Below are 55,748 nucleotides of genomic sequence, written 5' to 3' on the forward strand. Positions count from 1 at the left end.
AGGTTCTGGAAGCGCATGACGAGACCTTGCCCACGGCGCGCGGCGCGCGGCAGCGCGCGATCAGGGAGCGTTCGGTCGAGATGCTGTCGCTTGTCGGCATCCCCTCCGCAGAGAGCCGCCTGCGGCAGTACCCGCACGAATTCTCGGGCGGGATGCGGCAGCGGATCATGATCGCCATCGCGCTTGCCTGCCGGCCGAAACTCCTGATCGCGGACGAACCCACGACCGCGCTCGACGTGACGATCCAGGCGCAGGTCCTCGAACTCATCACCGACATCCGCTCGAAGCTCGGGATGAGCGTGGTTCTCATCACCCACGACCTTGGCGTCGTCGCGGAACACTGCGACCGCGTGATGGTGATGTATGCCGGCCAGGTGGTCGAGGAGGGGACGACCCGCGACGTCATCGGCAATCCGGCGCATCCCTACACGAAAGGGCTGCTCGGCTCGATCCCGCGCCTGTCGCTGCGCGGCCAGCCGATCAAGCCCATCGAGGGCCAGGTGCCCGACCTGATCGGCCTGCCGCCGCAATGCCGGTTCTATTCGCGCTGCACGGTCCGCAAGGAGGTCTGCAAGTCGCTCATCTCCATGCGGGAAGCGGCGCCGGGCCATCAGGCGCGCTGCGTCCGTGTCGGAAAGGACAGTCAATGACGGACGCGCCACTCTTGCAGGTCACGGGCCTGACCAAGCACTATTCCGGCCACCGCAGCCTTGGGCAACGGCTTTCCGGTGTGCCCCAGACCGTCGTCCGGGCGGTGAACGACGTCTCCCTCTCGGTCCGGCGCGGGGAAATCCTTGGCCTGATCGGGGAAAGCGGTTGCGGGAAATCGACGCTCGGGCGGGCGATCCTGCGGCTCCACGAACCGACGTCCGGGAAGATCGTCTTCGATGGCACCGATGTGACGGCGCTCGGGGCCGACGATCTGAAGGCGATGCGGCGGCGGATGCAGATCATCTTTCAGGACCCCTATGCCTCGCTCAATCCCCGCCGCACGGTGGCGGAGATTGTCGGATTGCCGCTGAAGCTGCACGACCTTGCCGCGTCCGAGGACGAGGTGCGCGCGAAGACCGCCGCGATGATCGAGAAGGTCGGCCTGAAGGCCAACCAGCTTGACCGCTATCCGCATCAGTTCTCGGGCGGTCAGCGCCAGCGGATCGGCATCGCCCGCGCTCTGATCTCCAACCCCGAATTCATCGTCTGCGACGAACCCGTCTCGGCCCTCGATGTCTCGATCCAGGCGCAGATCATCGAGCTGTTGCAAGAACTGAAGTCCGAGTTTGGCCTGACCTACCTTTTCATCTCGCACGATATCTCGGTGATCGGCTATCTCTCGGACCGCGTGGCGGTGATGTATCTGGGCGAGATCGTCGAGATGGGACCGGTCGACTCGGTCCTCTCGCGCCCCCGGCATCCCTATACGCAAAGCCTGATGTCGGCAGTGCCCGAGGTCGACGCGGTGGGCCACAAGAACCGGGTGCGGCTCAAGGGCGATCTGCCATCGCCGCTCAATCCGCCGTCGGGCTGCAAGTTTCATACCCGCTGCCCGCTGGCCATCGACGCCTGCCGCAGCAAGGCGCCAATGATCGAGACGGTCGGCGAGGGTCATGTGGCCGCCTGCCACCGGTTGGCCGAACACCTGTCGCTGCTCGAAAGCACCGAGGCATGAGCGGCTTTTCCCCATTCCCGGCTGAGGCGCTTGTCCTCACCGGCGATGCGACGGCGCGGGGCAGGGCGCAGGCCACCGATCCACGTGCCGATCCGGCCCGGGTCCGCGAGGCGACGGTCGGTCGGGTCGAGGCCGCCCGTACCGCCGGCATCATAGACGCGGCGGCCCTGGACTACCTCAGCCGGCAGCGCGATTTTCACCTGGCCCACGACCCGGACGGGATGGCGGAACTCGCCGGGATCGCCGAAGGCTTCGGGCTCGCAGAAGACGACCTTTTTACCCACCTTCACCTCGGCACGCTGAACGACCTCAAATCGGGTGCGCGGCTCGAAAGCGACGGGTGCAGCGCCTGGGCGGTGCCGGACGGACCCGAGGGCCCGATCGTCGTGAAGAACCGCGACTATTCCGGTCTCCATCGGGGTATCCAGCGCGTCACGCATCATACCGGCCCGGATGTGACGACCGGCGCGATGCTCTGCGTCGGCAGCCTCGGCAGCCCTTCCGCCTATTCGAGCGGCGTCAACGCCAGGGGGCTTGCCCTCGCCGATACGCAGGTCGCGGTCCGCACCCACCGTGTCGGCTGGCTACGCTATTTCCTGATGACTCGTATTCTCGCATCCTGTGCAACTGTCGCCGACGCGCTCGCGCTGATCGCGAGCAAGCCGCATGCGGGTGGCGGAACGCTGATCCTCGCGGATCGGTCAGGGGACACTGCTGCCGTGGAACTCGGGGCGTCGGGCCCCGGCGTGACTCGGGGCGGCCGGGTGCTTCGCACCAACCATTACGTCCTGCCCGGTCACGCCGCCGACACCCTCTTTCCCGAGGGCGACCGGATCGCCGGCAATTCAGGGGAACGGTTCGCCTATCTCGAACGTGTCCTGCCCGACCTGACTCCGAGCGTGACTGTGGCCGCGCGCCTCATGCAGACGCACCGGGACACCGCGCCCGGTGCCGCGCCGCTCTGCCAGCATGGCGAGAGCGAGGCCAGCCAGACACTTTCCACCGCGATTTATTCGTGTAGGCTCGGCACGCTGACATTCAGCGAAGGCAATCCCTGCACCGGGAACTGGCAGGCCTATCCGATGCCGTTCTGAGGTGCTGAACCGGGACCGGGCATGGCCGATTACAAGAACGAACTGGTCGGGACCCACCCGAGCACGGAAAGCCTCAGACACCTCGTCGCGCGGGTCGCCACGAGCCCGGCGCAGCGCGTTCTGATCTACGGGGAGACCGGCACCGGCAAGGGACTTGTCGCGCGGATGATCCACCGGCTGTCCAGCCGGGCGCAAAAGGAATTCGTCGATATCAACTGTGCCGCGATCCCGGCGAGCCTGCTTGAATCCGAGCTTTTCGGCCATGAGCGCGGCGCCTTCACCGGCGCGGTCGAACGCAAGCTCGGTCTGATCGAGGCCGCCAATTACGGCACGGTTTTCCTCGACGAGATCCGCGAGATGGACCTGACGCTTCAGGCCAAGCTCCTCAGCCTTCTCGACACGCGCCAGTTCCGTCGGGTGGGCGCGGTGAAGACGACATCGGTCGATGTCCGCTTCATCGCCGCGACGAACAAGGTGCTCTTGTCCGAGGTGAACGACGGTCGGTTTCGGGAAGACCTCTACTACAGGCTTCAGGTCGTCGCGATCAACCTTCCGACGCTGCGTGAGCGCGGCGAAGATGTGCTCAACCTCTCCCAGCACTTCATCGACCGCTACAATGCCTTCTACAAGCGGACGATCCGGGGTCTGGCCGATGAGACGGCGGACATATTCCTGCGCTACGGCTGGCCGGGCAACGTGCGCGAACTTGAAAACCTGCTGGAGCGGATCTTCATCCTCGAGGATGACGACGTGATTCTGCCGCGCCATCTTCCCGACCGGATCATCCGCTCGGTGCGCGGCGGCGGCGCGGCTATCGCGGGACCTGCGGGCGGGGCAGGGATCTCGGGATTCCACGAAGCCACCGCCGACTTCCAGCGGAAGCTCATCGCGCGGGCGATGGTCGAGGCGGGGGGGAACGTCCAGCAGGCGGCGGCCGCGCTGCGGATCAGCCGCCATGCCCTCCGCCACCAGATGATGAAGCTCGGTCTCTGACCTGCGTGGATTACGTCCGCACCCCGCGTGAATTCAACGCGGTGTCGTTTGGGTGTCACCGGCTCCGGGGGCTTTTATTATATTTACCAACGGGTTATGGTAATCATAGATTGCGGCACGGGAATTGCATGTAAGAGGGCAACGATTTCTCTCTGCGCGAGGTTCCCATGTCGTCCCTGAAGATCATCTGTCCTAACGGACACCTCGGCTTCGCCCCGTTGAAGACCGGAAGTTTCCACCTCGGCGTCGATGCGGGGCCCGATTTCATCGCGGCCGACTCCGGCAGCGACGACATCGGCCCGGTGCCGCTTGGCACCGATACCTGTGCCAGCCCGAAAGCCTGGCAGGAGCATGACCTCGAAGAGATGCTGCTCGCCGCGCGCCGGATCGGCGTGCCGATGATGATCGGCTCGGCAGGGGATACCGGCACGAACAGCCGGGTCGACATGTATGTCGACACGATCCGCCGCATCGCCGCGAAGCACAAGCTGCCGCCCTTCAAGATCGGCTGGTTCTATTCCGAGGTCGGGAAGGACATGGTCCGTGCCAAGATCAGGGGCGGATCGCCGATCAGGGGGCTCGACGCGCGCGAGGACCTGACGGAGGCCGAGCTGGACGCGACCGACCGCATCGTCGCCATGGCCGGGGTTCACCCCTTCGTCAAGCTCCTCGAGGAAGGCTGCGACGTCATCATCGGCGGCCGGTCCTCGGACAGCGCAATCTTCGCCGCCGCGGCGCTCTTCAAGGGCTACCCGGAGCCGCAGTCGTACTATCTCGGCAAGGTCCTCGAATGCGCGTCCTTCTGCGCCGAGCCCTACGGCGCCAAGGAAACCGTTCTTGGTGAGATCACCAGGGACGCGGTCGAAGTCACGGCGATGGCCCCGTTCCAGAGCTGCACCATCGCCTCTGTCGCGGGTCACGCGATGTACGAACGCTCCAACCCGTTCCACGAATTCGTCGCGGGCGGCATGCTCGACATGACGAACTGCCATTACGAACAGGCCGCCGACAAGACGACGCGCGTGACCGGGATGGAGTTCGTCCCGGCCGAGGAGTTCCGGGTGAAGCTCGAAGGCTCCGGCAAGGTCGGCGAACGCTATGTCGGCATGGCCGGCATCCGCGACCCATACACCATCGCCCATGTCGACGAGGTCATCGCCTGGGCCCGAGCGCAGGCCGAGGAACGCTTCGGCAAGGACGGCTGGGAACTGCACTACAACGTCTTCGGCCGCAACGGCGTCATGGGCGACATGGAGCCCCTGAAGGACCAGCCGGGCCACGAGCTTTGCGTCGTCGTCCAGGGCATCGCGCCGACAAAGGAGATGGCCGAGGAACTGACCATGACCGGCACGCGCCAGCTGTTCTACGCCCGCCTGCCGGATGTGAAAGGCACCGCCGGCGGTGTGTCGTTCGTGCTTGACGAGGTCCTCCACGCGAGCCCTGCCTACCGCTGGACGGTGAACCACACGATGGCCGTCAGCGACCCGCTCGAGCTTTTCCCCACCCATACCGCCACGATCGGCTGAGGTTGCCATGAACACCCGCAAGACACTGGCCGAGCTGGCCAAGACCATCCGCTCCAAGAACGCCGGGACGGACAAGATCACCTTCGACATCATCTTCCGCGAGAAAGAAACCTACGAGATGGTCAAGCGCTCCGGCGCGCTGACCCGCGAAAGCGTCTGCGATGTACTGAATGTCGATCCCGCGCGGCTGACCGACTTCGTGGAATACGATCCGGCCTATGCGATCAAGTTCACGATCCTGCGCATGCGGCCGAGCGGCAGCGCGGGAGACGGCGACATCTTCGGGGCCCAGCAATATGCGCCGTTCCTCGATCTGGAAGTCGACCTCTCCAGTTGAGGTCGTTGCGGCGCCGCCTCAGAGCGGGGCAAGTCCGGCCGGATCGTAGCCGTTGAATTCCAGTACGCGCCGCGCCGCGATCATGAGGTCGGGGCGCACCTCGGGTGTGCGCGACAGAAGCCGGGCGAAGCCGCCCGACGGTGTGCCGACGACCGCCACCCGGTAGTCGGCATCTGTCCAGAGCACCCAAAGCTCCTCGCCGTTCCGCGTGATCCGCCCCGGCCCCGTCACGCGGGCCTCCGTGACAAAGGCCCGGGCGCCGTTCGGTCCACAAGCGATACCGGTGACGCGGTAGCGGTCCGGCGCCGTCGGTGTCCATGTCTCGGCCAGCGGGCCGCAGCGTGTCTCGGACCCGTAGGCGGCCGCGATATGCCAGACATCCGCGAAGCGGCCCGGATCGAACGCGGCGGCGGAGGAGATCGGTTTTGCCCCGTCCCGCAATCCCGTCGGCGCAGGCGTGCCGGCGCAACCGGCGAGGGCGAGAAGGCACAGCAATATTGAGGGTCCTTGGCGCATTGCCGGCTCCGGTTTGGGGTTGGCCGGAACTGTCGGCGAGTCGCGCGGCAAGCGCAAGGGCAGGGGATACGGCTTGCCGGTCCCGGTTTTGCGAAATACGAAAGGCCTGATGAAAAGCGAAAGAACCATCTTTGCACCCGAACCGGGGCCGCTGTCGGTCGGCATCCTCGTGATGGCCGATACCAATGCTCTGTCGCTGGCCGCCTCGGTCGATCCGATGCGGGCGGCGAACCGGCGCGCGGGAAAGACGCTTTTCTCCTGGCGCTACTATTCGGCCACCGGCGGCGCGGTGCCGATCACCGCCGGGTTCGAGGTTGCGACGGACCCGCTCGGCGACCGGCCCGACGTCGACGTGCTGATGATCGTCGCCGGATTCCGGCTCGCCGAACAGGCGACGCCGGCGCTACTTTCCCGGCTGCGCCGGCTCGCGCCCCGGCTCAGGGCGATGGTCGGCATCGACGGCGGAAGCTGGTTCCTCGCCTATGCCGGGCTTCTCGACCACCGCGCCGCGACCGTGCATTGGGAGGATCTGGAGACCTTCGCGGATCGCTTCCCCGCCGTCGATGTGCGCCGCGACCGTTACGTGATCTCGGGGCCGATGGTCACGACGGGCGGTGCGGCGCCCTGCCTCGACATGATGCTGGACCTCATCCGCAGCCGGAACGGGGCGGAACTGGCGCTCCGCGTCGCGGGCGCCTTCCTGTACGAGCCGGTCCATGCCGCGACCGTGCCGCAGCAAGCGGTCTCCGCCGCGCGGCTGTCGCGGACCGATCCGGCGCTCGGCCGCGCCATCGCGCTGATGGAGGCGGGGATCGAGGAGCCGCCCGCCATCGCCGCGATCGCCCGGCGGATCGGCCTGTCGCAGCGGCGCCTGGAGATGCTCTTCTCTGACCGGCTCGGCATCAGCCCAGGTCGGTTCTTTCTCGATCTCCGGCTGGACGAGGCGCGGCGGATGGTCACCGACACGGTGCTGCCGGTGCAGGAAATCGCCCTCCGCACCGGTTTTTCCAGCCAGGTCGCCTTCGCCCGCGCCTTCCGCGCCCGCTTCGGCACCGCCGCGTCGGCCCTCCGGCGCGCTACGTCTTGACCAGCCTGTCGATGAAGCGGGCGAAGCCGGCAACCTCGATCAGCGACGTCCTTGCCGCCGAAGGCTTGGAAAGGACGGACCTCGACCGCGTTGCGATCTTGGCCGTGCGATCTGAACGCTCGCCGCCGACGACCGTTCGACCGTCGCCGAACTGAACCGCAACCCCCGGAAGATCTCCAGCGGGGTGGTCCAAACGGCGGTCGCTGCTCAAACAGGGAGGGCGACAAAATAAGTATGGCGGAAAAAATCAGGGGCGGAAGTCACCTTCCTGTCGCCCGCCTTTTGAAATAACAAAATTAATTGAAATGACGTGGCGGAGGAGCCAGTCTGGAGCTATCCCGTCTCCGCAAAATTCCCGGCAAACAGGGAAAGTAACAGTGAATTACTGTTGTTTTTGACCAGAGACCCGACTTCCCTCCAGCCCGTGGGAGAACCCGTTGGTTGATATTTGGCCTCATGCGGCCCTGGTTTCCAATCTCGATTTCATTGCATATGCCTGCGACGTGAGATTTCCGAGGGATGAGTGAGGTCTGTTGCAGTTGTAGTCTTCATTCCGGGCCGTGATCTTCACGCGGGCCTCGGCCAGCGATGAGAACCGGGTTTCGTTGAGAAGCTCGTCCCGAAAGCTGCCGTTGAAGCTCTCGACGAAGGCGTTCTGCACCGGCTTTCCTGGCGCGATGTAATGCCAGTCGATCCGCGTTTCCTGGCACCATCTGAGCACCGCCAAACTGGTCAGTTCCGTCCCGTTGTCGCTGACGATGGTCTTGGGCCGCCCGCGTCGCGCCATGATCCCTGTCAGCCCGCGCGTGACGCGCAGCCCGGAGAGCGACGTGTCCGCGACCAGCGCCAGGCAGTCCTGGCTGAAGTCGTCCACGATGGCCAACACGCGGAACCGACGCCCGTCGGCGAAAGCGTGAGATACGAAGTCCAGGCTCCAGCGTTCGTTGGGTCGCTCTGGCACCGGCATCGGCCTGCGCGTGTCCGGAGATCGCTTGCGACCGCCGCGCTTCCTCACCTGCAGCTTCTTCAGCTTGGCGTCCTCATCCTCGGGCGCCTTGAGCCGCCGGGCATCTGACACCTCAAGCCCACCGAACTTGCCCGTCCACTTGAAGAACGTCGCCGAGCTGATCCCATGCTCCCGGCACATCTCCGCCGTCGCCCAGCCGCTCTCCCGCTGCTTCAGGATCGCGATGATCTGCCCTTCGCTGCACCGTGGTCCCTTCATTTTGTCCATCTCCTTCGTTGGGACGGACACTGCCTCAAACCCGAGGAGGAAACGGGTCTGAGATCGCAAGCCGCACCGTCTTTTATCGCTGGTGATCGGGCGCCGGCGTTGCGGCCTTGTCCGCGCCTCCGCTTCCGGTGTCCGCGCCGGTCCGGTTCCCGACCGCCCGAACGATCGACCCGATCTGCATCAGTTGATCGGAGAGCGGATTGGTCGCCCGCCACACCATTCCGATGGTGCGGGACGGGCGCGGGGCGGGGAACCGGCAGACCGACACGTCGGTCGAGCGGGTTTCGAGGGTGACGGCCATTTCGGGGATGAGGGTGACGCCCATGCCGGCCCCGACCATCTGGACGAGGGTCGAAAGGGAACTGCCCTCCATGATCTGGCGAGGCTCGCTCTCCGTCATGTCGCAGAACGACAGCGCCTGATCGCGAAAGCAATGGCCTTCCTCGAGAAGGAGGAGGCGCATCGTTTGCAGCATCTTCGGGCTTGGAACCGGCTTTGCAGCGTCCTCGGCGGGGCGCACGAGGACGAAATCCTCGTCGAAAAGAGCGAATTCGGTGAGGCCCGGTTCCGAAACCGGCAAGGCGACGACGGCAAGGTCGAGCCGTCCTTCGAGAAGATCGTGGATCAGGCTTCCGGTGATCGCCTCGCGCAGTTTCAGGTCGAGGTCGGGAAACCGTTGCGAGAGGGCCGAGATGATGCCGGGCAAGAGGTAGGGCGCGGCGGTGGGAATGATGCCAAGCCGAAGGCGCCCCGCGAGGGGGCCCTTCGAGGCGCGGACCAGATCGTCCAGCTCTTCCACGGCCAGGAGGATCTGGCGCGCTTTCTGCAACAAGCCCTCTCCGACCGGGGTCAGGCGGACCTGGCGCGCGCCCCGTTCGACGAGGGGGGCACCGAACATGCCTTCCAGCTCCTTGATCTGCAAGGAGAGGGCCGGCTGCGAGATCGAACAGGCCTCGGCGGCGCGTCCGAAGTGCTGACAGCGCGCCAGCGCCTCGAAGTAGCGGAGTTGTTTCAGGGTCAATCCTATCATTTGATTTACTTATCACATTCTTTTGGAGAACCAATTGGCGTTAATCGCACTGCGTCGTTAGAAGCATTCCAGATCGCGCAAAACTGCTTCGGCAGCGTCACCCAAGGGAGAAAACCATGGACGGAAACGATATCAATCCGACCGGCGGCTGCCCCGTCATGCACGGCGGCAATACCGAAACGGGCAACAGTGTCACCAAGTGGTGGCCGCGCGCCCTGAACCTCGACATCCTGCACCAGCATGGTGCGCGTACGAACCCGATGGATCCGGACTACAACCATCGTGAGGCTGTGAAGGCTCTGGACTTCGAGGCGGTCAAGGCGGACGTCAAGGCGCTGATGACCGACAGCCAGGAATGGTGGCCGGCAGACTGGGGCCATTACGGCGGCCTGATGATCCGTCTTGCCTGGCATTCGGCCGGGTCTTACCGGATGGGCGACGGGCGCGGCGGCGCGGGGTCGGGGAACATCCGTTTCGCGCCCCTGAACTCCTGGCCGGACAATGCCAGCCTCGACAAGGCGCGCCGTCTTCTGTGGCCGGTCAAGAAGAAGTATGGAAACGCCCTCTCCTGGGCGGACCTGATCATCCTTGCGGGCAACATGGCCTACGAGTCGATGGGATTGAAGACCTTCGGCTTCGGCTTTGGCCGCGAGGATATCTGGGGGCCCGAACAGGACGTGAACTGGGGCGCGGAAAACGAATGGCTGGCGCCGTCGGAGAACCGCTATGACGATCTCGGCGATGCCGCGACGCTCTTCAACCCGCTGGCCGCCGTTCATATGGGCCTCATCTACGTCAACCCGGAAGGCGTGAATGGCAATCCCGATCCGGCAAGGACCGCGATGCATGTCCGCGTGACCTTCTCGCGCATGGCGATGAACGACGAGGAAACCGCGGCGCTGACCTGCGGCGGCCACACGGTCGGCAAGGCGCATGGTCGCGGCGCGATCGGCAAGATCGGTGCCGCGCCCGAAGGCTGTCCTGTGCATTCGCAGGGCTTCGGCTGGGACAATCCGGGCCTCGAAGGCAAGGCCGCGAACGCCTTCACCTCGGGGATCGAGGGTGCCTGGACCCAGCATCCGACGCAGTGGGACATGGGCTATTTCGACTACCTCTTCAACTACGAGTGGGAGCTGAGGAAATCGCCCGCCGGCGCGTGGCAGTGGGAGCCGGTGAACATGCCGGAGGACGTGAAGCCGGTCGATGCCTCCGACCCGTCGATCCGGCACAACCCGATCATGACCGACGCCGACATGGCGATGAAGGTCGACCCGATCTACAACGCGATCTGCCGGAAGTTCATGGCCGATCCCGACTACTTCGCCGACACTTTCGGCCGGGCCTGGTTCAAGCTGACGCACCGCGACATGGGACCGAAGGCCAATTACTATGGCCCCGACGTGCCGGCGGAAGACCTGATCTGGCAGGATCCGATCCCGGCCGGCAAGACCGGCTACGACGTGGCGGCCGTGAAGGCGAAGATCGCGGCGAGCGGCCTTTCCCCGGCGGAGATGATCGCGACCGCCTGGGACAGCGCCCGCACCTTCCGTGGCTCGGACAAGCGCGGCGGCGCCAACGGCGCGCGCATCCGGCTTGCCCCGCAGAAGGACTGGGCCGCCAATGAGCCCGAGCGTCTGGCCAAGGTTCTCGGCATTCTCGAACCGATCGCCAAGGCGGCGGGCGCCTCGGTGGCCGACGTGATCGTCCTGGCCGGCAATGTCGGTCTCGAACAGGCGATCAAGGCGGCTGGCCACGACGTCGCCGTGCCGTTCGCACCGGGCCGGGGCGATGCGACCGACGAGCAGACCGACGCCGACAGCTTCGACGTCCTCGAACCCCTGGTCTGCGGTTTCCGCAACTGGCAGAAGGAAAAGTACGCGGTCGCGCCCGAAGAGTTGATGCTCGACAAGGCGCAGCTTCTCGGCCTCACGGCGGCGGAGATGACTGTCCTCGTGGGCGGGCTCCGCGTGCTCGGCGCGAACCACGGGGGCTCGAACCTCGGCGTGTTCACCGACCGCAAGGGCCAGTTGACGACCGACTTCTTCGTCAACCTGACCGACATGGCCAATAGCTGGCACCCGTCGGCGGATGGCACCTACGAGATCCGCGACCGCAAGACCGGCAAGGCCAAGTGGACGGCGACCAGCGCCGATCTCGTCTTCGGCTCCAACTCGATCCTGAGGGCCTATGCCGAGGTCTACGCCCAGGACGACAATGCCGGGAAGTTCGTCCGCGATTTCGTCGCGGCCTGGACGAAGGTCATGAACGCCGACAGGTTCGACCTCGTCGCATGACCAACGGGTCCGGGCGGAGCGCCGCCCGGACCCTTGTGCTCGCCCGCAAGATCGCTGGGCCGCGCCCGATCCTCCTCCCCCGGGGATCGGGCGCGGCCCGACGCGTCTTCAGGCAAGCACGGCCGACTCACAGCGGGCGCCAGCGAAGGCTGACAACCACCGGTCGATCGTGGTTCTGTCGGCGCCAAGGCAGGCAGCCGTCGAGAGGGCGTCTGCGAGCGCCGCCGAAGGGGCCGAAACCGAAACGGCGCGCCAGACGGGCAGGGCCGGCTCACCCGATTTGGGGTCGAGAATATGGCCCGCACGCCCGGCGACGTCGAAGACGGTGCCAAGCGGGGCGGACGTGGCGAGGGCGCGGTTCCTGAGGCCGACATCGCCGCCCTGCGCCAGACGGATCGGCCAGTCGCCGCCGCCGGGATGCCCGCCGAGCGCACGATGTTCGCCCGTGTCGATCAGGATGTCGGTCAGACCCTCGGCCTCCAGAAGCCCGGCAACCCGATCGGCGATGTAGCCCTGACCTATGCCGTTCAGGGTGAGCCCCATCCCGGCTCTAAGTCGAATTCCGGCCGTGTCGAAGCGCAGATCGGGCCAGCCGCCCGATGCCCGCGCCTCGGCAAGGGCGCCGACGCTCGGGCGGGTCCCGCGGGCGGCATGTTCGGCCCAAAGCGACCAGAGCGGCTGCACCGTCGGATCGAAAAACCCGTCCGTCGCGCGGTGCGCAGAACCGGCAAGCGTCAGGCATTCCAGAAGCTCCGCCGGCGGGGCGTCAATACGGCCGGCGGCGTTCAGGCGCATGAGGGCGCTGTCCGGCCGATAAAGGCTGAACACGTCCTCGAGCCGGTCGATCTCGGCGGCGGCCCGGGCGCAGATTGCGGCGGCGTCCGGATGGGCGATGCGGATCGTCGCCCGCGCCCCGAGCGCGATCCCGGTCCAGGTGTGGATCGGTGTCTCGCCCGAGCGGGCCGATGGCGCGAAGGCAAGTGCGGCGGCCGAGACAGTGAGAAAGCGGCGGCGGGTCAGCATCTGGTCATCCCTCGATCTTTTCGGACAGGGCCTTGAGGCGGGCGTTGAAATCGGCATCGTCCCCGGCGGTGATATCGCTCTCCATCGTGACCGGCGCGATCACGGCGGAATCGGGGACGTCCGCCAGCGACATGACCGTGCCGCCGCGCCGGTCCGCGAAGGCGGCGGCGGCGGCGAGATCGGTGAACGGCACGAGTTCCGGCGCCCCCATGCCGCCCTCGACACTCGACCCGACGACGTAGTGGGCGCTGGCGGCGGCGATCCAGTTGGTATCGCCCGGCTCGTCCCACGACGCGCCCTCGGCGCCCATGTCGTTCACATAGATGGCGAGGATCACCCCATCCTGTTCGGGAAGCCGGGCATAGGCGATGGCATCGCGAACCTGGCTGAAAAAGAGGGGCTTGCCGGGAAAGCCTTCCAGATGCACCTGCGCCTTGGGGCCGGGATGTTCGAGGACATTCATCTGGCAAAAATGGCCCACCGCGGATTCCGTCAGCGCGACAGGCGAGAGGTCCTGCGCCTCCTCCTTGCAGGCGGCGAGAAGCAGGATGATGAGAAGCGCGCGTTTCATGGTGTCACCTTGCGAAAGGCCGCGGCTGCCAGGATGAGCGCGAGAAGGGGCCAGGCGGCCACGGACAGGGCCGATTGCCAGAGCGGGATCGCGGTCGAGGCGCCGGAGACACCGGCGGCCGCGGCCGAAGCCTCCGACGCGGCAAGGTTGAACAGGCGGAACGCATCGGCCGGATTGGCGAGAAGGGCGAGCGGGAAGAGGTCGGTCGTGAACCAGCCGCCATTGTCCGCCACGACCGCGGCGAGAAGGCCGAGGTCATAGAGCACCACCGCGCCGAGCCATAGCCCGATCGCCAGACCGGCCGCCCCGGACGGACGCCGGGCAAGGGAGGAGAGCGCATAGCCCGCGCCGAGGAACGTCGCGCCGAGCAGAACCGACGTCCAGGTCAGGCGCAGAAGCGATGGCAGGCCGGACGCGGAGGCCGGGTCCGCCCAGAAGGCCGCGGCGGCGGCAAGTCCGTAGCCCGCCACAACGGCGAGCGCGAGGACGCAAAGATGGGCGACGAGCTTGCCGAGAAGGATCTCCACCCGCGCGCCCGGATAGGTCAGGAGGAGGGGCAGGGTGCCGCGCTCGACCTCGCCCGCGACAGCGTCGAAGGACATCAGGAGCGCGACGAGCGGCACCAGATAGACGGCCAGAGAGGTCAGCGAGGCGACGGTGACGGACAGCCGGTCGACGCCAAGATCGCCGGTCGGCGCGGACCCCGCGGCGGACAGGACCAGCGCGAAAAGCCCCATGAGGCCGATCGCGATCGCGACCCAACGGTTGCGGAGCGCGATGCGGAATTCAACGGCGGCGGTGGCGAGGATGCGGTTCATTGCCCGTCCCTCCGGCTGAAATGGCTGTAGATATCCTCAAGGCTCGGCGGCACGACCTCGATGTCGGCCACCTTCTCGCCAAGTCCCGCGACGCGGGCGAGGATGCCGAGCTTGTCTTCCTGCGCGCAGGACAGGCGCAGATCCGTCCCGACCCGGATCGCGCCGGGGAGTTCCGCGGCGATGTCCGACGCGTAGCCGTTCTTCGCGGTGACATGCATGGTCACCGGCAAGGCGGCCGTCCGGCGCAGGTCGGACAGCGATCCGGTCGCGACCATGCGGCCCTGCGACAGGATCAGGATGCGGTCGGTCCGCGCCTCAACCTCGGTCAGCGCGTGCGAGGAGAGAAGGACCGAAGCACCCTCGGCCGCGAGACCGTCGAGGAGCGCGTAGAAGTCGCGGCGCGACACCGGGTCGAGGCCCGACGTCGGCTCGTCCAGCACCAGAAGCCGCGGCTTGCCGATCAGCGCCTGCGCAAGGCCGACGCGCTGGCGCATGCCCTTGGAATAGGTTCCGATCCGGCGCCGGGCCGCGTCATGGAGCCCGACCCGGTCCAGAAGCCCGCGCGCCTTGCCCGGATCCTCGCCCCGGAGGGATAGGAAATGGCGGATCTGTTCCTCGCCGGTCAGGGCGGGGTGGAAGGCCGCGTTTTCGGGCAGGTAGGCCACCCGCTCTCGCGCGGCGGCGGAGCCGGGGGCCGCGCCGCAGACCTCGACCGTGCCGCTGTCGAACGGGATAAGGCCGAGGATGATCTTCATCATCGTCGACTTGCCCGCACCGTTATGGCCGAGAAGCGCGACGCGGCTTCCCGGTTCGACGGACAGCGACACGGCGTCGAGCGCCCTGGCCCCTGAGAAAGTCTTAGTGAGTTCCGATATGTTCAGAGTCGAGGTCATCATAGGTTCCTTCCGCCCAGCGTCCTGCGACCTCGGCTTCCATGCCTTGGATCGCGGGCGGGACGGGAATGGCGCGGGCCGCCATCAAAGGGTGGGAATCGAGAACGCCGCCGGGCAGCGTGGCGGGGAAGCTCTTCTGGCTCCAGCGAACGAGCTGCACCGCAGGAGAGCCGGTCAGGAGCGCGGCAGCCGGTTGCGACCAGAGAATGTGGTCCATCAGATCGTTCGGGCGGAACACGGCATCCGCGATGCCGTCGCCGTTGAGGTCGAAGGCCGGGTGATCGGACCAGAAGTTGCCGCGCCCCTCGAAGCTCCATTCGACATGTTTGGTGCCGACATATTTCACCTGTTCACGGTTGCCGATAAAGGCGTTGCCGGTCAGGACGTTGCGTTCGGATCCTGCGGTGAAATGGATGCCGATGCCGCAGCCTTCGAAGCGGTTGTCGTAGATCAGGTTCTTGTGGGCATTGTAGATGAAGAGACACTTCTTGGTGCCGCCCCGGACGAGGTTGCCGCTGACATCCGCGTTGTTGGCGTAGTTGAGCATCACGCCATGTTCGCGGTCGCCGAGCGACAGGTTGTCCTTCACCACGACGCGGTTCGAATACATGATCGCGAACCCGAGGTGGTTGCCGATCGAGACGTTGCCGGAAACCTCGCTGTCATGCGTATACATGTAGTGGACCGCGAAGCGCAGGTCGCGGAAGAGGTTGTTGCGGTAGATCCCCTTGGTGGAGGTGTTGGAAAAGATGCCGTCGCGGCCGTAGCGGATGTCGTTGTCCTCGATCACCGTGCCCGGCGCGTTCCAGATGTAGACGCCGTTGCCGCGATCGTTCATCCGGTCGAGTTGAAGTCCTTCGATCGTGTTGCCGCGCACGACGGCGTCATGGCCGCCATGTACATCGACGCCGTGCAGGTTGCCGACAATCCGGTTCTCTTCGATCCGCGCCCGGTCGGCGCCCTTCATGATCTTGATGCCGGAATCAATGTCGGCGTTCAGCCGGCCCGAACCGGTCACGGTGATGCCGCGCACGGCGACATCGTCCGCCGCGACGGTGATCACGGTCCCCTGGCCTTCGCCGTCGACGACGGCCCCGGCGGGGCCGGTCAGCGTCAGCGGACGGTCGATGGTGACGGGGCCCGTATAGGCCCCGTCCCTCAGCATCAGCACATCGCCGGGAGTCGCCCCGGCGATGGCGTCCTTCAGCGTGCCGGCGCCCGGGATGACCTGCACCTCCGCCGCCCAGAGGGGCGCGGCCAGCAGGATCAGGACGGGAAGCAGGCGCGTCGGCATGGTCAGCTTGCCCTCGGTTCCACGAACATCCGGCCGCGCATCTCCATGTGGAGCGCGTGGCAGAACCACTGGCAATAGTACCAGTAAACGCCCGGCTGTCCGGCAATGAAAGTGACCGAACTCGTCGCCTGCGGCCCGACCTCCATCGCGACACCGTGGTTGCCCATGGTGAAGCCGTGGGTCAGGTCGTCGATGTCGTCGAGGTTGGTGACGCTCACCGTTACCTCGTCGCCTTCCTTCACCGTGAAGCTCTGAAGCGCGAACTCGGGCGCCTGGCTGGAGATGTAGACCCGCACTTTGTTGCCGTCGCGGATCACCGTGTCCTGCCAGTCGTCCAGATCGACGCCGTCCGCCTCGGCCTGCTTGCGGGTCTCGGCCCACATCGGGTCCTGCCGGTTCCAGACGTTGAGCGGGTTCACCTTCGATGCGTGCACGATGATGGAGTCGTGCGGTTCGGCGAAGGTCGGCCCGTCATGGACGAGCGTCAGCTTGTCGCCCTCGATCACGAAGACCTGCTCGTTCTCGGGCTTCAGCGGCCCGACGTTGAGGAACCGGTCCTTCGAGAACTTGTTCATCGAGATGTAGAACTTCGCCGAAGCGTCCAGCGTTTCGCCCTCGGCGGTGGAGTTGTGGCCGGGCTGGTAGTGCACGTCCGCCTTGGTGATGATCGGGTCTTCACCGTTCACCGCCTTCGCGATGTCCCAGACCACGACCTGGCTGTCGAGGAAGAGCGTCGTGTAGGCGCGGCCCTGACCGTCGAAGGCGGTGTGTAGGGGGCCGAGGCCCAGTTCCGGCTCGGCGACGACAGCGGAACGCGGATCGGCGCCGTTGTAGAACACGTCGTCGAGCTTGCGGACGTCGATGAGGGACACGGTTGGCGACAGCTTGCCCCCGATGCACAGATGGATCTTGTCCGGCGCCATGTTGCAGCCGTGCGGGTTGTTGGGCACCGGGACGTAGCGGGTGTAGTTCTTGTTGTTGCCCTTGCGCCCGTCGATGACCTTGACGCCGTTCAGTTCCTGATAGTCGCCTGCCTCGATGCCCTTTTCGATCTCGGCGAGGTTGAATACGACGACGTGATCCATTTCGGCGGCCGTCATGTCGGCCAGGTTCATCCCCATCTCGGAGTTGTACGAGGTCGAGAAGGCGTATTTGCCGTCATAGTCGGCGTCGGTGTTGTCGAGGTTGCCGGTGACCATGACCTGCCAGGCGATGGTCATGTCGTCGGCGTTGATGGCCGTGTAGAAGTTCACGTATTGCGCCGGATCGTCGAGGATCTTGCCGTCGTTGACCATCGGCACCTCGTCCTCGCCGTTGGCGAACACGTAGTTGGTGCGCGGCCACTTTTGCGGACGCAGGCCGTGGATGCCCTTGGCGTTCGGGATCTCGATGATCTTGTCGGTTTTCATGACGTCGCAGCGCACCCGCGCGACACGGGTGTTGGCCTTGTCGTTCATGAACAGGAACCGGCCGTCGTACTTGCCCTCGGTGAAGGACATGTGGACGTGGTGCAGGTCGCCGTTCCTCGGGAACTCGAGCCCGTTGGCCGCGAGGTACTTCTTCGTCTTCTCGGTCAGACCCTCGGTCAGGATCTTCTTGGACTCGTTGGTGATGCCCCAGCCGGTGGCCGAGCAGGTGTTGAAGACCGGCACACGCATCAGTTCGCGCATCGAGGGGATGCCGAGAATGCGCATCTCGCCGGTCTGGCCAGACGACCAGAAGCCGTAATATTCGTCAAGCTGGCCCGGAGCGACATTCGTCGCTTCGGCTGCCCGCGCCGCGCTGGTGCCGGCCAGCGTGGCCGCGCCGATGGCGCCCCCGGTCAGCGCCGCGCGCCCACCGAGCGCGCCGGCGATCGCTGCGCCCCCGGCGGTCGCGCCGAGAATGCCGCGTCTCGTGATTCCGGTCTTGGGTCCCTCAGACATGGTCTGTCCTTTCATTCAGCAGGTTGGGATTTGGGTGAATTCGGATGCCCGGTCAGATCGCGCGGCGCGGCCGTGCCCACGGCGTCGCGGCGCTTCGCTTTCTTGATGACCACCGGGCAGATGGTCTTGGACTGGTAGAGAACCTGGCAGTGCAGGCAGTTGACGCATTCGTTCGGGTTGATCTCTCCGGTCGGATGGATCGCCTGAACGGGGCATTGGTTGGCGCAGGTCTGACAGGGGTGGCCGCATTCGTGGTAGCGCTTCAGCCAGTCGAACATGCGTATCCGCGCCGGAATGGCGAGGGCGGCGCCGAGCGGGCAGAGATAGCGGCAGTAGAAGCGTTCGACGAAAAGCCCGGCGATCAGAAGTGCCGCGGCATAGGCCACGAAGGGCCAGGCCCGGACGAACTTCAGGATGATTGCGGTCTTGAAGGGCTCCACCTCCGCCAGGTGCTCCGCCTGTTCGATACTCATCAGCGAGACGCCGAAGAGACCGAGGAAGATCATGTACTTGACCGGCCACAGGCGCTCGTGCAGGCCCCAGGGCAGAGTCCATTGCGGGATGTGCAGGGCCTTTGCGATGCGGTTCAGAAGCTCCTGCAAGGCGCCGAACGGGCAAAGCCAGCCGCAATAGGCGCCGCGCCCCCAGAAGATCAGCGCGGCCGCGACGGAGAACCACAGGATGAAGGTGAGGGGATCGAGGAGGAAGGCCTGCCAGCTGAACCCCGACACCAGCGCGCCGAACAATGCCATCAGGTTGACGACCGAAAGCTGGGCGTTGGCGTACCAGCCGAGGAACACCAGTGCCACGGTCAGGTAGCTGATGCGGAACCAGAAGAAGAACCGTTCGTTCCGCGTGAACCAGGTCTGGAAGAAGAAGGTCGCCGTCAGCACAAGCAGCATCGCGCCGAGCCCCGCGATCTCGGTCGTGGAGCCGAGCCAGATCTTCTTCCAAAGCTGCGCCTGGGCCGCGCTTTCCTCCTGTGAGGCCGTCGCCTCTGCCGCCGTAGTCTCCGCCATCGGGGCCATCGCGACCGGACGCAGGTATGTCTGTGGCAACTGGTAGCCGAGGTCGAACGTGGTGAAGAGCTTCTCGATCGGCCCGACCTCGCGATGCACCAGAAGCTGGATGCGGAAGGGCTGCGTGGGGTCGAAGCCGACATCGGCGGGGATCTTGAAAAGATCCGCCTCGGTGAACTGCGGCGCGCCATCGGCGGCCACCGCGACAAGGCGCTTGTGCATCCGGTCGCGGAACCGGACCGAGACGTCGCCCTGGATCAGCACGATCCGGTCGAAGATGCCGCCGCGGACGTAGCCCGAGCCCTTGAAGCTGTAGAGGCCGCGCCCGACCACGACGATGGCGTTCTCTCCCGGTTGCAGCCAGTTGGCAAGATTGGCGTATTCCGCCTCGCCCAATATCGACTTGCCGATGGCCGGGACGGAGACGAGCGCCGTCTGCATCTCGATGAAGGTCGTTTCCGGCGCTTCGGCCTGCGGCCGCTCGGCGGCCCGCTTGTCTTCCAGCGCCGCGAAGGCGGCGTTGATCTGCCCGACGTCGAGCGACAGGCGCCTGAGCGTGCCATCGCCCTCCATCGCCATCCAGCTGTCCGGCGCCGACGCCTCGGGGTTCACCTCGAAGGCGGGGCCGGAGGATTTCTCCTCGGGGCGAAGACCGCCGAGCCCGAGCGCGCGCGCGACCTTGAGGCCGGACCGGACGATGGAATCGTCGATCACCATCACCGTGACCGTCGCGCCCGAGATGATGTCGACCTCATGCGACGTGCCGCCCGAATTCGCCTCGGCCACGAGGTCGAGGCCGACATAGCCCGCCGCCATCGCCTTCATCTTGGCATCCGGGATGCCGATCAGAACGATCGGTTCGGAGTGCTTGACGAGCGAGACACCGATGACCTTCGCGTCCGTGTCGACCGCGACCATCGTGTGGATGGGCTTGCCGGAATAGCCGGTCGTCCCGACGAAATCGCTGGTGATGAACGCCCAGCCGATGGTTTCGCCGGCTTTCAGGACCGGCGCGGCGGCAACATCCTCGTGGATCGCTCCGAAGCCGTCCGCCCCCGGCACGAGATCGGCGGCCGGCACCTCCGTGAGGTATTTCGACAGGACCGGCTCCGCCAGCGCGGGCAGGGAAAATAGAACGAAGATCAGGGAAACGAGCAGTCGGAAACAGGTCATCTGCGGGCGTCCTTCAGGAAACGCCCCGTGCGGTGCCACATTTCGGGAGAGACGGAATTGACTTTTGTCGAGTCGGCCGCAGCGGAACGCGGGTTCTTCGGAGCGGCAGGCATGCAAGCCGGATCGGGCGATGAAATGGTCACGGAAGGGGGGCCTCTCGATTGCGGGCGCAGCCGGCGCGAAGTCCGGATGATTGCGTCCCTCGCGCGAACCACGCCCCGGCGGCGTGCGCTGCGGACCGGCAGGGTATGCTCGGGCGCCGTCAGGGCCGGACCGGCAAGCGCGAGGCATTGGGGACATTTGGTACAGTCGGTTCCGGGGCGGGCCGGAATGCCGTCAGCACCGATATAGATCATCTGCACGCCGCTCTCGGAACAGAGCACGGTCGCCGTCAGGGTCGAATCCGCTTCCATGGCGTGCAGGCGCGGCCCGCCCGCAAGGCTCACGGCCAGCGCAAACAGAACCGCGATGAAGATGCCAACGTGCCGAATCATTCCGTTCGAATCGCACGGCCCCGACGGCTTTACCTTGATCTGGTTCAATTCCATTTCCGCTATGTGTTCTTGGCGGGGCCGCTCACGGATCGGGTCCCGGAACGGCCGGAACCTCCCACAGGCGGTGCGCGTTCGCCTTGACTTTCGTTAGGGGGGGCCGGCACGGAACGCTGATGATGGCCCCCGCTTGAACCGGGGAGGTTCGCCCAAAATACGCCCGAAGCCCGATGCGCACCGCCTTCTGCGGTTCTGGACGCGGTTGCGCACGGCGACCGGATTCTCGTCCGGCAGGGGGTCCTGCCGCCGGTTGACGGAACGGTGACCTGCGAAATGGCCTTCATGGGCACGTCGGCATTGACCGGTGGGGTCGCTGCCCGTGCGCCTGTCGCGCGGGGCCGCCGGTTCTGCGGAAACGGCCGACATCGTCCTTCTCGTCGACCGGATCGACATCTCGGATCGGGCACCGAAATCGCGCGGGTGTCCCGGTGGGTCGCCCCTGAACGGGTCGCCGGGGTATGGGTCTGTCCGTTCTTGGCGGATTCGCCGCCGCCTTTGGACCTCTGAGTCGCCGTCATCCTGAATGCCCATCGGGTGTTTCGGATTGCCCCCAAAATGGCAAACGCACGGCAGAGCGTGCTGGAAATTTCGAATTTGCATCGGGGAGCCATTCCCGACACCTTGTGAACACCGCAAGTTGTCAGGAAGACCCGCCATGCATCTCGCCCGCTTTCCCCGTCATTTCCTTGCCCATCTGCCGACGCCGCTCGAACGCCTCGACCGGCTGTCGAAGGAACTCGGCGGGCCGGAGATCTGGATCAAGCGCGACGATTGCACGGGGTTGTCGACGGGCGGCAACAAGACCCGGAAGCTCGAATTCCTCATGGCCGAGGCCGAGGCGATGGGGGCGGACATGGTGATGACCCAAGGCGCGACGCAGTCGAACCATGCCCGCCAGACCGCGGCCTTCGCGGCGAAGCTCGGGATGAAATGCCACATCCTGCTGGAAGACCGCACCGGGTCCAACGATTCCAACTACAACACCAATGGCAACGTTCTGCTCGATCACCTGCATGGGGCGACGACGGAAAAGCGCGCGGGCGGCGGCGACATGAATGCCGAGATGGAGGCCTTGGCCGACAGATTCCGCGAGGACGGGCGGAAGGTCTACACGATCCCCGGCGGCGGATCGAACCCGACGGGCGCGCTCGGCTATGTCAATTGCGCGTTCGAACTTGTCTCGCAAGTGAATGACCGCGGGCTCGTGATTGACCATATCATCACCGCGACAGGCAGCGCCGGCACGCAGGCGGGGCTGATCGTCGGGCTGAAGGCGATCAACGCGGGCATTCCGCTTCAGGGCTTCGGGGTCCGCGCGCCGAAGGCGAAGCAGGAAGATATGGTCTTTGCCCTTGCCCAGAAGACCGCCGAGAAACTCGGCTGCCCCGGCGTCGTGACCCGCGAGGATGTGGTGGCCGACAGCGATTACGTTGGCGCCGGATACGGCATCCCGCGTGCGGACACGCTCGAAGCCATCCGCATGTTCGCGGAGCTGGAGGGCATCCTTCTCGATCCGGTCTATTCCGGGAAGGGCGCCGCCGGCCTCATCGACTACATCCGCAAGGGCCGCTTCAGGAAGGGGGAGCGGGTGGTCTTTATCCATACCGGCGGTTCGGCGGCGCTTTTCGGTTACGACGCGGTCATCCGGGCCGATCAGGCCGGGTGAGCGGTTGCGATGACGGGGACGCCGCTCATCGACAATGCCCGCCGACGCCCCTGGCCCAAGGGGGCGGCGGCATGAGGCGGATCGGCATCCTCGGCGGCATGGGGCCGGAAGCGACGGTGCTGCTGATGCAGAAGCTCATCGCCGCCGTGCCGGCCCGTGACGATGCCGATCACATCCCCCTCATCGTCGACCAGAACCCGCAAGTGCCGTCACGCATAAGGTTCCTGATCGAGGGGACGGGAGAGGATCCGGGTCCGGTGCTTGCCGCGATGGCAGCAGGGCTCGAACGCGCCGGGGCCGAGGCGCTGGCGATGCCCTGCAACACCGCGCATCACTTCGCGCCCGCGATCCGCGCGGCGGTCGAGATACCGTTCCTGGACATGGTGGCAATGGCGGCGGACCGGGCCCGCACCGAGGCCGGTTCGGGCGGCAAGGTCGGCATTCTCGCCTCGCCTGCGGTACGCAAGGTCGGTTTGTTCGACGCCGCGCTGGCGCGGGTGGGGTTGAAGGCGGTCTATCCCGATGACGAGGCGGCGATGCTGGCCGCGATCCGAAGCATCAAGGCCGAGGGTGCGTCCGACGCGGCACGGGTCGTTCTGAAAGGGGCCTCTGCCGCGCTTCTGGGCAACGGGGCGCGGGTTCAGATGATCGCCTGCACGGAGTTTTCACTGATCGCGGAATCGGTGGCGCAAAGTGCCACCGTCTTCGATACGCTCGACGTGCTCGTGTCCGCGATCAAGGATTTCGCGCAGGATCGAGCTGAGGAACGGCCGGCAACGGCACCACAGGTGGCCGGTCCCTAAACGACAACGACAGAGAGGAACCCGGATATGAAACGCAGTCTGACCCGTCTGATGGCCGGTGTCGCCACCTTCGCGATGTTCGCGGGAGCCGCTTCGGCCGAGAAGATTATCATCGGCCATTTCGGCAACCCCACGCCTATGCAGCTCGTCGCGTCGTCGGACGCGCTGCAACAGGAAACCGGCTGGGAGATCGAGTGGCGCAAGTTCGCCGCCGGTACCGATGTCATCGCGGCGATGGCCTCGGGCGACGTGGTCCTGTCCGAGCTTGGATCGTCGCCCCTCGCCATCGCGGCGAGCCAGGGCATCGACCTGCAACTGATCGCCTTCTCGGACGTGATCGGCAAGGCGGAATCGCTGATCGCGCATAACGGTTCCGGGATCGCGGGCATCGCCGATCTGAAGGGCAAGCGCATCGCGGTGCCGGTCGGCTCGACCGCGCATTTCTCGCTCATGGGCGCGCTTCAGCACGAGGGGATCGCCGAATCCGACGTCACGATCATGAACATGCCGCCCGACCAGATCGCGGCGGCTTGGGAGCAGGGCGTGATCGACGCCGCCTGGATCTGGCAACCGGTTCAGTCGGAGATCCTGAAGACCGGCACGCTGATCATCGGTGCCGACCAGACGGCCGAATGGGGGTTCCCTACTTTTGACGGCTGGGTGGTCGACCGCGAATTCGGCCAGGCCAACAAGGACAAGATCGTCGCCTTCCTGAAGGAGATCGACAAGGCGAATGCCTCCTATCTGAGCGATCCGGCCGCCTGGACGGTCGACAGCGCCGAGGTCCAGACCCTTGCGGCCGCGACCGGCGCCGATCCCGCGCAGGTGCCCGGTATCCTCGAAGGCTTCACCTTCCTGCCGATGGCCACGCAGGTCAGCGACACCTGGTTGGGCGGCGCGGCCGCGACGGTCAAGGGGACGGCCGAATTCCTGAAAGCGGCGGGCCGCATCGACACCGTCGGGGAGGACTATTCCGGTTTCGTCAACGCCGAGTTCGCCGAGGCGGCGAAGTAACCTTATCCGGTCCCGGCCGGCATTATGGCGGGCCGGGACCGAACCGGAAGGGGGTCTGCCCATGGGGCTGAAGATCAGCGACGCATCGGTCGTCTATCCCGCCGCCGATGGCCGCCCGCCGGTCGAAGCGCTAACGGGGATCGACCTCGATATCGAGAATGACGATTTCGTCGTCGCTCTCGGGGCGTCTGGCTGCGGGAAATCGACCCTCCTCAACCTCATCGCCGGGTTTCTGTCGCCGACATCGGGAGAGATCCTGCTGGACGGCCGCCGGGTCGCCGGCCCCGGCGCCGACCGGTCGGTCGTGTTTCAGAAACACGCCCTCTTGCCCTGGCTCAACGTCATCGACAACGTCGCGTTCGGGCTGAAGATGCAAGGGGTGCCCGAGCGGGAGCGCCACGCGACAGCGGAGAAGTTCATCGCGCTTCTCGGCCTTGACGGGTTCCAGAAGTCGCCGGTCTACAAGCTCTCGGGCGGCATGCAGCAGCGGGTGGGGATCGCCCGCGCGCTGACCTGTGATCCGAAGGTCCTTCTGATGGACGAACCGCTGGGTGCGCTCGACGCGTTGACGCGGGAGAAGGCGCAGGAACTGATTCTCAGGATCTGGGACGAGACCCACAAATCCGTTTTTTTCATCACCCACAGCGTCGAGGAGGCGCTGTTCATGGGCACGAAGCTGATCGTGATGTCGCCGCGACCGGGGCGCATCGCGCACCGCTTCGATCTGCAATTCTCGCGCCGTTTTCTGGCCGGTGCCTCCGCCCGCGAAGTCAAGGCGTCGCCCGAGTTCATCCAGCTGCGCGAGGAGGTTCTCGGGATCATCTTCGCCGATGAGGAGGCCGTGGCATGAGCGACCCGTCCAGAGAACCGGCAGAGGCGAAGTCCGGCGGTTTCTTGGCGTCGTTCGGCAAGAGCCGGCCGACGAAACCGGGAGAAATCTACGGTGTGCCGGGGCAGGGCGAGACGCTCTGGCTGTCGCTCGCCTCCATCGCCGTGCTGATCTTCGTCTGGTGGCTCGTGACCGCGATGGGCTGGGTGAAGCCCTTGTTCGTGCCCTCGCCGGGATCCATCGTCACGAAGTTCATCGACATCGCGCGGAACGGTTTCACCAACACCTCGTTCCTGGAACATGTCGCGATCTCGACCGCGCGGGTGTTCGGCGCCTTCCTTCTGGCCTGCGCCGTCGGCATCCCGCTTGGCCTCGCGATGGGGATGAGTCCGGTCGTGCGCGGAATCTTCGATCCGCCAATCGAGTTCTACCGGCCGATCCCGCCCCTGGCCTACCTGCCGCTGATGATCATCTGGTTCGGTATCGGAGAGACGTCGAAGGTCCTCCTGATCTTCCTCTCGGTCTTCGCACCGGTCGCCTTGGGCGCGCGCTCCGGCGTGAAGTCGGCGGCCATCGAGCAGATCCACGCCGCCTATTCCTTCGGCGCGTCGCGCTGGCAGGTGATGCGGCACGTGATCCTGCCCTCGGCCTTGCCCGAGATCCTGACCGCGATGCGGATCGGCATCGGCTTCGGCTGGACGACGCTCGTCGCGGCCGAGATGGTCGCGGCGACGAAGGGGATCGGCTACATGGTGCTTTCCGCCTCTCAGTTCCTGCAGACGTCGACGGTGATCATGGGGATCGTGGTGATCGCCGCCATCGCCTATGCCTTTGACCTTCTGATGCGGTTCGTGGAGCGCAAGGCCGTGCCCTGGAAAGGGCGGATGTAAGCGGAATAGTCCGAAACGTCTTCTTGAAAATCTCCTCCCCTGTGCCGCCCGTCACAGCGTGACGGCGGGCCGGCGCGCCATCCTTTCCCTATCGAAGAGCGTTGCTCTTTCCGCAATCGACAGGGTGAAGAGATGGTCAAAATCATTATCCTCGCAAGCATCGCAGCCACAGCTGCCGCGCCCGTCCGGGCCGCCGAAAGCGTCACCAGACCGGCCTGCCTGACCGGTCAGAACGAGGTGCAGCGCGTCGATCCCGGCAAGACGCTGAAGCTGATCAAACGCATCAAGGACGCGGGCGGCCCCCGCTTCGCATCGTAAACGACGTGCCGGGCGGCCAGTGGCATCCACATTATCCTCGCCCCGACGCCCCGATGTTCCTGAGCCAGCCCAAGGAGACGACAGGATGACCTGCACCGACATCGTGTCCGCCACGGCACCGAGTGCCACCGATTTCCGGCAATCCGGCGGGAGGGTGGCGCAATGACGCGGATCGGTTCCGGCCTTCTCGCAGGTCTTCTTCTTTCCACGAGTCTTGCCGCCGGCACGGCAGCCGCCCAAAGCGGCCGCGAGATGGATCGGCTGCTCGGCGAAACCCCCGGCTACCAGGCGTTTCGCGGGTTTGACCCCTCGACCCGCGCCGCCAAGCGCTATGCCATCGTGATCGGCAATTCCGCGTACTCGGCGATCCCCGACCTGCCGAACGCCCATGCCGACGCCAACGCGATGGCGGAGTTCTTCAAGGCGCAAGGCTACGAGGTGCATTCCCATCTCGACATTACCAAGCGCGGCTTCGAGGACACGCTGCGCCGCGTCCTCTTCGACGTCGACAAGGAAACCGAGGTGGTCGTCTTCTTCGCAGGGCACGGCTTCCAGATCGGGTCGGAGAACTACCTCGTGCCGGTAGACGCCGATCTCGACACGATCTACGATGTGCCGTTCGAGGCGGTGTCGCTCGGCTCGCTCGTCGGCATCGTCGGCGCACGGGCGCGGCTTCAGGTCGTGATCCTCGACAGCTGCCGCGACAATCCCTTCGCGGGCAAATCCGTTCTGACCCGGATCGGGAACGAATTGCGCGAGGCCCGCACCGGGTTTTCCTCGCAGGCGGCGCCCTTGAATTCGATGCTGATCTTCTCGACCGCGCCCGGCTCGGTCGCGTTCGATGGCGAGGGGGCGAACAGCCCCTTCACCGCCGCGCTGATCGAAGAGGCCAGCGACGCGCCCGACGCACTCGTCAAGGAGGTTTTCGAGGGCGTGCGGCGCATGGTGTTCGCGCGGACCAACGGCCGACAGGTGCCGTGGGACAGTTCCACTCTCGTCGAGCCGGCGAGCTTCGGCCTTGGCAACGCGCTGACGAAACCGATCCTCGTCAGCAGCGCCGGCGCCGGGATCAATCGCGGCCTTGCCCGGATCGTGCCGCCGGAAGAGGCGCCGGAAGTGGTGCAGGTGGCCGAGGCCCGCGCCATCCTGGAGGCGGATTTCGTGCCCGAGGTAAAGATCGGTTTCGTCCTGCGCGACGGGTTAGACCTTACCCCGGCCGATCGGGTGACGATCGTCACGCAGCCGAAGACCGGGCGGCTCGTCCTGCCCGACGATACCGGCTTTCAACGTAACGTCGTGGGCGGAGTGCTGTCGAGTGCCGATGTCGACCGGCTGATCCTCGTCAACGATTCCGTGCAGGTGCCGGCCGCATCGCTGAAGAACGGGGTGATTGAGGACATGATCACCGTGAGCGTCGGCGGCGAAGAGCAGCGGCTGCAGCTGAACCTGAAGCCGAACGCTTGTGATTTCGAGGCGGGCGATCACCTCGATCCGGACGGGATGGGGCTCACGCGTTACGCGAACGAAATCAGGCCGGAACGGGCGCTCGAAGCCTGCCGCGCCGCCGTGGCGGCGGAGCCCGACAACGGGCGCTTCCACTACCAGCTTGGCCGCGCGCTCATTTCGCTCCGCCAGACCGCCGAGGCCAAGGCGGAGTTCGAACGCGCGAAAGAGCTTGGGCACACCCGCGCCTGGCAGGCGCTCGGCAATGCGATCCTGAACGAAGCGAAAGAGACGGGTGGCGTGTCCAATCCCAAGGCCTCCGAGGAGGTGCTGCAGCTCTTCGCGCAAGGCGTCGACAAGGGCGACCCTTACGCCTTCTACTCGCTCGGCCGGCAGTTCATGCGATTCGGCGGAACCGACGCGATCGAGATCGAGGGCTACGACCTGATGATGCGCGCGCTCGAGGTCGGCCACACCTTCGCGATGAACGAGCTTGGCTACTTCTACCTGAACGAAAAGGGCGACTTCTACGATGCCGAGCGCGGCCTGCGCTATCTTCGCGAAAGTGCCAGCCGCGACGACATTTACGGTTTCAACAACATGGGTCTTGTCTATCTGAACGGCCTCGGCGGGGCCGAGGTGGACGACGCCGCCGCCTTCGAGATGTTCCGCAAGGCCGCCGAGGGCGGACACCCGAACGCGCCCTACAATCTCGGCCGCATGTATCGCGACGGTCGTGTCGCCGGCGGGCGGGACCTCAAGGCCGCTGTCGAGTGGTTCAGCGCGGGGCTGGAGCGCGGTGACGCCAATTCCGGCGGTAACGCGGCCTATCTGATCTCAAGCGAAGGTGTGCCGGGCTACGACCTTTTCGATGCCGCGGCGCTGGCGGCGAAATCGGCCGCCCTCGTCCATCAGGACGCGGCGAAACCGGCGCGGGAGCTTCTCGCCTCCTACAACGAAACGGCAATCAACGGCGGGGCGCAGAAGCTGATCCGTGCCTTGGGCGGCGAGGTCGAGGTGGACGGCGCCTTCGGTGCGTCGAGCGCGGCCGCAATGGAGGCGGTTCTGGAGAAGAACGGCGCCGGCCCGGCCGAGACCGACCCGATCGACCGGATCCTGCAACTCGGGTCGCTTGTCTGGTCGACCTCTCCCTTCCGCGTGGATCTCTACTGACGTTTCCCTCCCCCGTCCCACCTGTGCCCGTATCCGCAAGGATGCGGGGATTTTTTTTGGTCCTGTGCGTCTTCTTTGAGCTCAGACTTACAGATCGGGCACCGTCGGGCTCCATGCGCCCCGGAGGTGCGACGCCTCATGATCGCCTGGCCATGGTGGCATTGTAATGCAGATGAATTTTAGCGGCTCGGTCCCGATGTTTCTGTACTGGAACACCGTGCCGACCGGAATGTCGATGGATACGCCGGGAACAAGACAGGTGATCTTCTCTTCTGCACCGTTGCGCCGCCAAATCTCTCCATGACCTTCAAGAACATACCAAAACTCGGAGACGGTGCGATGAACGGTCGCTCGATTGATTTGCCCCGGCGGGACGGTGCTGTGAATCATGTTGCCGGTCGTCCCGTCCATGATGAACCGAATATCGGCACCGGCTGGCGACTTCGCATCGGCAGTGAGTGGCAACATGGTCTCTTTCATCGGTGATCCCCCAGACAGTGGACACTTAGGGTTAAATGGGTGTCGGTCAACGCTCGCTACGTCCCGCAAAGCGGACGATCACAGGATCATCGACGGGTCGGACCTTCGCAATCCCCGGTCAGCCCCGTGCGGCAGCGATCTCGGCGTCGCTGAGGCTCGCCGCGATCATCCGCCGCTGCATGAGGAGCGAGATGCGGTAGGTGTCCTCCAGAAACCCGTTCGAGGCGATGAGGATGCGTTTCTGATCCGCCGACATGCGTTCGTCCGTGCGCCGGTCGAGGAGCTTTCCGTAGCGCAAGTCCTCGATCAGCTTCTCGGTCGTCTTGGGCGACATGTCGTCGATCAGGAGATGCCCGTACTCGTAGATCGCGAAGATCGGAGCGTTGAAGGTGCGGATCGTGTCGAGGATCTTCGCCTGCCGCTCGGGCCGGATGATCGCCTTGCGGTATTCCTTTTCGCTCTTCGAAAAGTCGTCGCTCGCGATCTGCTCTTCGAGCTTGGCGTTATGGGAGGCGATGAAGGCGGCGATATGGTCGGCGCTGGTGCAGTCGAGCGCCTTCAGGAAGAAGAGGAACTGGGTGAAGTGCAGAAGGTAGTCGTGGCCGTTGGCGCCCATGATCGTCGGAAACTCGCTTAGCGGCGCGGTTTCCTCCAGCTTCTTGCGCACCGTCTCGAAGAACCAGTTTTCGGAGCGAAGTGCGATTTCGACCGTGTCGAATGCAAGTTTGAGGCTCTCGCGCCCGTCGGGGCCCGCGCCCTGCGGGTCTGTCAGTCCGGCTTCCACCATGTCCCGTCCTCCGGGCAGGATCGTCAGTCGTGCCTGATGCCCTGTCAAGTAGCTGCCATAGGGAGTGTGATCGTTGGTGATGACATGAAGCGGTGGAGGTGGCTTTCCGGGCACGATCATCCTGCTGTCGGTCCGTCAGAAGACCGGGCCGCCCAGCCAGACCAGAAGCTGCGCCGCGCCGAGTGCGGGGGCGAGCGGCATGGCGCGGTCGGCGCGGCGCGCGACCGGCACGCAGGTCGCCGGGCGAAGATCGATGAGTTCGCCAAGACCGAGCCGGATGAGCAGGAGAAGGCCGGTCAGGAAGAGAATGTCGGGCAGGACCGCGGGCCCGAACCAGGCGACGGCACCGGCAAGGAGAAGGACATCGCCGGCGCCGAGCCAGGTCGCCTGCCGTCTCAGCGCCATATGTGCGGCGATTGCGATCCCGATGACCCCGAGCGCGGCAAGCGCGAAGACCAGGCCGGGCGCGCCGTTCATCTCGGCGTGAAGCAGACCGAGCGGGATCAGAGGTACCGTCAGGATGTCGGGGACCGTGCGGCTGACGGCGTCGATCACCGCAAGTCCGCTCAGCCCGAGGATCAGCACCATGCTCCAGAGCGCGAAGCCGAGCGGCACCGGGCCCGGCACCAGCAGCAGCGCGAGGATAGCCGGGGTCGCTGTCGCGCCGAGACAGGTGTTGGGCGGAACCCTGACCCCGTCGAACTGCGAGGCGAGCATCGCGCCGATCGTCGCGGAAAGGCTGGCGATGGCGACGAAGCACCAGATCGGCAGCTGAAGCGCGGCGAGGTCGGACATGATCACCCCCGTGTCGTGTGAAACGGAAAGACGGCGATGCGGGGCGCGACCCGCTGCGACCTGGCGAAGCGCCGGAACCCTTCCCAGAAGCCCGCGACATCGTGGGAGCCGTCGAGGAGTTGCAGCATCTCGCGCAGCTCGGGCGCGGGCCCGTCGGTTTCGACCGCGATCACGGTATCGGCACCGAACGGCGCCTGGACCCTGAGCGGCAGATCGAGGGAGGCATCTCGGGTGATTTCGGCCGGATCGCCCAGATCGGTGCGCGGGTAGAGGAAGGCGATCTCGCCGTCCGAGGCGATGTTGAGAAGCGCCAGACCCGCACTTTCGCGGCCGGTGACACGCACGGAGACCACATCGTCACGGCGATAGGTCCGGTCGCCCCCAGCGAAGCTGACATCGAGATCGCTGCCCATAGCCGTCAGAGCCGTCGTCAGGCGCAGCGTGTCCACCGCCGACTGCACATCCTCGCGCATGGCTTGCGGCGGCGTCGTGCCAATCTCGCGCACGACATCGCCAACCATCGACAGAAGCGATCCCACCCCGAGATCAAGCCGCAGGTCGGCGGGCGTACCGTTCGCGACCAGCGTGACCCCGCGCAGGGGGGCGAGGATCCGGTCGGCCTCGGGTCCACCGTTGTGCGAGAGCGTGACGGGGGGCAGCGCGTCGAAGCCGCGATCGGTGGGCCGTGTGCCCGAGGGCTCCGCCGGGGCGCCGGGCAGAGCGATCACCACGCGGTCGCTTTCGCCCGCTGGTTCCACTTGCGGCCGCTGCGACCCTTGCGAGACGCTGCGGATCTTGCGGCGTACATAGGTCTCGATCTCGCCCTTGGTCAGAACCCGGTCGCCGTCGGCATCGGCCGCGCCGCGCAGGCTCGCGGCGAAGGCGTAGCTGAGGGCGCCGCGCGGCCTGCCGTCGATCAGGAATTCCGGCGTCTTCTCGGAATCGTCGGCGGCGGCGATGAACAGGGCCGCCACGTCGCGTCCCTCCGCCGTTGATGTGCGGGGCGGGGGAGGCGGGAGTGGATCGGCCTCGATCTTTCCGACCGAGACGTAGCGAAACCCGAGGGCGGGGGCGAGGTTGCGCGACAGGGTGCCGGAATGACAGGCATCCGCGACGAAGATCGTCTGTCCATCGCCGGCAAGGGCGATCAGCTCCGCGATCTCGTCGTCGCGGATGCGCTCGGCGGCGGCCGGGCCATAGGGCGCGAAGCCGGACAGAAGCAGCGTCTCGTCGCGGCCGTCCTTCTCGCTGCCGACGAAGTGCTCGGGCTCGTTCGAGCCGTGGCCGGCATAGCTGACGATCAGCTGGTCGTCCGGGCCGAGCCCGGTCGCGAGACGGCGCCATTCCGCCAGGATCGCCTCGCGGCTCGCCGCGTGGTCGAGAAGCGTCACAACCTCGGCATCGAGTTCCGTGAGCGCGTCGGCGATGTCGCTGGCATCGTTCACGGCCCCGTGGAGGTCGGGGACGAAGCTGTAGTCGTCGATCCCGATCACCAGCCCGTAAATCCGCCCGGCTTCCGCCGAAACGGGCGCGAGCGCGAGGACCGCGATGAGAAAGCGTTGGAGGAGGCCGCGCATCACCGATCCCTAGCGGGTCTGGAAGCCGACGCGGCGCGCGATGCGGTAATGTTCCTCCGAACCTTCGGCGACACCCGGCGGGGGCGGGGGCAACTGGCTTTCGCCGAACCCTTCGGTCTCGATCTCGCCGGAATATCCGTGGGATTTCAGGAAACCGGCAACCGCGTCGGCCCGGGCGAGCGACAGGGTGTTGTTGTATTCCTCGGTGCCGATCGGATCGGTGTGACCAGCGAGCGCGATGTGCGCGGCGCCCATTCCCTTGAGATGGTCGGCGAGCATCTGGGCGTATTCGGCGCCACGTTCGTCGAACTGGGTGCTGGCGAACTTGAAGGTGATCGGCAGGTCCACCTCCTCGACGCTGAACCCGCGGATCGAGGTGGCGAAGACGCCCCCCATCTCGCCACTGCGGGTCTTCGGCATGTCGACCACGCCGTCTGCGAGCGCCAGGGAAGCGGAGGCCAACTGATAGACTTCGGCGATTTCGGAAGTCTCGGCGGCGTGCTTCGGGTCGCCTTCCACCAGCTCGTTGATGGCCAGCTGGAAGTTGACGGCGGCCGATCCGAACTTGTGCGCCGACCAGTCAAGCCGGCCAAGTTCGGCATAGCTCCGCCAGTGCTTCTCGAAACCGAGCGCGCGGGTGAGGCCGGCGCGGCGGTCCTCAGGTGCGGTCCGGTCGTCCATCGCCTTGAGGAACGCATCGCGCGCAAGATAGTCGCCGAGCCATTCGCGCAACGCGTCGTCGCAATCGGCGGCCACGGCGATGACCTCGTAAAGCGCCGCCGCGCTGGCCGCGTCGTTGCCTTCTACGGCCGCCACGATGTCGTCATACTGGGCGCAAGCCAGGGCAGCGCCGGCGGCAAACTGGCAAAGAAGGATGGCCGGGGCCAGTCGGGCAGGGTGCGGAAACGGCATCGCTTGGGTCTCCTTCGGTCGTCTACGGGAGGATTTCGTAGGGCAGGTAGGTCGCGGACCATTCAGGCGCCGAACTGCCGGAGGCATCGGCCTGAAGGCGCAAGAGGTCCTGCGCGATCTCGTAAAGGTACTGCCCGGCGTTCGGGATCGGACCGCCCTCGAGATTCTCGGGCAGGATCGCCGTCAGGCGCGGGAGATCGTCCTCGATGAAGAGTCCGAGGAGGAAGCCTTTGCCATGCGGTTCGGTCACGCGGATTTCGAGGGGCGCGCCATTGCCGCTCTTGCCGTTCGGGATCGTCAGCACCTCTCCGGCCGCGATCCGGGTCGTGCCGGTCCGGGCAAGGCCGGAGGGGAAGATCTGTGCAAGCTCGCCCTTTGGATTGACGTCGAGAAGGACCAGCGTTCCGGGCCGGTCGGCGGTGACCGAGAAGCGCACCGTGTCGCCGATCCTGAGCGGGTTTTCGCGCGAGAGGCCGAGTTTGAGGTTGGCGGCGTTCGAAGGCGTGAAGAGGTCGGTGACGAAGCCGAGCGTGTCGGTCAGGTCGAGATCCTTGGCGAGAAGAGTCGATTCCGGCAGGGGCCGGATTTCGGGGGCTGCGGGCTGCGGCGCGGGCGGGGCCGCGCGCAAGGAGACGTCTTGCAACGGGCCATCGAAGCTGGGGATCAACGCGCCCCCTTCGGCCGCGCAATCGGCGGTCGCGGCGCACCAGCTTTCGGACTGGTCGCGCAGGAAAGTCAGAAGCTCGGCATTGGTGATCGTCCCGTTGCCATTCGCATCAGCCGCGCCGGCGCCGATGCCTTCCATGAAACGTTGGGTGAAGACGCCCTGTCCGCCGGCCTCCCAGGCGAATTGGTCGGGCGCTGCGGCGTTCCAGACCGCGCGTTCTTTCGATCCGGCGCCGAAGGGGACTTCGGTGAGCGGACCGGCGCCGGTTCCGGGCCGGTCGGCTGTGTCGAGGCGAAGGCTCCGTTCCGTGGCGAGGCTGCCCGCAATGTCGCGGGCCTCGGCGCGGAACGAGGCGTCGATGACGACCGTGACCTTCTGTTCGGCGAGGAGATCGAAGATCTCCGCCAGCGCGTCCCTCGGGATGTTCCCAAGGACGGATGGGGCGTCATGGGCCAAAAGCACGTCGTTCGTGCCCCCGTCCGGGGCGGCAAGACGGGAGCCGAGGCCGGCGAAGTAGAAGACGGCGCGGTCGCCCGGCGCGGTTTCGGCGACGAGGCGGTCGATGACCGCCGCCATGATCGCGGTGGAGGTCGCCCCGGCATCGGTCAGGAGCGTCACGTCGGCGGGATCGAAGCCCATCTCGCCGGTCAGGAAGGCGCCGAAGCGTTCGGCATCGGCTTTGGCGCCGGTCAGTGGTTGCGATAAAGCGAGGTCTGGATAATCGTCGATGCCGACGATCACCGCGCGGTCGCCTGCCCAGACCGGACTGGCTGCGAGGGCCACAAGGCAGGCCGGGAATGTCGCGTGGCGGATCATTGCCACGCCTCCAGATCGCGGGCGCAGCGGAAGCCGAAATCGACGCCGGGCGCGTTTTCCGGCACCGCGAGACGGGCGGCGATGCGCAGGTCGGCGGGGTTCGCGGTGTTCCACGATCCGCCCTTCAGCATCGCGCCATCCTCGGCCAGAACCCATTCGCGGGCATTGCCGGAAAGCCCGGTCATTCCGTCCGCGCCCACGGCGCCGGCGGCGGAGACCGGTTGCGGCAAACGCCGCGCGGCATCGTTCGCACCACGCCAGATCGCGGCGTCGGGCGACCACTCGCCCCAGGGGAAGGCAGCCTCACCGCCACCGCGCGCGGCGGTTTCCCATTCCGCCTCGGTCGGCAGCCGCCCGGAGGCCCAGGCGCAATATGCGGCAGCGTCCTTCATCGAGACATTGGTAACCGGCAGATCGGGGCCGGAGCGGTACGTCGTATTTTTTCCGCCAGGCGTGCGCCAGGAATACCCGCCGTCGATGAGCCGCGCCTCGCCGCTGCTGGTCAGCGCGACGACCCGGGCCTTCGTTTCGGCCTCGGTGATGTAGCCGGTTTCCTCGGCGAAGCGGGCGAAGTCGGCGGCGCTGACCTCGGTGCGGTCGATCTCGAACGGTGTCAGTACGGCGGCGCGCGCCGCCTCGTCCGCCGGGCGGGCGCGGGGGCAGCTGGACGCAGAGATCGGCGCCTTGTCGAGGCAGAGTTGCACCGCCTTGGCCAGTTGCTCGGGGGTCTCGCCGATGGTGATCTTACGCGCACCGGCGGTCGCCGTCGCCGGTTTGGGTCGATCGGGCGCGGGCGAGGCCGCCGCGAAAGCCCGTTCGGCGGCCTTGAAGAGCTTGATCGCATCGCCGTAGGACTTGCCCGCGAAGGCGCCGTCGGCCCGCCGCTCCAGCCCGAGGGCGAGGACGTAGCCGGCGCTGCCCTTGGCAGACTCGGCGCTAGACTTGGCGGCTTTCGCGGCGCGCTGCGCCTCGGTGGCGGCGGCCTGCACTTCGGCCAGCGCCTTGGCGAAGCCCTCGGCGGCGCCCTGCCAGTGTCCGGCGGCAAGCTCCAGCCGTGTCCCGCCCATCGCGTCATATGCCGACGCGAGGAGGGTCAGCGCCTCTGCGTAAGGAGCCACGTCTTCAGCGCCGGCGGTTTTCGCGAGATCCCCGGCCGCGCGTGCCTCCGCTTCTGCTTCGGCGGCGCGGGTGCGGGCGTCGGCGATGGCGGACAGCGCGCCTTTCGCGGCTGTGCTCGCGGCGCCGGACGAGGTGCGGACCGTGCCGGGGTTTTCTGCCGCAAGGGCGGCTTCCGCCGCGCCATAGGCGGCACGCGCCTCGTCGAGGTGCCCCGACGAGGCCTCGGATGCTGTCGCTGCACCGGTGAGGCGCGCTTCGGTGATCAGCCGGTCTGCGTCGCGGAGCGTCAAGGCGGCCGCCTTGATGGCCCCGGTCAGCGCGATGCTCTCGTCGAGCTTTGCGGAGAGCGCGGCCCGGCTTTGCATGGCAAGGCGCAACGTGTCGGTGGTGGCGCGGTTCTCGAAGTAGAAGTAGACCGCTGCCGCCGTCGAGACGAGGAAGCCGCCGAAGAGCGCCATCGCCGTCGCGCGCGAGATGCCTTTGAGCCCGGCGGGTGGTGCCATCGCGGCCGAGGCCATCGCGAGGTCGGGCGAGGGCGCGGTGCTGGTACGCAGGGGCTCTGCCCCGGCGATGCCGACATTGGGGTTCTCCACGACCGAGCGGAACGCCTTCAGCGCCGCGGCGGCGGAACTGTAGGCTGTCGCGTTCGCAAGACGGCCGGTCATCCGGGCGAGAAGTCGGCTGATCTGTTCGGCACTCGGATGGCCTTCGGGGAAAAGCTCTTGCGCCGACGGGGCGGTCGGTTCCTCGCCGAGGATCGCCGAGACGATGGCCTCGCCGTCCTGCGCCTCCGCGCGGCCGGTCAGCACCCTTTCGGCGCCGTGGGGGCCAAGGAAGATACGGTATCCGAGCATGCCGACCGAATGAATGTCGTCCGCAAGGCCGGGCTGAGATGTATTGATCACGTGGCGAGACTGGTAGGCCGGCGGCTGCCGCGTGACCTTGGTTGCCCGCCCGCCCGCGAAGGTGAAATCGCACAGCCGGAGCGCGCCGTCGCTGCTTTCGCGCCGGACAGCGTCGGGGTTGAGGTTGCCATGCACGATCCCGGCACCGTGCAGGACGGCGAGCCCGTCGAGGATTTCATAGAAGATCTGCAACTTGGCGTCGGCCGAGCGTGTATCGAAAGCCTCGTTGAAGACCGGGTGAGGGCAACTCAAAAGCGCGAGGGCCGGAGATTTCTTGAAAGCGCGCGAGGCAAGGAGCCGTTCGGCCGATTGCAGCCGCGTGCTTGCCAGCTTTTCATAGCGTTCGAATTCCTTGCCGATTACGGCGCAGGCGGTGTCGTCGCCCGCCACAGCGAAGCTCGGCGTGTAGATGTCCACCGGCGCGCCGTTCTGCTTGCGGATGCCCGACAGGACCGCACAATCGCCGATGGTTTCGCGCAAGGTCACGCCGTTGAAATATTGCGACAGCGCCTCTTGCAGGCGGGCGTCGATCACGTTGTTGGCGGTGTCGGTCATCAGAGGGTTCCGCGTATGAGGTCAGCGTTGCCCGTCCCTGAGTTCCAGGATCGCCAGATCGAGCCGGGCTGCGGAAAGAATAGGGCAATCGCCGTTGCCCACCGGCAAAACGTATTCCAAACGACGTAGAGCGCGGGAGGCTTCGAGAAGCCGGTTTTCATGGGCGAGAAGGTGGCTGTCGGCGATCAGCCCGCGCACCTTCGCGGCGAGGTCGGCCTTCGCGCTGTCGCTGCCCCGAGAAGCCAGTGCCGCGCGAAACAGCGCATCCGGTTCCGTTGCCGTGGTTCCTGGCGAAAGCGCCCGCGCCTCGGGGCTGAGGCCGGAGGCGAGGCAGGCGTCGATCGCGGGTTCGAGCTCGGCGCTGCCGTCAAACCAGGGCGTTGTCCGCAAGGCCGACCGATCGCCGCCGCCGCCCGCGAGGGAGGCCATGTAAAGCGCGAAGCCGATGACCATCAGGCCCATCATCGGAAGCGCCACGCCGAGGGGAACGGTCTTGCCCTTCGCGCCCTTGCCGCCGGTCGCGAGGTCGGCGGGCGCATCCGTCTTGACGATGTCGATCCGGGTCTCTCCGCCGAGGATGAAATACATGCCCGGCCGGACCGCGCCGGTGCGCGGATTGCCCTTGTCGACGGCGGTATGGCCGCGGTCTGAGCTGAAATACTCCCACACATCGGAGCCTTTCTGACGCTGGAAGGTCAGGTGCGCACCGACGATGTTCCGGGCGCCGAGCCGCAAGCCGTCGCCGGCGGCGGAGCCGACTGTGACGCGATCCCCGGTCAGAAGTGCCCGGCTTTCGAGGTCGATGCCGCCGGTGACTTCGGCGCAGAGGACCTTCGGAGTAAAGAGCGAGAGAGCCATCAGAAAAACCCCTGTCCGCGGATCGAGACGATGGTCGGGGCGAGAGCCGCAAGGATGATTGCCATCATCATCAGGAAGACCGGCAACACGATGTTGGTCTTCAGCCGTTCGGCCGTCCTGTTGGCCATTTCCTCGCGCAGATAGCGCAGTTCCTCGGCCTGGTCGGTGTAGAACTGTTCTGCCTCGCCGCTCGACTTCTCGCCCTGCGCGAGGTTCTTCAGGATCGTTTTCACCGTGAGCGGTTTCACCCGCTCCACCATCCGGTGCAGCGCTTCGTCGAAGCTGGTGGAATCGGCATCCTTCGCGGTGATCGCGATCTCGCGCGATAGCGGTGTGCCGGGCGAGGCCTCGACATATTTCGAGAGCGCCTTGCGGGGCGTACCACCGGCCTGCACGACGAGGACGGCGAGGTCGAGGAAGAACGGAAACTCGCGCTCAAGCTCGTCCGCATTGCGCTGTGCGCTGTTGCGCACGTCGAGGATGAGGAAGATCGCGATGAACGTCGTGGAGGCCGCCCACCATTTCACGACCGCTGCCACCGCAACGGCAGGCCCCGCGCCGTGGAGGATCTGGTTCAGCCCGAGGAACACCGCGACCGCGCCGCCGATGAGGATGGCAAGGACGATGACAGCCGCGAAATACTGCCGACCGTTGACGCCGCCATAGGGACGCCCGGCATAGGTCAGCTGCTGGTCGAGATCGTCGGCGAGCTTCTCGAAAGGACTTGCCAGGCCAATGAAGGCGGTGCCGATGGCGCGGATGATGCGGGCGGCCTGTTCGCGCTGCACCGGCTCCGCCTCCAGTTCCGAGCTGAACCGTTCGGTCGAGGAGGTCAGCCAGTCGGCGATGACGAGCCCGATGAGGAGGGTGCCCAGCCCGATGAATGCTGCAATGGCGAGGGGGAGGAGAGCCGGGGTCATACCTTGGCCTTTGTCAGAAGGTGGCCGATCACATGCGCGGCGAGGAAGGCGAGGATCGAGACGCCGATCAGGAGTTGACCAAGGCCGTCATCGAGGACCGAGGTTTCGTGATCGACGACGAAACCCGAGGCGATGGCGACAATCGGCCCGATGAAGGACATCAGGTAAAGGTTGCGGCGGCCGTTTTCCGACGCCGTGCGGATCTTCTTGTTCAGCCGCTCGATCTCGATCAGCGTGCGCGACAGGCTTTTCAGCGCCTCGATCAGCCGCCCGCCGCTCGACGTGCCGACGCGGACGACCGACGCGGTCAGTGTGAAGCTGCGCGAATTGAGCCTGCGCGCCATCTCGGCGAAAGCCTCATCGATGCCCATCACCTCGACCCGGCGCTGGAGCCGCGCGATTTCCACATCGGCGGGCGCGGGGGCGGAGTTTGCGACCTTCTTCAGCGCTGTTTCCAGCGTGGCGCCCGCCGCCATTTCGTTCGCGACCTGCTGAAGCGCCAGCGGCAGCGCGAGTTCCAGTTCACGCGCCCGTTGTCCGGCCGCGCGGTAATAGAGGAAGACCGGGACAGCGAGGCCGGTGAAGCAAAGGGTGAGGATGGAAGGCAGTTTCAACCCGGCGGCGGAAAGGACCGAACCGATCAGGAGATTGGCGAAAAGGAGGAGCGCCAGCGCGTCGACCGGGGCGACCTTCGGGCCGAAGGCGAAGGTGAGGACGGCGCTGATCTTCTCGCGCAACTCCGCGTCGAGCCGCGCCCAGAGCCAGCCGAGCGCGTTCAGCGCGCCGATCTGCGCACCGAAAAGCGCCAGGCCGAGGACACACGCCACGGCGGCATTGGCGAGGGGGCCGGTCTCAAGCAGCATCGGCATGGTCCTCTCCGGTGTCGAAAAAGCCTTCGATGTCGATCAATCCGTGATCGGTCATCTCCTCGAAGAAGCTCGGGATGTAGCCGGAAATCGCGAAGCGCAGGCGGCCGCCGCTTTCGGCGGTCTCGAAGATCGGGTTGACCGGGATCTCGCCTGTGTCGGGGTCGAATTCGCCAAGCTCGGCGATCTCGACGATGGTCCGCTGGGTGGCGGTCAGGGGGGCGTCCGGGTCCATCGAGCGGGTCTTCCGGACCTGAACGATCACGTCGATGGCGGCGCTGATCTGCTGTCGGATGGCGTGGATGGGCAGGTCCTGGCCCGATTGCAGCACCATCGTCTCTAGCCGCAGGATCAGGTCCTCGGGCGAGTTCGCATGGGCCGTGGTCATCGAACCGGAATGGCCGGTATTCATCGCCTGGAGCATGTCCAGTGTCTCGCCGCCCCGGCATTCGCCGACAACGATCCGGTCGGGCCGCATCCGGAGCGCGTTGCGGACAAGGTCGCGGATCGAAATTTCGCCGCGCCCGTCCATGTTTGCGCGTCGGCTTTCAAGTGTGACGAGGTTGCGGTTCAGAAGGCGGAGTTCGGACGTGTCCTCGATGGTGACGATGCGCTCATCCTCGGGCACGAACATGGAGAGCGCGTTCAGAAGCGTGGTCTTGCCCGATCCGGTGCCACCCGAGATCACGATGTTCTTGCGGGCTTTCACGCAGGCCTCCAGGAACCGCTCCATCGGCAGCGACATCGCGCGGTTCTTCCGCAGGTAGCTCACCGACCAGTGGCCCTTCCCGAACTTGCGGATCGTCAGCGATAGGCCACCGAGCGAGGTCGGCGAGGCCACGATATTGGCGCGGCTGCCGTCGGGCAGGCGGGCATCGGCCATCGGCGCGCCTTCCGTCAACTGCTTGCCGTCGCGTCCGGCGATCCGTGCGGCGACCGTAAAAAGCTCCGATTCCGAGGCGAAAGAGAGCCCCGTCTCGAACATCCGGTTGCCCTTCTCGACGAAGATCCGGTCGAAGCCGCAGACCATGATTTCCGAGATCACCGGCACGTCGATCAGAAACTGGATCGGGCCGAGCCGGAAGAAGAGGCCCATGACCTTCTCGCGCACGGCGTCGCGGATGAGGGCGAGCTTGAACGTCTCGCCGATCATGCCCGAAACGGTTTTGTAGGCGGCATCGAAGCCTTCGTGGAGGCGCTGGAGGTCGGTGGCGGTGGAATGGGCGCTCATTTCCAGCCGGAGTTCGGAGGCCAGCTCCTCGCGCAGCTCGATGGAGCGCGCCCGCTGTTCGGCGTTGAGCTGGGAGAAGCTGAGTTCGATATCGCCGCGCGTGCCGCTCATCAGGCACGCCGAGATCAGCGGGCGGCGCAGCGCCTCCTTGCAGTAGCGGTTGATCGTCGCGATCATGCCGGGCTTGCCGGCGAGGTCGAGTTCGACGGAAAGGAGCCGGTCGAGTTCGGCCGACAAAAGCGCCTCGCGCTGGCGGTCGTCGCCGTCGAAGAGGTCGCGGCGGCGGTCCTCGTAGTCGAGAAGCGCCTCGTTCATCATCAGTTCGATGTCGGAAAGTTCCGGCATCACCGCCTGTTCGGTGACGCTCTTGTTCAGGTCGAGAAGCTGGAGGAGGTTGTTGCCGAGCCAGAGTTCGGTCCCGTCGGTCAGGTCCGCCGCCGCCTCGCGCGCCAGTTCGTGGCGGCCGAGCTTGGTGCCCTTCGATACGAGCGACACGACCTGCCAGACATCCTCGCCGGACCGGAGCATCAGCCGTGCATGCCGGGCCTCGATTCCACTACCTTCGAGGTGGATATAGCCTGCCTCGCCCCGCCGAGTGCGGTCGGCGCCAAGCTCGTAGAAGGTCTCTTCCAGGGGCAGGACCGCGCGGCGGTTGCCGTAGGCGTCGCAGATTCTCAGATGGGCGCGGGCCTTGGTCATTGGCTGGCGATCTCCGCGATGCAGTCGTCGGCGCCTTCGCAGGGGTTGCGCATCACAAGCGTCAGCCCACCGCTCGCATCCTCGGCGGCGGCAAGGAAGGCCTCAACGTCCGCCGCCGGGGCCTGAAGCGTGACGGAATTATAGTCGGGCCGGTCCTGGTTCTCGTATTCGCCCCGGCTGTCGATTTCGCCAACCGCCATCACCTCGATGTCTTCGAGGAGGAGCTTGGACACCGACTGGTTCTGGCTGACCTCGTAGGTGCCGATCACGTCGACGCTGGCGCCGGGCGCAATGAACTTCTCGACCGCGCGTCGCGCCTCGACCGGGATCGAGAAGGCGCGGTTGCCGGGCTTGATACGGCGGGAGAAGGCGTTTTCCGGCGCTACGAAGAACTGCGCGCGCTGCAGGAAACTGCCCGAAGGCACGTCGGCGCCGAAGACCCGGCCGCGCAGGTTGATCCGGGTCGCGGCATTGTCGTCGAGCGCCCACTGGAACTCGCCCTCGAGGATCTGCGGCATGACCTGAGAGACGACATATTTCTCGATGAAGGCGTCGTCGATCTCGGTGCCTGCGCGGATCACCAGCCCGTCCTCGGCAACAAGCCTCAGCTTGCGCACCGTCGCGGTCTGGGTGGTGACGTCCTGATAGTAGTAATAGGCCATGCCGAAGGCGAGCAGGGCGGCGAGGATATAGAAGAGACTGCGCATCACTCCTCCAGGAATTTGACGATGACCGTGGACTGGCTCGCCTCTGCGGGATCGGGTTGAACGTAAAGGAAGAGCGCGCAGTCCTGGCGTTGTCCGACAAAAAACGACGTGCTTGCGTCCGAGGCATCGGTGATCTCGAACCCCTGACGCGTCATCAGATCGACATAGAGCGGCGCGGCTTCGGCGGGCGGGGCGGGTTGCGACAGGATCACCTGACCAGCGCAGCCGCCGGCGGCGCCGTCGTTCATCAGGACGGATGCGCCTTTCGGCAGGGTCGGGCCGAGAGCGGTCGTCAATGCGCCGGGGTCGGCGAGGGCCGGAGAACTCACCATCACTCGCATCGTTGTGCCGGCCCCGGCGGGCATGAAGGCGAGGCTCAAATTGACCTCGGCGCCGGGGGCGAGACGTTCGGGGTCGATCTGGGGCAGGGCGGTCAGCACGAACCGCCGAAGCGGGTCGGGGATCTCGTTGCCCGCATAGGCCATCAGAAATGCGCCGCTCTCTTCAACGATGTCGAGCGCCCCGCCGAGATCGGCGCTGAGCCTCGCGGCCACGACCTTGGGGGGCTGTCCGATCTCGGTGACGAAGGTCTTCAGCGGTCCGGGCAGCGTCTGGCTCGCCGCGCCGATGGGCAGGAGGAGGAGCGTGGTCGCGCCGAAAAGCCGGGCGCGGAGGGCGCGAAGAACGGAGACCATGTCAGTTGTACCTTGAGGGAAAGACGTTGGGGAAAAGCTTGTAGGTGTTCCGCTGGCGCAGGGCCTGCCAGATCACCGGGTCGTGGGCCGCGGTGTAGGGCTTCGTGCCGTGATCCCAGAACTCCGGTTCCGGGGTCAGGTAGGTCTGCCGCGACGTGACCGCGCCCTGCTTTCGCAGGAAGTCCGGCTGCGAGAGGAGGAAACGTCCGCTCCCGCTGCCCTTCACGTCGTTCACCGGTTCCTTCCGGTCGACATCGCGCAGGATCTGCGGCCAGGGGCGGGCGCCGTCACGCAGGGCGCGGAAGAAGGGCTTTTCGCGCTTCAGCCCCTGTTCGGCGCGGTAGCTGGAACAGGAAACGCTGGCTGACGCGCTGACGCCCGGCTTGGCGCCAAAGGGCGTGCGGTCGGCATCGCAGGCGACGATCCGGGGCAGGGTGGAGGAGGCCGCACTGACCGTGCTCGCGCGGGTGAAGACGGCGACCTCCTGCCGGGTCAGCATGCCTTCGACGATGTAACGCGCCGTCAGCATCACCACGATCGCGAAGGGCACGATCATCACCGCTTCGAGCGACAGCGAGCCGCGCCGCCTGCGGATGAGGTCAATGCGCATTGACCCGCCCCCATGTTCCCCGGCTGGAAACCGCGCCGAGCGCGGTGGCGAGCGGCCGGAACGCGGCCTTGGCTTGCCGCTGGAGATCGCGGCCCATCTTCGCGGGGTCGTCCATCCGCGTCGCCGGCATCATCCTGTAGCGCCAGTTCTGCGAGAAGAGGTCCGCGCCGTCGGGGTTGTAGACGCCGGTCTGCGCGTAGCCGAAATGGCTTTCGACGTTCTCCTGCAAGACCTGCGCGGCCAGCCTGCGACCCTTGTCCTTCTGTGTCAGCGCGAGAATGCGGAAGGCATCGGGCATCTTGTCGGGCTGCACGATTGGCAGGGGGGTCAGGGGCGGGATGTCCCTCAGCTGCCAGATCGTCGGCACCGGCGCCTCGATCTCCATCCGCACGAGCTGGTTCAGCGGTCCGGTGACGGCCTTGCCGACAAGGCAGAGGCTCGCGAATTTGGCGTCGTAGCGGCGGGTGAAGGCGTTGTTGTTTCTGGCCTGTTGCGGACCAAAGAGGTTTGGCGCGATGCCCTTCTTGTAGGGCACCCAGAGGTGGATGTATTCGCCGAGAAGCGTTGAGGGACTGTCATAGTAATCCTTGAACTTCTTCAGGTCGCGGCCGATCCCGGTGAGGTCGTTGATATGGTCCTTCACGACGGGCTTCGACCGCGCGCCGCCGTAAGTCATCGGCCCCTTGCCGATGGGAAAGCCGCGCTGTCGAAAGGTCGTGAAGCGCGCGGTGGTGCCGAATTGCATCGCCGCGCAAAGCTGGGTCCTGGCCTCGATGCCGCCCTCGATCAGCGGCAGGGCCATGCCGTCATTCGTATTGGTCTTCGTGCAGTTCCTGACACCGTCGCCGTTGCAGGGGTCGGCGAAGTGGAACATGTCGATGCCGAGTTCACCGGCATAATCCTCGCCGATCTCGCGCATGGCGCGGGGGAAGCGCTCGACAATGGCGCGGTTCATGCCCTCGATGGCGCGGAGCGCCTTGTGCGACACCTCGATGCCGTGGTTGGGGTTGTAACGGCTATCGGTGATGAAGGTCTTGGCAAGCGCGAGGTTCGCCGGGATTGCCACCACGCCGTGGTTGATCAGGCAAGGCGTGGTCCAGGCGGCCGCGATCACCGCCGCCGAGATCGGATCGGCGGTCCGTGGCGGGCAGTGAAGCGCGCCGTGGCCGACGATGTAGGCGTCCACGAGACCGGCGGTGATGCGGATCTCTTGCAGGGTGCCCGCCAACGCCTCGGACCCGATGGCGACGGTCAGGAGCTGCGCCGCGGTGACGTTGTTCATCGAGATGACGTTGAGCGAGCGTGCCGTCCAGGTGCCGTGCATGACGGCGAGCGCGTCGGCCCCGTCCTGCGTCATGCGGCGTTCGTTGACCATCTGGCCACTGTTTGCATTGGCCGCGATCATCGCCGTGACCGGCACCATCGCGGCGACCGCGATGATGGCGACCGCACCCCTGCGCCGTCGGGTCATGAGGGTTCTGAGCGCGGCGCGGATCATCTCAGCACCACCGTCGCCTCGCCCCAGCGCCAATAGGTACCGTCGCCGCGCTTGCCGTCCATGATGAAACGACGGAACGGGGTGGAGAGGGGATACTTGTAACGCACTGTCGCGCGGATCGGCACCGAATCCGCCGCCGCGAGCAGCGAGAGGCCGGATTGCACCCATTCCACCTCCACCTCGACATTGCCGGGCTCGTACGCGTAGCAAAGCGCGTTGGCGACGGCCTCGTCGTAGCCGCCGAGCTTGCCGGTGCCGCGGATGATCTCCTTTCCGGCGGCGATATCGGGGCAGGTGCCGCGCGCCGTCGCGAAGCTTGAGGTGGAGGAGGCCGCGACCAGAGCCCAGCGCGCGGCGTCCTGCCATTTCTGCGGCTGGTCTGTGCACTGGAACGCCGCCGCCGCCGCGAAGGGCGAGCCGAAGGCGTCGGTCAGGCTGAAGGGCGGGCACTTGTGGACCATCGCACTCCGCGCAGCCGCGTAGGCCGCCATCTCGACATAGGTCCGGGCCTGGGCGGTGATCATCACCTGCGAGACGCCGCCGAAGAGGACGAGGAGGGCGGGGAAGGCCAGCACCGCCTCGATCCCGATCGCTCCGGGGCGGCGGCGGGTCACGGCGCGGGCAAGGAGCCGATATAGACCCGCGCGGGTCATTTGAGCTTGTCCACGGTCTGCTGGACCTTGTCCTGATAGCCCTCGTAATCGGGCTTTCGGTCGTTCGCCATGTTGGTCGCGGTCGTGGCAATCGCGAAGGCGACCGCGATAGCGAATCCGAAGATCAGGAGCTTTTCGAGGGTCATGGCGGAGGTCCTTTCCGCGAGGCGTCCGAAACCTCAGAAACCGGCGTTCTTGAGGCCGTCGACCTCTTGCTTGAACTCGTTGTTCGCGGTGCCCCGGTCTTTCAACATGTTGGTGCCGATCGTGGTGATGGCGAAAAGGGCCGCGAGCGCGAAACCGAAGATCAGGAGTTTCTCGAGGGTCATGTTGCTTTTCCTTTTGATGAATTTGGGAACTTCGGGCATGGGTCGGGTCAAGCCATGATTTCTTTGACTTGCGTGATGACGAAGTCGACGATCTCGCTTCCCATCGTCGCGAGAACCGTCGCAATGGCGAGGGCGAGCGCGAAATACAGCAAGTATTCCAGTGACATGAGGAGATCCCTTGTTCCGTGGCGGATCTCGTATCCGCTGATATGAGGATATGGGCGGAAGGCGGGGCGCAGGGGCGCGTCGTTTTCAGTGCGACAGGGAGGGTTCAGGCCGGGCGACCCGTTCGAGCGCGCCGTCAGCCCTGCGCGCGAAGATCGGGGTCGCCGTGTAGTGCGCCGCGTCAGAAGATGATTTCCCGACCTCGGCGATCTCGACCACGGCGCGGCGCCCGTCCTTGCGCTGGACCTGCACGACGAGGTCGATCGCCTCGATGATCTGGCGCCGCACCGCGATCAGCGGCACCTCGACATCGGACATGAGGCACAGCGTCTCAAGCCGGGAGAGCGCGCGCATCGGATCGTCGGCATGGACGGTCGAGAGCGATCCCGCATGGCCGGAGTTCATTGCCTGGATCATGTCGAGCGCTTCTCCGCCGCGGCACTCGCCGACGAGGATCCGGTCGGGACGCATCCGCAGGGTAGCGCGGAAGAGGTCGCGGATCGTGACCCCGCCGCGACCCTTGGCGTCCGGCATCTGCGCCTCGAGCTGCACGACATGCGGCATCCGGAGATCGAGCTCGGCCACGTCCTCGATGGTGATGATCCGCTCTTCGGGTTTCATCATCCGGGCGAGGAGGCCGAGGAGCGTCGTCTTGCCGGTGCCGGTGCCGCCCGAGATGATGATGTTGCGGTGACCGAGCACCTGCCCGCGGAGATAGTCGATCGACTCTTCGGTCAGCGATCCGCTGTCGACCAGGTCTTGAAGGGTGGGGGGCTGGCGCGCGAACTGGCGGATCGCGATGGTGATCCCGGCCCGCGCCGCCGGGTCCTGAACGATGTGAACGCGCGAGCGGTTGGGCATCCGCGCTTCAAGCGACAGGTTCTCGGGCGTCAGGCGCTTGCCGGAATATTGCAGGATCACCCGGGCAAGCGCCGTCAGCGCCGCCGCGTCGCGCATCCGGTGACCGGTCTTCTCGATGCCGTTCCTGCCGTCGATGAAGATGTCGTCCGGCCCGTTGATCATGATCTCCGAAATCGCCGGGTCGTCGTAATAGGCGACAAGCGGCCCCATCAGGTGGCGCACCAGCGCGTCATATGCGGCCTCGGACCCCATGACGCTCATCCGAAGGGCAAGGAATAGATCAGCGTCTTGATCGCCATTGAGGTGACCAGTACGCGCTTGAGCAGAAGCATCAGCCCCATGAAGGCGGTCAGGCCGGCCCCGGCGGTCAGCAGATAGTCGAAACTCACCATGGCGGTCTCTCCTTTCCTATGCGCCCGAACCAATGGCGGCCGGACGCCGGTCTTCGCAATTCACAGGATTTCCAGCCTCTTGCGGGCGTTTCGTAAGTTAAACGACGCGGCCGCGCTCCGGGTCGGTCGGCGTAGTCTCACGATATGTTGAACGGCCAGACCCCACGGAGGTCCCGATGCACCGCATGATCCTTCCCGCCCTCCTTCTTGCCGCTCCGGGCGGCGCCGGGGCGGAAGAATGCGCGGAGCTGGGGCTGCGGAGCGGCTATCTCTCGGCGCTGTTCTGCGCGGAACTCGACGCGCTCGTCCAAGGCGGCGTGACCGCGCGCGGCGTTGGCGACGACAGTGCCGCCGGACCCGACGCGCCGGGGCTTCCCGACTGGCCGGACATCGCGATCCTGCAGGACGCCTACCGGGCCGACCCCCGCAAGACGCTCGAACTGATCCGCCGGATCAAGGATGCCGGCGGGCTCTCCTCCGACTGAAACCCGAAACCTCGATTGACCAGAAGTGAGATTGACCATGACCTACAAGCAAACCTCCCTTAGCGGCATTTTCCTATTCGGCGCTGTCGCGCTCAGCGCGTGTGGTCCCGAGCCTGAACCGCAGCGCCAGTCGATGCCTGCCTATATGCCGTCCTATGCACCGGCCCCGGCCGCCGCATCTGCGCCAGCGGCTGCGCCGGCAGCAGTTCCGGCGCCAGCCCCCGCGGCCTCGACCGCGCCGAGCTATTTCGGCGGGTCCAATGATCGCGGCAATGACGGTGACGGAGGTGGCGGTGGAGGCGGCGGTGGAGGCGGCGGCTGGGGCTGAAGACACCTCGACCTCAACGTAAGGCCCGGCGAAGCGCCCATCGCCGGGCCTTCCCGCGCTTTCCTCCGCAGAGAGCCGACTTGACCGGCGACGGACGGCGGGAAAGAGTGGGGCATGGGGGAGAAGCGTCCAGAAGATCCGTCCGGGAGCGTGCTGCTCTCGTCGCTTCCCGACGGCGATCTGGGGGATCTCCTGAGCCTTGCGCACCACGCGAGCTATGCCGCCGGGCAGATGATATTCAGCCGTGCCGATCTGGGCGAAACCCTCCTCCTGATCGAAGAGGGGCGGGTCGAGATTTCGATCACCGCGCTCTCCGGGCGGAAATCGGTCCTGAACCATATGGGACCAGGCGAGGCCTTGGGCGAGATCGCACTTCTCGACGGGGGGCCGCGGAGCGCCGATGCGGTCGCAACGACGCCGGTGCGGGGATTGCTCCTCTATCGACGTGACGTGATGGGGTTCCTGCGCGAGCGTCCGCAGGCCCTCTTCGCGCTTGTGGCCGAGCTTTGCGGCAAGGTGCGCAACGCGTCGGAAATGTTCGCGACCCAGGCCCAGACCGAAGCGCCGTCGCGTCTGGCGCGGGCGCTGATCCGGCTGGCCGAACGCTGGGGGGAGGACACTGATAAAGGCGCGCTTCTGCCCTCCGAGCGCTTTTCGCAAAGTGATCTTGGGGATTTCTCCGGCATCTCGCGCGAGAACGTCAACCGCCGCCTGCGGGCTTGGGCGGGCGACGGCATTATCGAGATGACACCGCAGGGCATCTATATCCGCGATCGCGATGCCTTGCGCGAGATTGCCGGCCTATGACCTCACGCCAGCGAGGTCGCCTCGACTGGCCGTGAGATGCCCTTCAGATCGAAGCTCCGCATCGCGCCGGCGTCACCGCCGGCGGCGTCGACGATGGCCTTGCTCGCCAGCGCTTCTCCGGCCGCGGCCGAGGCGGCGAGACGGGCCGTGACGTTGACCTCGACGCCGAAAATCGACACGTCCCGAAAAAGCCCCCGCGCGGCCTGTACCGTGCCGATATAGACCTCGCCCATATGGACGCCGACACCGACCGGTGCGGCACCCGCCCCGGACCTTGCATTCGCGGCAATGTCGCGCGCGGCGGTCAGCGCCATCCGCGCATGGTTCGGACCGGAAAAGCCCGGAGGCCAGACCGCGACGATGCAATCGCCGTAGAAGGCGAGGATGAAGCCGTCATTGTCGGTGATCGACTTCGTGGCGCTGTCGAGGAAGCGGTTGACCCGGTCCGACGCCGCCTTCGGCCCGGCCGTCTCGGCGAAGGTGGTGGAGTTGCGGATATCGGCGAAGAGCACCGACATCCCGACCTCGGCCCCGCCCGGAAAGGCATCGAGGAAGCCGTCGCAGGCATTGCAGTAGTTCTTGTTGCGGCTCGACGGCGCCTTGCCGCGAAACCGCATGTAGAGCCCGCCGAGCCCGGCGAAGGGCGCCTTGCAGAGCTTGCAGCGCGGATCGCGCGGCAGCTTCGCGTGAAAGCTCTGCTGGGCGCTCAGATCCGGGTGGCCCACGGCGAAGATCGTGTGCCAAAGCTCGGTATTGCCGTCTTCCTTCGTGTACCCTTCGGTCATGTCCCCTCCTTCCTACAGCCAGTATTTCTCGGGCATCGGCGAAATGATCATGCTCATGTCCGGGGTCACTGGCACCAGGGCGGGGCTGTTGCAGACCACGCTCGCCCAAAGGAACGTCGGCCCCGCCCGCACATGGCGTGGCGGCTGGATGCCACGATACATCACCGCGAAGGTATCGCCCTTTGAGAACGGCGGCTCCGGCAGGAGCCGGGTGCGGGACCGGTGCGGGTCGCGCGGGTCCGGCTCGGTCCGTGGGATTGAGGGCACGGAGACCACGATCCCGGCATTGAGCATTTCGCCCGAGACCCATTGCGGCGCCTCGGCGAGGCTCATCACATGATCTTGGTCGAGCCCGTAGAGCGGCGGCTCGTGCGGACCGGTCAGAAGCTGCGCGGTCTGGAGGTTGGTCATATGCGCCTCGTGCATATGGCCGAAACCCGGCTCCCGGTGTCCCCACATGAAATAGCTCGCCGTGTCCGGCGCCGGTTCATGATGGACAAAAGGCCGCCAGAGGACGACGCGCTTCACCGTCACCTCGATCTTGTCGATGACCGGCAAGGTTTCCTTGTCGTTCCAGGGAAACCAACCTTCCGGTTCGGGATCGGGGGGCGGCCGGAAGCCGCGATAGATCGCGCCGGTGAAGGAAGTTCGCTCAAACCCGCCCAGGGACGGGATCGAGCATTTGTCCTCGATCCGGTTGCAGAGGATGAACGTGTCGTCGGGATAGAGGTCGCGCTGTCGCAGGTACTCGGCGCGCGCCTCCTCCGGCAGGTCGATATGCAGGATCAGCTGATACTTGTGCTTCTCGCAGTGATACTGGGTCATGTGGACGCCGTAGATCCGCTCCAGCCCGACGAGGATGAAGGCGTGCTGGCAGGGCGGGTTGTCGACCTCTGGATGGTCGTAGTTCATCTGCGGCGCGATGTTGAAATGCACCATGGTCAGGCCTCCTTCTCGAGGTCGTGTCTGGCGATGATGTGGCCGCGCACATCTTCGATCGTTTCGCGGAAGACCGTCATCAGCGTCGGGATGAAGTTGCCGTCCGCCGTCGCGGTCAGGAACGGGTTCTGCATCGTCGAGATGAGAAAGCGGACCGGGTGGCGCTCATTATAGTCCAGGCCCGCCCGCTCGGCGAATGTTTTGACGAACTTCTCCCCGTAAGCCGCTGGATCGAATGCGGAACTGGTCACGAAGAGCGGCGTTTTCGGGACATCGCCCGACTTTTCCGGCACTTCGAGGCTCAGCCGGTGAAAGAGCGCGTTGTTGAACTCGTTGAAGAGCGTCAGATCGCGGTTGAGCTTGCCGCCGACCTTGAAATTGAACGCATAGGCAAAGACGGTGAGATCGGGGCCGAGCGCCTGGAAGAGATTGAGGATTTCTGGCTCTGCCTCGAAGATCTCGCGCAGGCGGCGGTTCGAATGGCCGACGATCTTCTCGGCGATCAGCGTCTTTTGAGCTTCGATCTCGGTCGCGGTCTTTTCGTCCTTTTCGGCGGGAAGCCGCTGGAGCGGGACGACGATGAAATCGTCGTCGGGTTTGGCGAGTGTGGTCAGCGCGGCATAGTAGCGCTTGGAATTGAAGACGCAGCGCCCCAGAAGCCGGCCGTAGCCGAGCTTGTTCGGCGGCACGGTGATGTGCGACAGCATCACGCCGACCGCCGCAGCACCGGGCTTCGATCCTTCGATGCCATAGACCCCGACCGTCGGCGCCTCGCCGTCGTGGAAGACGACGGGCGAGGTCAGGGCGATCTGGAAGATCATGTCGCGGTTGCGGTAGCAGAGCGCGCCGGCCGGGTAGGGAACATAGCCCGACTTGTGTGGATCGACGGTGATCGTGTCGGCATGGTGCAGAACCGCGAACTGGTCGCGGACATGGTCGCTGAGCGCCTCTTCGGGGGTGTCGTCGAGGCCGGTTTCCTCGCCGTCAGGTGTCAGCTTGTTCTTCGCGGGTTGCCGCAGCGTGGAGGCGAAGTACCCGCCCCAGGCCGCATCCGCATGCAGCGCGAAGGTGAGGCCGCGCCCGGCGAACTGGTCGCGCAGGGCGAGGATGTCGGTCAGGGGATCGACCGCGCTTTCTTCGGTCGAGCCGATGACCGCGACGACCTGGACCACCGGGCGCTCTTCCTCGAGGCAGGCGTTCAGTTCTCGGGCCAGTTCCGACACGACCATCCGTCCGTCGAGGTCGACCGGGATCGGGCGAACCGAGCGGGTGCCGAGGCCGAGCAGCGTCGCGGCCTTCACCCAGGAATAATGCGCCGTGGCGGGGACCAAGATCGCCGGCGCCTTGGTGACGGCGCCGTGCAGCATCTCGGCATCGAATTCCGCCGTCCCCTTCGCCCGGATCGAATAGGCGTCGAGCGCCGCCTTGACCGCCGCCTCGGCGATGCCCGCCTCGGTCACCAGCCGCTTCGGCAGGTCGAGCGCGTCGTCGGTGGCCAGGTTCAGAAGCTCCCACAGAGTCAGGTCGAGAAGCCGCGCCCAGGTGCCGTCGGACTTGCGGACATTGATGCCCCGCGCGCCCTCAAGGCTTGGCTCGACCCGGATCGCCCGCGCCAGCGCCACGGCCTGGTATTTCAGGTTCCGCGCCGCCCACATGGATTCGATGTTCGCAACCGATCCGTCGCAGGTGATATGGCCCCAGGGCACCGGCATCGCGCCCATGTCGTAGCCGAGCATGGTGCAAAGATCGCGGGCCGCCTGGATCTCAAGACCGGTCGTCACCGGCGAGGCTTCGGCGGCGACGTTGTTCTGGTTGAAGAGCATGCCCGCGAAATAGCCGGCCGCGCCGGGCATGGTGATGTCCCAGTACATGTGGCTTTGATTGCGATGGCTGGAAAGCGGGATGGAGCCGCGCAGTTCCGCGGTGATCTTCCGCAGGTTCGCCTTCATCGCGGCGACCGTCGTCTCGTAGCTCGGATCGCGGGCGGCGACCATGTTCGGGTCGCCTTTCATGTAATCCTCGCGCGCCTTGGCATGATCGCCGAGCGCGATGGCGATGAGTTCGGTCATGATGTCCAGATTCTCGGCATTCGGCCCGAGAAACCACGCCGAGGGCGTGTGCGTCTCCGACGGCGTCAGCCCGAGCGGCCTGTTCGCCTTTGCCGAATGCCGCGTTGAAATGACGCTGTTCCAATCCGTCCCCATCCGAACCTCGCTTTCGCGCAGCAAACCCAATTCGTTTGCATCGGGTAAAATCCCGCTTGTTCGCTACAATGGTTAACAGGAAGAACCGATTTGTGGAAAATAATACGTTATCGCGGACGGAAGCCGCCCCGGTTCCACACCGGGATGGCGGGTCTCATCCATCTCTGCCGCGCCTAGCGATAGACGAGATCGGGCAGCCAGGTGATCACTTCCGGCACCAGCATGCAGATCAGAAGCCCCACGACCTGGAGAAGCAGGAATGGGATCGCCGAGCGGAAGATATCCGACATCGGGATCGAGTCCGGCGCCACGCCGCGCAGGTAGAAGAGCGCGTAGCCGAAGGGCGGCGAAAGAAAGCTCATCTGCATGTTGACGAGGTAGAGCACCCCGAACCAGAGAACGAGGTCATCGGTATTGTCGAAGCCGAAGGCGGCGGCGCCGAGCGACTTGATGATCGGTACGAAGATCGGCACGCAGAGCAGCAGGATGCCGACCCAGTCGAGGAACATGCCGAGGATGATGAGGATAATCTGCATCACGATCAGGATGCCCCAGGGCCCGAGACCGGCACCCTGCATCGTCTCCTGCACGAACTGCTGGCCGCCTTCGAGGACGTAGAGCCCGACGAAGATCGTTGCGCCGAACATGATCCAGATGACCATCGCGCTGGCCTTGAGCGTCGTCAGGCACGCCTCGCGGATCGTCGGCCAGTCGAGGCGGCGGTGGATGGCCGCCACGATGAAGGCGCCGAAGGTACCGATGCCGGCGGCCTCCACCGGGGTTGCCACGCCCGAGAAGATCACGCCGAGGACGACGAAGATGAGCGCGATGGGCGCGGACATCTTGCCGAGAAGATGGAGCTTCTCGCGCGTCGAGACGCGTTCTTCCATCGGGATCGGCGGGCCGAGATCGGGATTGATGTAGCAGCGCACCGTCACGTAGAGGATGTAGAGGCCCGAGAGCATGAGGCCGGGAATGACCGCGCCGATGAACAGCTCGCCCACCGACTGTTCGGCGACGACTGCGTAGATGATGGCGAGGATCGACGGCGGGATCAGGATGCCGAGCGTGCCGCCCGCCATGATCGAGCCCATCGCGATCTTCGGATCATAGCCGCGCTTCAGCATCGCCGGCAGCGCGATGATGCCCATCGTCACCACCGCCGCGCCGATCACGCCGACCATCGCGGCAAGGATCGTAGAGGCGATGATCGTGGCCGAGGCGAGCCCGCCCTTCACGCCGCCCAGAACCTTGTAGATCACGTCGAACATGTCGTTGATGATGCCCGCCCGTTCCAGCATCGCCGCCATGAAGATGAACAAGGGGATCGCCGATAACTGGTAGTTGGTCATCAGCGGGAAGATGCGGCTTGGCACGATGTTCAGCGCCCGCGCGTCGCCGAGGACGAAGAGGAAGACGCAAGCCAGACCGCCGGTGACGAAGGCCAGCGGCAGCCCCGCCATCAAGAGCGCCAGCAAGGAGCCGAACATGATGAGCGTCAGAAGCTCGATGGAAATATCAAGACCCATGCTTCAGGCTCCCCTCGCGATCGCGCGAATGTCTTTTGAGATCTTCGAGACGCCCTGAAGGACCAGAAGAACGCCCCCCACAAACATCATCCATTTCATCGGCCAGAGCGGCACTTCCCATTCGTTGAAGCTGATCTCGCCCCAGCGGATTGCTGGATCCGTCCAGTCGCGGAGCGAAAGCCCGCCCAGCATCTCGCCGAAGCCGATCTGGCCGCGCGCCCAGTCCGAGACGACCGAATTGCCCGACGGCACCGCCACCGCGTCCATCGCGAAGATGTAGGACGTGACAAGAAGGGTGCCCGCGAAGATGAAGAAGAAGACCGATGTCAGTAGATTGACCCATGCTTTCTTCGGCCGCGACAAGGGCGCATAGAAGATGTCCACCCGCACATGG

The 55,748-nt window shown here is 65.9% G+C and carries 54 protein-coding genes (2 of these 54 cut by a window edge); 18 read left to right on the forward strand and 36 right to left on the reverse strand.

What is annotated here, in order from left to right:
• The 6 genes from V5734_RS10120 to V5734_RS10145 form a co-directional block, all read left to right on the forward strand.
• Positions 1-650 carry the 3' portion of an ABC transporter ATP-binding protein gene (locus V5734_RS10120; protein WP_347313374.1) on the forward strand. 346 nt of this gene lie to the left of the window's left edge, so the window shows 650 of its 996 coding nt (coding positions 347-996); its start codon lies off the left edge, out of view; the stop codon is at positions 648-650.
• Entirely contained in the window at positions 647-1,666 is a 1,020-nt protein-coding gene (locus V5734_RS10125) for an ABC transporter ATP-binding protein (protein WP_347313375.1), read from the forward strand. Before V5734_RS10120 ends, V5734_RS10125 begins: the two co-directional genes overlap by 4 nt.
• Positions 1,663-2,760 (forward strand): C45 family peptidase, encoded by a 1,098-nt coding sequence (locus tag V5734_RS10130; protein ID WP_347313376.1) that lies wholly within the window; start codon positions 1,663-1,665, stop codon positions 2,758-2,760. Before V5734_RS10125 ends, V5734_RS10130 begins: the two co-directional genes overlap by 4 nt.
• 21 nt (positions 2,761-2,781) lie before the next feature.
• A complete protein-coding gene (locus V5734_RS10135) occupies positions 2,782-3,753 on the forward strand; it encodes a sigma-54 interaction domain-containing protein (RefSeq protein ID WP_347313377.1) in 972 nt (323 codons plus the stop codon).
• A 167-nt stretch (positions 3,754-3,920) separates the two neighbouring features.
• Positions 3,921-5,279, forward strand: coding sequence for an acyclic terpene utilization AtuA family protein (locus tag V5734_RS10140; RefSeq protein WP_347313378.1), 1,359 nt, complete (start codon positions 3,921-3,923; stop codon positions 5,277-5,279).
• A 7-nt stretch (positions 5,280-5,286) separates the two neighbouring features.
• Positions 5,287-5,616, forward strand: coding sequence for a DUF4387 domain-containing protein (locus V5734_RS10145; protein ID WP_347313379.1), 330 nt, complete (start codon positions 5,287-5,289; stop codon positions 5,614-5,616).
• 18 nt (positions 5,617-5,634) lie between these two features.
• Here V5734_RS10145 and V5734_RS10150 read toward each other — a convergent pair whose 3' ends face one another.
• Positions 5,635-6,132, reverse strand: a complete 498-nt coding sequence (locus tag V5734_RS10150) for a lipocalin family protein (protein ID WP_347313380.1) — start codon at positions 6,130-6,132, stop codon at positions 5,635-5,637.
• 109 nt (positions 6,133-6,241) lie between these two features.
• Here V5734_RS10150 and V5734_RS10155 point away from each other — a divergent pair, with 109 nt between their 5' ends.
• A complete protein-coding gene (locus tag V5734_RS10155; protein ID WP_347313381.1) occupies positions 6,242-7,219 on the forward strand; it encodes a GlxA family transcriptional regulator in 978 nt (325 codons plus the stop codon).
• A 454-nt stretch (positions 7,220-7,673) separates the two neighbouring features.
• Here V5734_RS10155 and V5734_RS10160 read toward each other — a convergent pair whose 3' ends face one another.
• Positions 7,674-8,444: an IS3 family transposase gene (locus tag V5734_RS10160; RefSeq protein ID WP_347313382.1), complete on the reverse strand. Its 771-nt coding sequence runs from the start codon at positions 8,442-8,444 to the stop codon at positions 7,674-7,676.
• Positions 8,445-8,526: 82 nt separating this feature from the next.
• Entirely contained in the window at positions 8,527-9,483 is a 957-nt protein-coding gene (locus V5734_RS10165; protein WP_347313383.1) for a hydrogen peroxide-inducible genes activator, read from the reverse strand.
• Positions 9,484-9,599: 116 nt separating this feature from the next.
• Between V5734_RS10165 and katG the strand changes: the two genes are divergently transcribed.
• On the forward strand, positions 9,600-11,777 hold the full coding sequence (gene katG / locus V5734_RS10170; RefSeq protein WP_347313384.1) for a catalase/peroxidase HPI: 2,178 nt from the start codon (positions 9,600-9,602) through the stop codon (positions 11,775-11,777).
• A 108-nt stretch (positions 11,778-11,885) separates the two neighbouring features.
• Here the strand turns inward: katG and V5734_RS10175 are convergent, their stop codons facing one another.
• The 8 genes from V5734_RS10175 to V5734_RS10210 are packed head-to-tail and all read right to left on the reverse strand — an operon-like array spanning position 11,886 to position 21,035.
• Positions 11,886-12,800: an FAD:protein FMN transferase gene (locus V5734_RS10175; RefSeq protein ID WP_347313385.1), complete on the reverse strand. Its 915-nt coding sequence runs from the start codon at positions 12,798-12,800 to the stop codon at positions 11,886-11,888.
• Between the two features lie 4 nt (positions 12,801-12,804).
• Positions 12,805-13,371: a nitrous oxide reductase accessory protein NosL gene (locus V5734_RS10180; protein WP_347313386.1), complete on the reverse strand. Its 567-nt coding sequence runs from the start codon at positions 13,369-13,371 to the stop codon at positions 12,805-12,807.
• The gene (locus tag V5734_RS10185; protein WP_347313387.1) at positions 13,368-14,189 is read right to left on the reverse strand and encodes an ABC transporter permease; all 822 of its coding nucleotides are present in this window, start codon (positions 14,187-14,189) and stop codon (positions 13,368-13,370) included. Before V5734_RS10185 ends, V5734_RS10180 begins: the two co-directional genes overlap by 4 nt.
• Positions 14,186-15,082, reverse strand: a complete 897-nt coding sequence (locus V5734_RS10190; RefSeq protein ID WP_347313388.1) for an ABC transporter ATP-binding protein — start codon at positions 15,080-15,082, stop codon at positions 14,186-14,188. The genes V5734_RS10185 and V5734_RS10190 overlap by 4 nt, the downstream gene beginning before the upstream one ends.
• A complete protein-coding gene (locus tag V5734_RS10195; RefSeq protein WP_347313389.1) occupies positions 15,048-16,376 on the reverse strand; it encodes a nitrous oxide reductase family maturation protein NosD in 1,329 nt (442 codons plus the stop codon). The genes V5734_RS10190 and V5734_RS10195 overlap by 35 nt, the downstream gene beginning before the upstream one ends.
• 2 nt (positions 16,377-16,378) lie before the next feature.
• Entirely contained in the window at positions 16,379-18,301 is a 1,923-nt protein-coding gene (gene nosZ, locus V5734_RS10200) for a TAT-dependent nitrous-oxide reductase (protein ID WP_347313390.1), read from the reverse strand.
• A gap of 11 nt (positions 18,302-18,312) precedes the next feature.
• Positions 18,313-20,493: a 4Fe-4S binding protein gene (locus V5734_RS10205; protein WP_347313391.1), complete on the reverse strand. Its 2,181-nt coding sequence runs from the start codon at positions 20,491-20,493 to the stop codon at positions 18,313-18,315.
• Positions 20,490-21,035: a DUF2946 family protein gene (locus V5734_RS10210; protein WP_347313392.1), complete on the reverse strand. Its 546-nt coding sequence runs from the start codon at positions 21,033-21,035 to the stop codon at positions 20,490-20,492. Before V5734_RS10210 ends, V5734_RS10205 begins: the two co-directional genes overlap by 4 nt.
• A gap of 664 nt (positions 21,036-21,699) precedes the next feature.
• On the opposite strand from V5734_RS10210, the gene V5734_RS10215 reads away from it, so the two are divergent.
• The 7 genes from V5734_RS10215 (at position 21,700) to V5734_RS10245 (ending at position 29,180) form a co-directional block, all read left to right on the forward strand.
• A complete protein-coding gene (locus tag V5734_RS10215) occupies positions 21,700-22,710 on the forward strand; it encodes a D-cysteine desulfhydrase (RefSeq protein WP_347313393.1) in 1,011 nt (336 codons plus the stop codon).
• 71 nt (positions 22,711-22,781) lie between these two features.
• A complete protein-coding gene (locus V5734_RS10220) occupies positions 22,782-23,513 on the forward strand; it encodes an aspartate/glutamate racemase family protein (protein ID WP_347313394.1) in 732 nt (243 codons plus the stop codon).
• A gap of 27 nt (positions 23,514-23,540) precedes the next feature.
• Positions 23,541-24,527: a taurine ABC transporter substrate-binding protein gene (gene tauA, locus V5734_RS10225; protein WP_347313395.1), complete on the forward strand. Its 987-nt coding sequence runs from the start codon at positions 23,541-23,543 to the stop codon at positions 24,525-24,527.
• A 61-nt stretch (positions 24,528-24,588) separates the two neighbouring features.
• Positions 24,589-25,377 (forward strand): taurine ABC transporter ATP-binding protein, encoded by a 789-nt coding sequence (locus tag V5734_RS10230; RefSeq protein ID WP_347313396.1) that lies wholly within the window; start codon positions 24,589-24,591, stop codon positions 25,375-25,377.
• Positions 25,374-26,246, forward strand: coding sequence for an ABC transporter permease subunit (locus V5734_RS10235; protein ID WP_347313397.1), 873 nt, complete (start codon positions 25,374-25,376; stop codon positions 26,244-26,246). Before V5734_RS10230 ends, V5734_RS10235 begins: the two co-directional genes overlap by 4 nt.
• A gap of 132 nt (positions 26,247-26,378) precedes the next feature.
• The gene (locus V5734_RS10240) at positions 26,379-26,564 is read left to right on the forward strand and encodes a hypothetical protein (RefSeq protein WP_347313398.1); all 186 of its coding nucleotides are present in this window, start codon (positions 26,379-26,381) and stop codon (positions 26,562-26,564) included.
• A gap of 162 nt (positions 26,565-26,726) precedes the next feature.
• A complete protein-coding gene (locus V5734_RS10245; RefSeq protein ID WP_347313399.1) occupies positions 26,727-29,180 on the forward strand; it encodes a caspase family protein in 2,454 nt (817 codons plus the stop codon).
• 87 nt (positions 29,181-29,267) lie between these two features.
• On the opposite strand, the gene V5734_RS10250 is transcribed toward V5734_RS10245, so the two are convergent.
• The 20 genes from V5734_RS10250 to V5734_RS10345 all read right to left on the reverse strand — a co-directional run bounded on the left by V5734_RS10250 (position 29,268) and on the right by V5734_RS10345 (position 48,277).
• On the reverse strand, positions 29,268-29,660 hold the full coding sequence (locus V5734_RS10250; RefSeq protein WP_347313400.1) for a cupin domain-containing protein: 393 nt from the start codon (positions 29,658-29,660) through the stop codon (positions 29,268-29,270).
• A 118-nt stretch (positions 29,661-29,778) separates the two neighbouring features.
• The gene (locus tag V5734_RS10255; RefSeq protein WP_347313401.1) at positions 29,779-30,447 is read right to left on the reverse strand and encodes a hypothetical protein; all 669 of its coding nucleotides are present in this window, start codon (positions 30,445-30,447) and stop codon (positions 29,779-29,781) included.
• Between the two features lie 135 nt (positions 30,448-30,582).
• Positions 30,583-31,242: an A24 family peptidase gene (locus V5734_RS10260; RefSeq protein ID WP_347313402.1), complete on the reverse strand. Its 660-nt coding sequence runs from the start codon at positions 31,240-31,242 to the stop codon at positions 30,583-30,585.
• A 2-nt stretch (positions 31,243-31,244) separates the two neighbouring features.
• Complete coding sequence (locus V5734_RS10265; RefSeq protein WP_347313403.1) at positions 31,245-32,819, reverse strand: caspase family protein; 1,575 nt, start codon at positions 32,817-32,819, stop codon at positions 31,245-31,247.
• Positions 32,820-32,828: 9 nt separating this feature from the next.
• The gene (locus V5734_RS10270; RefSeq protein ID WP_347313404.1) at positions 32,829-33,731 is read right to left on the reverse strand and encodes an OmpA family protein; all 903 of its coding nucleotides are present in this window, start codon (positions 33,729-33,731) and stop codon (positions 32,829-32,831) included.
• Between the two features lie 22 nt (positions 33,732-33,753).
• Positions 33,754-35,214, reverse strand: coding sequence for a caspase family protein (locus V5734_RS10275; protein ID WP_347313405.1), 1,461 nt, complete (start codon positions 35,212-35,214; stop codon positions 33,754-33,756).
• Positions 35,211-37,793, reverse strand: coding sequence for an SUMF1/EgtB/PvdO family nonheme iron enzyme (locus V5734_RS10280; protein ID WP_347313406.1), 2,583 nt, complete (start codon positions 37,791-37,793; stop codon positions 35,211-35,213). Before V5734_RS10280 ends, V5734_RS10275 begins: the two co-directional genes overlap by 4 nt.
• Positions 37,794-37,814: 21 nt before the next feature.
• Complete coding sequence (locus tag V5734_RS10285; RefSeq protein WP_347313407.1) at positions 37,815-38,651, reverse strand: hypothetical protein; 837 nt, start codon at positions 38,649-38,651, stop codon at positions 37,815-37,817.
• Positions 38,651-39,571 carry a type II secretion system F family protein gene (locus V5734_RS10290; protein WP_347313408.1) on the reverse strand — a complete coding sequence of 307 codons (921 nt, stop codon included), beginning with the start codon at positions 39,569-39,571 and terminating at the stop codon, positions 38,651-38,653. The genes V5734_RS10285 and V5734_RS10290 overlap by 1 nt, the downstream gene beginning before the upstream one ends.
• A complete protein-coding gene (locus tag V5734_RS10295; RefSeq protein WP_347313409.1) occupies positions 39,568-40,440 on the reverse strand; it encodes a type II secretion system F family protein in 873 nt (290 codons plus the stop codon). Before V5734_RS10295 ends, V5734_RS10290 begins: the two co-directional genes overlap by 4 nt.
• Complete coding sequence (locus V5734_RS10300; protein ID WP_347313410.1) at positions 40,424-42,367, reverse strand: CpaF family protein; 1,944 nt, start codon at positions 42,365-42,367, stop codon at positions 40,424-40,426. Before V5734_RS10300 ends, V5734_RS10295 begins: the two co-directional genes overlap by 17 nt.
• On the reverse strand, positions 42,364-43,074 hold the full coding sequence (gene cpaB / locus V5734_RS10305) for a Flp pilus assembly protein CpaB (RefSeq protein ID WP_347313411.1): 711 nt from the start codon (positions 43,072-43,074) through the stop codon (positions 42,364-42,366). The genes V5734_RS10300 and cpaB overlap by 4 nt, the downstream gene beginning before the upstream one ends.
• Positions 43,074-43,769 carry a hypothetical protein gene (locus V5734_RS10310; protein WP_347313412.1) on the reverse strand — a complete coding sequence of 232 codons (696 nt, stop codon included), beginning with the start codon at positions 43,767-43,769 and terminating at the stop codon, positions 43,074-43,076. The genes cpaB and V5734_RS10310 overlap by 1 nt, the downstream gene beginning before the upstream one ends.
• Before the next feature lies 1 nt (position 43,770).
• A complete protein-coding gene (locus V5734_RS10315) occupies positions 43,771-44,379 on the reverse strand; it encodes a hypothetical protein (protein ID WP_347313413.1) in 609 nt (202 codons plus the stop codon).
• Positions 44,369-45,877 (reverse strand): hypothetical protein, encoded by a 1,509-nt coding sequence (locus V5734_RS10320; RefSeq protein WP_347313414.1) that lies wholly within the window; start codon positions 45,875-45,877, stop codon positions 44,369-44,371. Before V5734_RS10320 ends, V5734_RS10315 begins: the two co-directional genes overlap by 11 nt.
• Positions 45,874-46,530 carry a hypothetical protein gene (locus V5734_RS10325; RefSeq protein WP_347313415.1) on the reverse strand — a complete coding sequence of 219 codons (657 nt, stop codon included), beginning with the start codon at positions 46,528-46,530 and terminating at the stop codon, positions 45,874-45,876. The genes V5734_RS10320 and V5734_RS10325 overlap by 4 nt, the downstream gene beginning before the upstream one ends.
• A complete protein-coding gene (locus tag V5734_RS10330; RefSeq protein ID WP_347313416.1) occupies positions 46,527-46,676 on the reverse strand; it encodes a hypothetical protein in 150 nt (49 codons plus the stop codon). Before V5734_RS10330 ends, V5734_RS10325 begins: the two co-directional genes overlap by 4 nt.
• 33 nt (positions 46,677-46,709) lie before the next feature.
• Entirely contained in the window at positions 46,710-46,859 is a 150-nt protein-coding gene (locus tag V5734_RS10335) for a hypothetical protein (protein ID WP_347313417.1), read from the reverse strand.
• Positions 46,860-47,111: 252 nt separating this feature from the next.
• The gene (locus V5734_RS10340; protein WP_347313418.1) at positions 47,112-48,137 is read right to left on the reverse strand and encodes a CpaF family protein; all 1,026 of its coding nucleotides are present in this window, start codon (positions 48,135-48,137) and stop codon (positions 47,112-47,114) included.
• 5 nt (positions 48,138-48,142) lie between these two features.
• Positions 48,143-48,277, reverse strand: coding sequence for a hypothetical protein (locus tag V5734_RS10345; RefSeq protein ID WP_347313419.1), 135 nt, complete (start codon positions 48,275-48,277; stop codon positions 48,143-48,145).
• A 176-nt stretch (positions 48,278-48,453) separates the two neighbouring features.
• On the opposite strand from V5734_RS10345, the gene V5734_RS10350 reads away from it, so the two are divergent.
• Positions 48,454-48,762 (forward strand): hypothetical protein, encoded by a 309-nt coding sequence (locus V5734_RS10350; RefSeq protein ID WP_347313420.1) that lies wholly within the window; start codon positions 48,454-48,456, stop codon positions 48,760-48,762.
• Positions 48,763-49,204: 442 nt separating this feature from the next.
• Complete coding sequence (locus tag V5734_RS10355) at positions 49,205-49,897, forward strand: Crp/Fnr family transcriptional regulator (protein ID WP_347313421.1); 693 nt, start codon at positions 49,205-49,207, stop codon at positions 49,895-49,897.
• Positions 49,898-49,899: 2 nt separating this feature from the next.
• Here the strand turns inward: V5734_RS10355 and V5734_RS10360 are convergent, their stop codons facing one another.
• From V5734_RS10360 to V5734_RS10370, 3 genes are read right to left on the reverse strand one after another with little or no spacing between them, the layout of a single operon-like run.
• Entirely contained in the window at positions 49,900-50,682 is a 783-nt protein-coding gene (locus V5734_RS10360; protein ID WP_347313422.1) for an adenylate/guanylate cyclase domain-containing protein, read from the reverse strand.
• 12 nt (positions 50,683-50,694) lie between these two features.
• Positions 50,695-51,621 (reverse strand): hypothetical protein, encoded by a 927-nt coding sequence (locus tag V5734_RS10365; RefSeq protein ID WP_347313423.1) that lies wholly within the window; start codon positions 51,619-51,621, stop codon positions 50,695-50,697.
• 2 nt (positions 51,622-51,623) lie between these two features.
• The gene (locus tag V5734_RS10370) at positions 51,624-53,690 is read right to left on the reverse strand and encodes a pyridoxal phosphate-dependent decarboxylase family protein (RefSeq protein WP_347313424.1); all 2,067 of its coding nucleotides are present in this window, start codon (positions 53,688-53,690) and stop codon (positions 51,624-51,626) included.
• Here V5734_RS10370 and V5734_RS10375 point away from each other — a divergent pair.
• Positions 53,689-53,901 carry a hypothetical protein gene (locus tag V5734_RS10375; protein ID WP_347313425.1) on the forward strand — a complete coding sequence of 71 codons (213 nt, stop codon included), beginning with the start codon at positions 53,689-53,691 and terminating at the stop codon, positions 53,899-53,901. The two genes, V5734_RS10370 and V5734_RS10375, sit on opposite strands and share 2 nt — an antisense overlap.
• Before the next feature lie 97 nt (positions 53,902-53,998).
• Here V5734_RS10375 and V5734_RS10380 read toward each other — a convergent pair whose 3' ends face one another.
• Entirely contained in the window at positions 53,999-55,354 is a 1,356-nt protein-coding gene (locus V5734_RS10380; RefSeq protein ID WP_347313426.1) for a TRAP transporter large permease, read from the reverse strand.
• Positions 55,355-55,357: 3 nt separating this feature from the next.
• Positions 55,358-55,748, reverse strand: partial view of a TRAP transporter small permease subunit gene (locus V5734_RS10385; protein WP_347313427.1) — the end only. It continues 935 nt past the right edge of the window; only the last 391 of its 1,326 coding nucleotides appear in the window; its start codon lies beyond the right edge, outside the window; its stop codon occupies positions 55,358-55,360.

The sequence above is a fragment of the Defluviimonas sp. SAOS-178_SWC genome, assembly GCF_039830135.1.
Classification (GTDB): Bacteria; Pseudomonadota; Alphaproteobacteria; order Rhodobacterales; family Rhodobacteraceae; genus Albidovulum.

Coding starts and splice junctions, on each gene's coding strand:
- V5734_RS10125 (WP_347313375.1), top strand. CDS start 647: ATGACGGACGCGCCACTCTTGCAGGTCACGGGCCTGACCAAGCACTAT.
- V5734_RS10130 (WP_347313376.1), top strand. CDS start 1,663: ATGAGCGGCTTTTCCCCATTCCCGGCTGAGGCGCTTGTCCTCACCGGC.
- V5734_RS10135 (WP_347313377.1), top strand. CDS start 2,782: ATGGCCGATTACAAGAACGAACTGGTCGGGACCCACCCGAGCACGGAA.
- V5734_RS10140 (WP_347313378.1), top strand. CDS start 3,921: ATGTCGTCCCTGAAGATCATCTGTCCTAACGGACACCTCGGCTTCGCC.
- V5734_RS10145 (WP_347313379.1), top strand. CDS start 5,287: ATGAACACCCGCAAGACACTGGCCGAGCTGGCCAAGACCATCCGCTCC.
- V5734_RS10150 (WP_347313380.1), bottom strand. CDS start 6,132: ATGCGCCAAGGACCCTCAATATTGCTGTGCCTTCTCGCCCTCGCCGGT.
- V5734_RS10155 (WP_347313381.1), top strand. CDS start 6,242: ATGAAAAGCGAAAGAACCATCTTTGCACCCGAACCGGGGCCGCTGTCG.
- V5734_RS10160 (WP_347313382.1), bottom strand. CDS start 8,444: ATGAAGGGACCACGGTGCAGCGAAGGGCAGATCATCGCGATCCTGAAG.
- V5734_RS10165 (WP_347313383.1), bottom strand. CDS start 9,483: ATGATAGGATTGACCCTGAAACAACTCCGCTACTTCGAGGCGCTGGCG.
- katG (WP_347313384.1), top strand. CDS start 9,600: ATGGACGGAAACGATATCAATCCGACCGGCGGCTGCCCCGTCATGCAC.
- V5734_RS10175 (WP_347313385.1), bottom strand. CDS start 12,800: ATGCTGACCCGCCGCCGCTTTCTCACTGTCTCGGCCGCCGCACTTGCC.
- V5734_RS10180 (WP_347313386.1), bottom strand. CDS start 13,371: ATGAAACGCGCGCTTCTCATCATCCTGCTTCTCGCCGCCTGCAAGGAG.
- V5734_RS10185 (WP_347313387.1), bottom strand. CDS start 14,189: ATGAACCGCATCCTCGCCACCGCCGCCGTTGAATTCCGCATCGCGCTC.
- V5734_RS10190 (WP_347313388.1), bottom strand. CDS start 15,082: ATGACCTCGACTCTGAACATATCGGAACTCACTAAGACTTTCTCAGGG.
- V5734_RS10195 (WP_347313389.1), bottom strand. CDS start 16,376: ATGCCGACGCGCCTGCTTCCCGTCCTGATCCTGCTGGCCGCGCCCCTC.
- nosZ (WP_347313390.1), bottom strand. CDS start 18,301: ATGTCTGAGGGACCCAAGACCGGAATCACGAGACGCGGCATTCTCGGC.
- V5734_RS10205 (WP_347313391.1), bottom strand. CDS start 20,493: ATGACCTGTTTCCGACTGCTCGTTTCCCTGATCTTCGTTCTATTTTCC.
- V5734_RS10215 (WP_347313393.1), top strand. CDS start 21,700: ATGCATCTCGCCCGCTTTCCCCGTCATTTCCTTGCCCATCTGCCGACG.
- V5734_RS10220 (WP_347313394.1), top strand. CDS start 22,782: ATGAGGCGGATCGGCATCCTCGGCGGCATGGGGCCGGAAGCGACGGTG.
- tauA (WP_347313395.1), top strand. CDS start 23,541: ATGAAACGCAGTCTGACCCGTCTGATGGCCGGTGTCGCCACCTTCGCG.
- V5734_RS10230 (WP_347313396.1), top strand. CDS start 24,589: ATGGGGCTGAAGATCAGCGACGCATCGGTCGTCTATCCCGCCGCCGAT.
- V5734_RS10235 (WP_347313397.1), top strand. CDS start 25,374: ATGAGCGACCCGTCCAGAGAACCGGCAGAGGCGAAGTCCGGCGGTTTC.
- V5734_RS10240 (WP_347313398.1), top strand. CDS start 26,379: ATGGTCAAAATCATTATCCTCGCAAGCATCGCAGCCACAGCTGCCGCG.
- V5734_RS10245 (WP_347313399.1), top strand. CDS start 26,727: ATGACGCGGATCGGTTCCGGCCTTCTCGCAGGTCTTCTTCTTTCCACG.
- V5734_RS10250 (WP_347313400.1), bottom strand. CDS start 29,660: ATGAAAGAGACCATGTTGCCACTCACTGCCGATGCGAAGTCGCCAGCC.
- V5734_RS10255 (WP_347313401.1), bottom strand. CDS start 30,447: ATGGTGGAAGCCGGACTGACAGACCCGCAGGGCGCGGGCCCCGACGGG.
- V5734_RS10260 (WP_347313402.1), bottom strand. CDS start 31,242: ATGTCCGACCTCGCCGCGCTTCAGCTGCCGATCTGGTGCTTCGTCGCC.
- V5734_RS10265 (WP_347313403.1), bottom strand. CDS start 32,819: ATGCGCGGCCTCCTCCAACGCTTTCTCATCGCGGTCCTCGCGCTCGCG.
- V5734_RS10270 (WP_347313404.1), bottom strand. CDS start 33,731: ATGCCGTTTCCGCACCCTGCCCGACTGGCCCCGGCCATCCTTCTTTGC.
- V5734_RS10275 (WP_347313405.1), bottom strand. CDS start 35,214: ATGATCCGCCACGCGACATTCCCGGCCTGCCTTGTGGCCCTCGCAGCC.
- V5734_RS10280 (WP_347313406.1), bottom strand. CDS start 37,793: ATGACCGACACCGCCAACAACGTGATCGACGCCCGCCTGCAAGAGGCG.
- V5734_RS10285 (WP_347313407.1), bottom strand. CDS start 38,651: ATGGCTCTCTCGCTCTTTACTCCGAAGGTCCTCTGCGCCGAAGTCACC.
- V5734_RS10290 (WP_347313408.1), bottom strand. CDS start 39,571: ATGACCCCGGCTCTCCTCCCCCTCGCCATTGCAGCATTCATCGGGCTG.
- V5734_RS10295 (WP_347313409.1), bottom strand. CDS start 40,440: ATGCCGATGCTGCTTGAGACCGGCCCCCTCGCCAATGCCGCCGTGGCG.
- V5734_RS10300 (WP_347313410.1), bottom strand. CDS start 42,367: ATGACCAAGGCCCGCGCCCATCTGAGAATCTGCGACGCCTACGGCAAC.
- cpaB (WP_347313411.1), bottom strand. CDS start 43,074: ATGCGCAGTCTCTTCTATATCCTCGCCGCCCTGCTCGCCTTCGGCATG.
- V5734_RS10310 (WP_347313412.1), bottom strand. CDS start 43,769: ATGGTCTCCGTTCTTCGCGCCCTCCGCGCCCGGCTTTTCGGCGCGACC.
- V5734_RS10315 (WP_347313413.1), bottom strand. CDS start 44,379: ATGCGCATTGACCTCATCCGCAGGCGGCGCGGCTCGCTGTCGCTCGAA.
- V5734_RS10320 (WP_347313414.1), bottom strand. CDS start 45,877: ATGATCCGCGCCGCGCTCAGAACCCTCATGACCCGACGGCGCAGGGGT.
- V5734_RS10325 (WP_347313415.1), bottom strand. CDS start 46,530: ATGACCCGCGCGGGTCTATATCGGCTCCTTGCCCGCGCCGTGACCCGC.
- V5734_RS10330 (WP_347313416.1), bottom strand. CDS start 46,676: ATGACCCTCGAAAAGCTCCTGATCTTCGGATTCGCTATCGCGGTCGCC.
- V5734_RS10335 (WP_347313417.1), bottom strand. CDS start 46,859: ATGACCCTCGAGAAACTCCTGATCTTCGGTTTCGCGCTCGCGGCCCTT.
- V5734_RS10340 (WP_347313418.1), bottom strand. CDS start 48,137: ATGGGGTCCGAGGCCGCATATGACGCGCTGGTGCGCCACCTGATGGGG.
- V5734_RS10345 (WP_347313419.1), bottom strand. CDS start 48,277: ATGGTGAGTTTCGACTATCTGCTGACCGCCGGGGCCGGCCTGACCGCC.
- V5734_RS10350 (WP_347313420.1), top strand. CDS start 48,454: ATGCACCGCATGATCCTTCCCGCCCTCCTTCTTGCCGCTCCGGGCGGC.
- V5734_RS10355 (WP_347313421.1), top strand. CDS start 49,205: ATGGGGGAGAAGCGTCCAGAAGATCCGTCCGGGAGCGTGCTGCTCTCG.
- V5734_RS10360 (WP_347313422.1), bottom strand. CDS start 50,682: ATGACCGAAGGGTACACGAAGGAAGACGGCAATACCGAGCTTTGGCAC.
- V5734_RS10365 (WP_347313423.1), bottom strand. CDS start 51,621: ATGGTGCATTTCAACATCGCGCCGCAGATGAACTACGACCATCCAGAG.
- V5734_RS10375 (WP_347313425.1), top strand. CDS start 53,689: ATGATGTCCAGATTCTCGGCATTCGGCCCGAGAAACCACGCCGAGGGC.
- V5734_RS10370 (WP_347313424.1), bottom strand. CDS start 53,690: ATGACCGAACTCATCGCCATCGCGCTCGGCGATCATGCCAAGGCGCGC.
- V5734_RS10380 (WP_347313426.1), bottom strand. CDS start 55,354: ATGGGTCTTGATATTTCCATCGAGCTTCTGACGCTCATCATGTTCGGC.